Annotated in this window: 54 protein-coding genes and 1 riboswitch (2 of these 55 only partly in view); of the genes, 32 read left to right on the plus strand and 22 right to left on the minus strand. The window is 69.1% G+C overall.

The annotated features are described in order from the left end of the window. Positions 1-14, plus strand: partial view of a cell wall-binding repeat-containing protein gene (locus MWU75_RS11455; RefSeq protein WP_247090726.1) — the final stretch only. It extends 1,444 nt beyond the left edge of the window; the window shows 14 of its 1,458 coding nt (coding positions 1,445-1,458); its start codon lies off the left edge, out of view; it ends in the stop codon at positions 12-14. Positions 15-372: 358 nt separating this feature from the next. On the opposite strand, the gene MWU75_RS11460 is transcribed toward MWU75_RS11455, so the two are convergent. The 3 genes from MWU75_RS11460 to MWU75_RS11470 form a co-directional block, all read right to left on the minus strand. Next, the gene (locus MWU75_RS11460) at positions 373-1,467 is read right to left on the minus strand and encodes an ABC transporter ATP-binding protein (protein WP_247090728.1); all 1,095 of its coding nucleotides are present in this window, start codon (positions 1,465-1,467) and stop codon (positions 373-375) included. Next, on the minus strand, positions 1,467-3,122 hold the full coding sequence (locus MWU75_RS11465; RefSeq protein WP_247090730.1) for an iron ABC transporter permease: 1,656 nt from the start codon (positions 3,120-3,122) through the stop codon (positions 1,467-1,469). Before MWU75_RS11465 ends, MWU75_RS11460 begins: the two co-directional genes overlap by 1 nt. After that, positions 3,098-4,198: a thiamine ABC transporter substrate-binding protein gene (locus MWU75_RS11470; protein ID WP_247090732.1), complete on the minus strand. Its 1,101-nt coding sequence runs from the start codon at positions 4,196-4,198 to the stop codon at positions 3,098-3,100. The genes MWU75_RS11465 and MWU75_RS11470 overlap by 25 nt, the downstream gene beginning before the upstream one ends. Continuing rightward, a riboswitch (TPP riboswitch) is annotated at positions 4,197-4,302 on the minus strand. (Overlaps the previous gene by 2 nt.) Before the next feature lie 99 nt (positions 4,303-4,401). Here MWU75_RS11470 and MWU75_RS11475 point away from each other — a divergent pair. The 18 genes from MWU75_RS11475 (at position 4,402) to MWU75_RS11560 (ending at position 24,096) form a co-directional block, all read left to right on the plus strand. Beyond that, positions 4,402-5,304: an ABC transporter permease gene (locus tag MWU75_RS11475; RefSeq protein ID WP_247090734.1), complete on the plus strand. Its 903-nt coding sequence runs from the start codon at positions 4,402-4,404 to the stop codon at positions 5,302-5,304. A 12-nt stretch (positions 5,305-5,316) separates the two neighbouring features. Then, complete coding sequence (locus tag MWU75_RS11480) at positions 5,317-6,417, plus strand: ABC transporter substrate-binding protein (protein WP_247090736.1); 1,101 nt, start codon at positions 5,317-5,319, stop codon at positions 6,415-6,417. Next, positions 6,414-7,196: an ABC transporter ATP-binding protein gene (locus tag MWU75_RS11485; RefSeq protein ID WP_247090738.1), complete on the plus strand. Its 783-nt coding sequence runs from the start codon at positions 6,414-6,416 to the stop codon at positions 7,194-7,196. The genes MWU75_RS11480 and MWU75_RS11485 overlap by 4 nt, the downstream gene beginning before the upstream one ends. 305 nt (positions 7,197-7,501) lie before the next feature. Then, positions 7,502-8,200: a CpsD/CapB family tyrosine-protein kinase gene (locus tag MWU75_RS11490; RefSeq protein ID WP_348647763.1), complete on the plus strand. Its 699-nt coding sequence runs from the start codon at positions 7,502-7,504 to the stop codon at positions 8,198-8,200. 3 nt (positions 8,201-8,203) lie between these two features. After that, positions 8,204-9,025, plus strand: a complete 822-nt coding sequence (locus MWU75_RS11495) for a hypothetical protein (protein ID WP_247090742.1) — start codon at positions 8,204-8,206, stop codon at positions 9,023-9,025. Between the two features lie 49 nt (positions 9,026-9,074). Beyond that, the gene (locus MWU75_RS11500) at positions 9,075-9,365 is read left to right on the plus strand and encodes a DUF4235 domain-containing protein (protein ID WP_247090744.1); all 291 of its coding nucleotides are present in this window, start codon (positions 9,075-9,077) and stop codon (positions 9,363-9,365) included. A gap of 81 nt (positions 9,366-9,446) precedes the next feature. After that, a complete protein-coding gene (locus MWU75_RS11505) occupies positions 9,447-10,244 on the plus strand; it encodes a hypothetical protein (RefSeq protein ID WP_247090746.1) in 798 nt (265 codons plus the stop codon). Between the two features lie 229 nt (positions 10,245-10,473). Next, complete coding sequence (locus MWU75_RS11510) at positions 10,474-12,261, plus strand: nucleoside-diphosphate sugar epimerase/dehydratase (protein WP_247090749.1); 1,788 nt, start codon at positions 10,474-10,476, stop codon at positions 12,259-12,261. 3 nt (positions 12,262-12,264) lie between these two features. Beyond that, positions 12,265-13,497 (plus strand): DegT/DnrJ/EryC1/StrS aminotransferase family protein, encoded by a 1,233-nt coding sequence (locus MWU75_RS11515; RefSeq protein WP_247090751.1) that lies wholly within the window; start codon positions 12,265-12,267, stop codon positions 13,495-13,497. Further along, positions 13,497-14,717, plus strand: coding sequence for an ATP-grasp domain-containing protein (locus MWU75_RS11520; RefSeq protein WP_247090753.1), 1,221 nt, complete (start codon positions 13,497-13,499; stop codon positions 14,715-14,717). Before MWU75_RS11515 ends, MWU75_RS11520 begins: the two co-directional genes overlap by 1 nt. Then, positions 14,714-15,619, plus strand: a complete 906-nt coding sequence (locus MWU75_RS11525; protein WP_247090755.1) for an NAD(P)-dependent oxidoreductase — start codon at positions 14,714-14,716, stop codon at positions 15,617-15,619. Before MWU75_RS11520 ends, MWU75_RS11525 begins: the two co-directional genes overlap by 4 nt. Continuing rightward, a complete protein-coding gene (locus MWU75_RS11530; protein ID WP_247090758.1) occupies positions 15,591-16,205 on the plus strand; it encodes a sugar transferase in 615 nt (204 codons plus the stop codon). The genes MWU75_RS11525 and MWU75_RS11530 overlap by 29 nt, the downstream gene beginning before the upstream one ends. After that, positions 16,198-17,460: a glycosyltransferase gene (locus MWU75_RS11535; protein WP_247090760.1), complete on the plus strand. Its 1,263-nt coding sequence runs from the start codon at positions 16,198-16,200 to the stop codon at positions 17,458-17,460. Before MWU75_RS11530 ends, MWU75_RS11535 begins: the two co-directional genes overlap by 8 nt. Beyond that, a complete protein-coding gene (locus tag MWU75_RS11540; RefSeq protein WP_247090762.1) occupies positions 17,457-18,986 on the plus strand; it encodes an O-antigen polysaccharide polymerase Wzy family protein in 1,530 nt (509 codons plus the stop codon). Before MWU75_RS11535 ends, MWU75_RS11540 begins: the two co-directional genes overlap by 4 nt. Next, complete coding sequence (locus MWU75_RS11545; protein WP_247090765.1) at positions 18,983-20,557, plus strand: hypothetical protein; 1,575 nt, start codon at positions 18,983-18,985, stop codon at positions 20,555-20,557. The genes MWU75_RS11540 and MWU75_RS11545 overlap by 4 nt, the downstream gene beginning before the upstream one ends. After that, positions 20,554-21,870 (plus strand): oligosaccharide flippase family protein, encoded by a 1,317-nt coding sequence (locus MWU75_RS11550; protein WP_247090767.1) that lies wholly within the window; start codon positions 20,554-20,556, stop codon positions 21,868-21,870. Before MWU75_RS11545 ends, MWU75_RS11550 begins: the two co-directional genes overlap by 4 nt. Further along, a complete protein-coding gene (locus tag MWU75_RS11555; RefSeq protein ID WP_247090769.1) occupies positions 21,860-23,035 on the plus strand; it encodes a glycosyltransferase in 1,176 nt (391 codons plus the stop codon). The genes MWU75_RS11550 and MWU75_RS11555 overlap by 11 nt, the downstream gene beginning before the upstream one ends. A 41-nt stretch (positions 23,036-23,076) precedes the next feature. Next, entirely contained in the window at positions 23,077-24,096 is a 1,020-nt protein-coding gene (locus MWU75_RS11560; RefSeq protein WP_247090771.1) for a glycosyltransferase, read from the plus strand. Between the two features lie 1,951 nt (positions 24,097-26,047). Here the strand turns inward: MWU75_RS11560 and MWU75_RS11565 are convergent. The 4 genes from MWU75_RS11565 to MWU75_RS11580 all read right to left on the minus strand — a co-directional run bounded on the left by MWU75_RS11565 (position 26,048) and on the right by MWU75_RS11580 (position 29,929). Continuing rightward, complete coding sequence (locus MWU75_RS11565) at positions 26,048-27,109, minus strand: ABC transporter ATP-binding protein (protein ID WP_247090773.1); 1,062 nt, start codon at positions 27,107-27,109, stop codon at positions 26,048-26,050. Between the two features lie 35 nt (positions 27,110-27,144). Next, a complete protein-coding gene (locus tag MWU75_RS11570; RefSeq protein ID WP_247090775.1) occupies positions 27,145-27,951 on the minus strand; it encodes an ABC transporter permease subunit in 807 nt (268 codons plus the stop codon). Next, complete coding sequence (locus MWU75_RS11575) at positions 27,948-28,802, minus strand: ABC transporter permease (RefSeq protein WP_247090777.1); 855 nt, start codon at positions 28,800-28,802, stop codon at positions 27,948-27,950. The genes MWU75_RS11570 and MWU75_RS11575 overlap by 4 nt, the downstream gene beginning before the upstream one ends. A gap of 77 nt (positions 28,803-28,879) precedes the next feature. Further along, positions 28,880-29,929: an extracellular solute-binding protein gene (locus MWU75_RS11580; RefSeq protein ID WP_247090779.1), complete on the minus strand. Its 1,050-nt coding sequence runs from the start codon at positions 29,927-29,929 to the stop codon at positions 28,880-28,882. Between the two features lie 355 nt (positions 29,930-30,284). Between MWU75_RS11580 and MWU75_RS11585 the strand changes: the two genes are divergently transcribed. Further along, entirely contained in the window at positions 30,285-30,755 is a 471-nt protein-coding gene (locus MWU75_RS11585) for an IclR family transcriptional regulator C-terminal domain-containing protein (protein ID WP_247090781.1), read from the plus strand. A 459-nt stretch (positions 30,756-31,214) separates the two neighbouring features. Here the strand turns inward: MWU75_RS11585 and MWU75_RS11590 are convergent, their stop codons facing one another. Genes MWU75_RS11590 through MWU75_RS11615 form a run of 6 tightly spaced genes read right to left on the minus strand, consistent with a single transcriptional unit; the run spans position 31,215 to position 37,161 of the window. Further along, entirely contained in the window at positions 31,215-32,312 is a 1,098-nt protein-coding gene (locus MWU75_RS11590; protein ID WP_247090783.1) for a GNAT family N-acetyltransferase, read from the minus strand. After that, complete coding sequence (locus tag MWU75_RS11595) at positions 32,312-32,929, minus strand: hypothetical protein (protein WP_247090785.1); 618 nt, start codon at positions 32,927-32,929, stop codon at positions 32,312-32,314. Before MWU75_RS11595 ends, MWU75_RS11590 begins: the two co-directional genes overlap by 1 nt. Beyond that, complete coding sequence (locus tag MWU75_RS11600; protein ID WP_247090787.1) at positions 32,922-33,650, minus strand: PIG-L family deacetylase; 729 nt, start codon at positions 33,648-33,650, stop codon at positions 32,922-32,924. Before MWU75_RS11600 ends, MWU75_RS11595 begins: the two co-directional genes overlap by 8 nt. A gap of 28 nt (positions 33,651-33,678) precedes the next feature. Then, on the minus strand, positions 33,679-35,094 hold the full coding sequence (locus MWU75_RS11605; RefSeq protein WP_247090789.1) for a polysaccharide biosynthesis tyrosine autokinase: 1,416 nt from the start codon (positions 35,092-35,094) through the stop codon (positions 33,679-33,681). Between the two features lie 9 nt (positions 35,095-35,103). Then, positions 35,104-36,396 carry a hypothetical protein gene (locus MWU75_RS11610; RefSeq protein ID WP_247090791.1) on the minus strand — a complete coding sequence of 431 codons (1,293 nt, stop codon included), beginning with the start codon at positions 36,394-36,396 and terminating at the stop codon, positions 35,104-35,106. Between the two features lie 18 nt (positions 36,397-36,414). Next, positions 36,415-37,161 (minus strand): alpha/beta hydrolase-fold protein, encoded by a 747-nt coding sequence (locus MWU75_RS11615; protein ID WP_247090793.1) that lies wholly within the window; start codon positions 37,159-37,161, stop codon positions 36,415-36,417. Between the two features lie 338 nt (positions 37,162-37,499). Here MWU75_RS11615 and MWU75_RS11620 point away from each other — a divergent pair, with 338 nt between their 5' ends. The 3 genes from MWU75_RS11620 (at position 37,500) to MWU75_RS11630 (ending at position 40,023) form a co-directional block, all read left to right on the plus strand. Next, positions 37,500-37,742 carry a hypothetical protein gene (locus tag MWU75_RS11620; protein ID WP_247090795.1) on the plus strand — a complete coding sequence of 81 codons (243 nt, stop codon included), beginning with the start codon at positions 37,500-37,502 and terminating at the stop codon, positions 37,740-37,742. 185 nt (positions 37,743-37,927) lie between these two features. Next, complete coding sequence (locus MWU75_RS19985; protein WP_348647764.1) at positions 37,928-39,355, plus strand: histidine kinase; 1,428 nt, start codon at positions 37,928-37,930, stop codon at positions 39,353-39,355. After that, a complete protein-coding gene (locus MWU75_RS11630) occupies positions 39,352-40,023 on the plus strand; it encodes a response regulator transcription factor (RefSeq protein WP_247090797.1) in 672 nt (223 codons plus the stop codon). The genes MWU75_RS19985 and MWU75_RS11630 overlap by 4 nt, the downstream gene beginning before the upstream one ends. A gap of 589 nt (positions 40,024-40,612) precedes the next feature. Here the strand turns inward: MWU75_RS11630 and MWU75_RS11635 are convergent. Next, positions 40,613-40,945, minus strand: a complete 333-nt coding sequence (locus MWU75_RS11635; RefSeq protein ID WP_247090799.1) for a nuclear transport factor 2 family protein — start codon at positions 40,943-40,945, stop codon at positions 40,613-40,615. An 85-nt stretch (positions 40,946-41,030) separates the two neighbouring features. Between MWU75_RS11635 and MWU75_RS20325 the strand changes: the two genes are divergently transcribed. Both MWU75_RS20325 and MWU75_RS11645 read left to right on the plus strand, forming a co-directional pair. Further along, entirely contained in the window at positions 41,031-41,195 is a 165-nt protein-coding gene (locus MWU75_RS20325; protein ID WP_247090801.1) for a hypothetical protein, read from the plus strand. Continuing rightward, a complete protein-coding gene (locus MWU75_RS11645; RefSeq protein ID WP_247090803.1) occupies positions 41,192-41,578 on the plus strand; it encodes a type II toxin-antitoxin system VapC family toxin in 387 nt (128 codons plus the stop codon). Before MWU75_RS20325 ends, MWU75_RS11645 begins: the two co-directional genes overlap by 4 nt. A gap of 45 nt (positions 41,579-41,623) precedes the next feature. Here the strand turns inward: MWU75_RS11645 and MWU75_RS11650 are convergent, their stop codons facing one another. From MWU75_RS11650 to MWU75_RS11660, 3 genes are all read right to left on the minus strand, one after another. After that, a complete protein-coding gene (locus MWU75_RS11650) occupies positions 41,624-42,106 on the minus strand; it encodes an Lrp/AsnC family transcriptional regulator (RefSeq protein WP_247090805.1) in 483 nt (160 codons plus the stop codon). A 72-nt stretch (positions 42,107-42,178) separates the two neighbouring features. Then, positions 42,179-42,568: a type II toxin-antitoxin system death-on-curing family toxin gene (locus MWU75_RS11655; protein WP_247090807.1), complete on the minus strand. Its 390-nt coding sequence runs from the start codon at positions 42,566-42,568 to the stop codon at positions 42,179-42,181. Further along, positions 42,565-42,765: a ribbon-helix-helix protein, CopG family gene (locus MWU75_RS11660; RefSeq protein ID WP_247090809.1), complete on the minus strand. Its 201-nt coding sequence runs from the start codon at positions 42,763-42,765 to the stop codon at positions 42,565-42,567. Before MWU75_RS11660 ends, MWU75_RS11655 begins: the two co-directional genes overlap by 4 nt. Before the next feature lie 198 nt (positions 42,766-42,963). Between MWU75_RS11660 and MWU75_RS11665 the strand changes: the two genes are divergently transcribed. From MWU75_RS11665 to MWU75_RS11690, 6 genes are all read left to right on the plus strand, one after another. Then, entirely contained in the window at positions 42,964-44,235 is a 1,272-nt protein-coding gene (locus MWU75_RS11665; protein ID WP_247090811.1) for an AAA family ATPase, read from the plus strand. Positions 44,236-44,548: 313 nt separating this feature from the next. Further along, positions 44,549-45,655 carry a pyruvate dehydrogenase (acetyl-transferring) E1 component subunit alpha gene (gene pdhA, locus MWU75_RS11670; RefSeq protein ID WP_247090813.1) on the plus strand — a complete coding sequence of 369 codons (1,107 nt, stop codon included), beginning with the start codon at positions 44,549-44,551 and terminating at the stop codon, positions 45,653-45,655. Further along, entirely contained in the window at positions 45,652-46,686 is a 1,035-nt protein-coding gene (locus MWU75_RS11675; RefSeq protein WP_247090815.1) for an alpha-ketoacid dehydrogenase subunit beta, read from the plus strand. Before pdhA ends, MWU75_RS11675 begins: the two co-directional genes overlap by 4 nt. Continuing rightward, positions 46,683-48,068 (plus strand): dihydrolipoamide acetyltransferase family protein, encoded by a 1,386-nt coding sequence (locus tag MWU75_RS11680; protein ID WP_247090817.1) that lies wholly within the window; start codon positions 46,683-46,685, stop codon positions 48,066-48,068. The genes MWU75_RS11675 and MWU75_RS11680 overlap by 4 nt, the downstream gene beginning before the upstream one ends. 244 nt (positions 48,069-48,312) lie before the next feature. Beyond that, positions 48,313-49,503, plus strand: a complete 1,191-nt coding sequence (locus MWU75_RS11685) for a hypothetical protein (RefSeq protein WP_247090819.1) — start codon at positions 48,313-48,315, stop codon at positions 49,501-49,503. A 50-nt stretch (positions 49,504-49,553) separates the two neighbouring features. Then, on the plus strand, positions 49,554-50,903 hold the full coding sequence (locus tag MWU75_RS11690; RefSeq protein ID WP_247090821.1) for a helicase-associated domain-containing protein: 1,350 nt from the start codon (positions 49,554-49,556) through the stop codon (positions 50,901-50,903). A gap of 452 nt (positions 50,904-51,355) precedes the next feature. Here the strand turns inward: MWU75_RS11690 and MWU75_RS11695 are convergent, their stop codons facing one another. From MWU75_RS11695 to MWU75_RS11715, 5 genes are all read right to left on the minus strand, one after another. After that, the gene (locus MWU75_RS11695; RefSeq protein WP_247090823.1) at positions 51,356-51,721 is read right to left on the minus strand and encodes a nitroreductase/quinone reductase family protein; all 366 of its coding nucleotides are present in this window, start codon (positions 51,719-51,721) and stop codon (positions 51,356-51,358) included. A 6-nt stretch (positions 51,722-51,727) separates the two neighbouring features. Continuing rightward, positions 51,728-52,588: a methyltransferase domain-containing protein gene (locus MWU75_RS11700; protein WP_247090825.1), complete on the minus strand. Its 861-nt coding sequence runs from the start codon at positions 52,586-52,588 to the stop codon at positions 51,728-51,730. A gap of 93 nt (positions 52,589-52,681) precedes the next feature. Continuing rightward, complete coding sequence (locus MWU75_RS11705; protein ID WP_247090827.1) at positions 52,682-53,134, minus strand: helix-turn-helix transcriptional regulator; 453 nt, start codon at positions 53,132-53,134, stop codon at positions 52,682-52,684. Then, positions 53,131-53,625 (minus strand): hypothetical protein, encoded by a 495-nt coding sequence (locus MWU75_RS11710; RefSeq protein ID WP_247090829.1) that lies wholly within the window; start codon positions 53,623-53,625, stop codon positions 53,131-53,133. Before MWU75_RS11710 ends, MWU75_RS11705 begins: the two co-directional genes overlap by 4 nt. Positions 53,626-53,954: 329 nt before the next feature. Next, positions 53,955-56,849, minus strand: a complete 2,895-nt coding sequence (locus MWU75_RS11715; RefSeq protein WP_247090831.1) for a LuxR family transcriptional regulator — start codon at positions 56,847-56,849, stop codon at positions 53,955-53,957. 227 nt (positions 56,850-57,076) lie between these two features. On the opposite strand from MWU75_RS11715, the gene MWU75_RS11720 reads away from it, so the two are divergent. Then, a protein-coding gene (locus tag MWU75_RS11720; protein WP_247090833.1) for a class I SAM-dependent methyltransferase crosses the window boundary here: on the plus strand, positions 57,077-57,671 show its 5' portion. The gene runs 578 nt beyond the window's last position; only the first 595 of its 1,173 coding nucleotides appear in the window; the start codon lies at positions 57,077-57,079; the stop codon falls past the right edge of the window.

Consider the following 57,671-nt stretch of genomic DNA (forward strand, 5'->3'; position numbering starts at 1 on the left):
ACCCTCAGGAGTGAACCAGGTCCTGTGACCAGCGCTCACCGAGCGCATCCGACCCGCGACCCCCGGCCTCTTGCCAGCCGGGGGTCGCGGCCTCCTCGAAGTCCACGCTCGCCGCGTGCTCAAGGCACAGCAGCGTGCCGCCGACCCAGATTGCCCCCGACTCAGCACACCGCAAGCTCATGCACCGGCGCATGGTCCATCCCCTCTGCGAACGATCCCCAATGCCTTCACCATAGAGCGCCCACCCCGACGGGTCGAGGGAGTTGGGACAACTTTGACTATCCCCATACACCCCCGAGATGCAGTGCGCCACAAGCGCATCAGGCAGCAAGCGGCGCCACGAGTGCGCGCTCAGGTGGGGTGTCGCGGGCTCTACGGGCCGAGGCGGGCCATCCCCACCGCGTGGGCCCGCACCCGGCACCTGTCCCCCGCCCTAAGTGTGGCGTGTTGGTCGGCCAGGGCCTCGACGACACCGACGCCGTCCAGGTCGAGCTCGACGCGGACCGCGTCGCTGATGGCGCCCGCTGACACGACCGTGCCCTCGAGAGAGCCGGCGGGGTCGACGCGCAGGGCGGAGCGGCGCAGGGCGAGCGTCGACCCGTCTCCGTCGACAGTCGACCTGCCTGCGTCGGCACTCGACCCGCCCGTTCCGGCCTGCCGGGGCGTCCTGGCCTCCGTCGCGGCCAGCACGCGGCGCGCGGGATCTCCCGTGAGGAAGGTGCTGAAGCCGATGAACTCGGCGACCTGGCGGGTCGCGGGCCGGGTCCACACCTCCTGGGTGGGTCCGTGCTGGACGATCCGGCCATCGAACATCAGCGCCATCCGGTCGGCGAGGGTGAACGCCTCGTCGTGGTCGTGGGTGACCAGGAGTGCGGTGGTGCCCGTCTGCGTGAGGATGCCGCGCAGGTCGCCGGCCAGCCGCTCCCGCAGGCTCCGGTCGAGCGCAGACAGCGGCTCGTCCAGCAGCAGCAGCCGCGGCTCGGCGGCCAGCGCCCGGGCCAGGGCCACACGCTGTTGCTCGCCGCCGGAGAGGGTGGACACCTCGCGGGAGCCGTAGCCGGGAAGTCCGACGGTCTCGAGGAGCTCCTCGACGCGCTCGGTCACGGCTGAGGGCGCAGCACGGCGCGCTCGGTCGGGGTTGGGACGGCGGTCGGGGTTGGGGCGGCGCAACGAGAGCGGGTAGCGGATGTTGCCCGCGACATCGAGGTGCCGGAAGAGCTGGCCGTCCTGGAACATCAGGGCAAAGCCACGCCTGTGCGTTGGCACGCCGGCGAGGTCAGTGCCGTCGAGGGCCACCGTCCCGGTGGCCAGCTCCTCGAGCCCGGCGATCGCCCGCAGCAGGGTGGACTTCCCGCAGCCCGACGGGCCGAGGACCGCCAGCACCTCACCCTCCGGCACGGTCAGGGTCACGTCGGCGACCGCGACCGTCGACCCGAAGCGGACACCCACATCGTTGAGCTCGAGCACTAGAACGCACCCACACTTCCGACCCGGAGTCGCTCCACCAGGCCCATCACGGTCACGGTCAGCAGGGCGAGCACCACCGAGGCGGCGAGCGCCATGCCGAGATTGTCCACGCCCGGCCGGCTGATCAGTTGATAGATCACCACCGGGACGGTCGGTCGGTCCGGTCGGGACAGGAAGCTGGTCGCGCCGAACTCGCCGAGGGAGATCGCGAAGGCGAACCCGGTGGCGGCCAGCAGCGGCCGCCACAGCACCGGCCCCTCAGCCGTCGACGCCGCACGCAACGGGCCGGCCCCAAGGGCGGCAGCCGCCTGCCGCAGCCGCGGATCCACGGACCGCAGCACCGGCGCGATGGTGCGCACCACGAGGGGCAGCGCCACGAGCGCCTGCGCGATCGGCACCAGCACCGCCGAGGTCCGCAGGTCCAGCGGCGGTCGGTCGAGCGTGATGAGGAAGCCGAAGCCGACGGTCACCGCCGAGATGCCCAGCGGCAGCATGAACGCCCCGTCCAGGGCACTCACCACGCGCCGGCCAGCCGCACGACGCGGGCGCCGGGACACCACGACCGCGACGCACAGCCCCAGCAGGACGGCCAGCACAGTGGCGTCGACCGCCGTGCGCAGCGAGTTCTCCACGGCCTCCATGATGCTGACCCGCAGCGCGGGCGACGCCCCGGGCTCAGCGAGCAACCGGTAGTTGTCCAGCGTCCAGCCGCCCCCGTCACGCAGCGACCGCCACACCAGGGTGAGCACCGGCAGCAGGATGAACCCCACGACCACGCCCGCCACCACCAGCAGCGGGCCATCCGCGCGGCGGGGCGCCCGGGCCACCCCACGGGTCCGGGTGAGGCTCTGCTCGGTGCGCGCCCTCCCCCGGGCGGCGAGCGCCAGCATCACCACGACCGCGAGCAGCTGGATCACCGACAGCACGGCCGCCGCCTGCAGGTCCAGGAACTCGGTGGTCAGCAGATAGATCTCGCTCTCGATCGTGCCGTAGCGCAGGCCACCGAGGGTCAGCACGACCCCAAACGCGGTGGAGCAGAAGAGGAAGACCAGTGTCCCGGCCGAGATGATCGAGGGCATCAGGGCCGGCAGGGTCACGGTGCGGAAGACCCGCCCGGGCGAGGCCCCCAACGCGGCCGCGGCGTCCTCGGCGCGCCGGTCCAGCCCCTCCCACATGCTGCCCACGGTGCGCACGACGACCGCCAGGTTGAAGAAGACATAGGCCAGCAGGATCGCGACCCAGCTGCGGTCCCAGCCGAGGAAGCCCAGCGGCCCCCCGCTCGAGAGCAGCGCCCGGAACATCACCCCGACCACCACGGTGGGCAGCACGAACGGCATGACGACCACGGCCCGCAGGACCGCCCGGCCGGCAAACCGCAGGCGATACAGCACAAAAGCCAGCGGCAGCCCCAGCAGGAGGGTCAGCGCGGTCCCGGCTGCCGCCATACTGACCGTGAACCACAGCACCCGCGCGGTGCGGGGGCGGCCGAGCACCTCCGCGACCCCCGAGAAGTCCCAGGCACCGTCCGGATGGAAGCCGCGCATCAGCATGCCGCCCACCGGCAGCACGAAGAAGACCGCCAGGAACGCCAGCGGCACCAGGGCGAGGAGACCGACCCCGAGCGCCGGGATCAGCCGGTCGCGATGTCGGCCCACGCGCGCACCCAGTCCTCGCGGTGCTCCTCGATCAGCGCCGGGTCGACCTCGATCGGCTCGGTGGCGACCTCCGCCCACTGCGCCCACAGCTCGGGTAGCTCGACGTCGGTGACCGGGTAGACGTACATGGAGTCCGGGATCGCCGCCTGCACCGGGTCGGTGAGGAGGTAGTCGACCAGGGCCCTTGCGCCCTCGGGGTTGGCGGCGCCCTCGAGGACCCCGGCATACTCCACCTGGCGGAAGCAGGTGTCCAGGAGCGCGCTCGTGGTGGGCTCCTCACCACCCTCCGGGATGGTGAAGGGCGGGCTGGACGCATAGCTCAGCACGATCGGCCGGTCACCGCCGCTGAAGGTGAAGTCGACGCCGTAGGCGTCGGACCACCCGGAGGTCACGCGGGCACCGTTGGCCATCAGCCCCTCCCAGTAGTCCTGCCAGCCGTCCTCGCCGAACTCCCCGACGGTGGCGATGAGGAAGGCCAGGCCCGGGCTGGAGGAGCTGGCGCCGGGGGTGACGAACAGGTCGCGGTAGACCGGGTCGGTCAGGTCCTCCAGAGTCTGCGGGGGCTCCAGGCCCTCGGTCGCGAACCAGGCGTCGTCCACGTTGACGCAGACGTCGCCGAAGTCGACGGGCGTCAGGTAGTCGGCGGCCTCGCCGGGCAGCGCGTGGTCACTCACCCCGGGCGGCAGCTCCGAGGGAGAGTATGGCGTGAGCACGCCCTCCCCGACCGCGCGCGTGGCGAAGGTGTTGTCGATGCCGAAGACGGCATCGCCGATGGGGCTGTCCCTGGTCAGGACCAGCTGGTTGGTCAGGCTCCCCGCGTCACCGGAGGCCTGCACGACCAGGTCGTAGCCGGTCGCCTCGGTGAAGCCGTCGAGCACCTCCTCCGGCACGGCGAACGAGTCGTGCGTGACGAGCACGACCTCCCCACCTGCTGGGGAGACCTGGTCCGTCTCCCGCGCGCTGTCGGGGGGACTCTGCCCGCTCTCCGGCTTATCCTCGCCCAGCAGGGTGCAGCCCGTGAGGGCCAGTGCCGCCGCGGCCGCGCAGACCGAGACTCGGATATGGCTGTGTGACATGTCGTCTCCTTCGACTGCCTCCGCCGGTGCTAACCGGATCAGGTTCGAGGGTCTGCGGCCCGGTGCCGCACTCTCAGCGCTCATGCGCTCCCCTGTCGTGCCCACCAGCCTAGATCACGACGCGGCGAGCGCCCTGATCGGGCCACGTCGGTTAGGCTTCCCGTCCGGAGCACTCGCGCGACGGAAGGGCAGACCCAGCCCCCATGGTGACCGGACCAACCCAGGACGAGGGCGGCCTCGTCTCGCAGGCTGACCACCTCGGTCAGTCGCTGCGCGTTGCCGCCGACGCCCGCCGGTCCCGCCGCACCCAGCGCGTCCGCAAGCTCGTCCTCAGCCTGGCGGTCCTGGTGGTGGCCCTCGCCGTGTGGTGGCTGGTCACTGCGCTCGAGCTGGTCCAGCCTCTTTATCTGCCGTCGCCGGCCGCGGTGTGGCAGGCCTTCGTGGAGTCCAACACCTGCCGGGAGCTGGAGAGCGGCCGGACGGTGTGCGGGGAGCAGAACTACTACATGTGGGAGCACCTCATCGCCTCGATGCAGCGCATCGCGGTCGGGGTGGGCGTGGCGATCGTCCTCGGGCCGCTCGTCGGCTTCCTGATGGCCAGCATCGGGTGGCTCAACACCGCCCTGGAGCCCTACCTCAACTTCCTGCGGGCGCTCCCGCCGCTGGGCTACATCGGTCTGCTGATCGTGTGGTTCGGCATCGGCAACACCAGCAAGTACTGGCTGCTCTTCCTCGCGGCGTTCCCCCCGATCGTGATCGCCACGATCAACGGGGTGCGCGGCGTGCGGGAGGACAGCATCCACGCCGCCCGCTCGATGGGGGCCAGCCAGTGGCAGGTGGGGCGCCACGTCATACTCCCCGCGACTCTGCCCGAGGTGATCGGCGGCATCCGGATCGCCGTCGGCTTCGCGTGGACCACGGTCGTGGCGGCCGAGCTGAACGCCGGCATCCCCGGCATCGGCGGCCTGGCCTACGTCTCCGGGCAGCAGCTCCAGACCGCCCTGACCATCGCCTGCATCATCGTCATCGGCCTGGCGGCCGTGGCGCTCGACGCCCTGCTCAAGCACCTCGGGACACTGCTCGTGCCCTGGTATGGCCGGGCCTGACAAGGAGAAGACATGACCCAGAACCGGACCCACCGATCCCGAGCCACCGGCGCCGCCGCGGTGGTCGCCGCGGCGGCCCTCGCGCTCGCCGGGTGCGTGGACGAGAACCGCACGAGCAACCCCGACGAGGAGGAGGGCACAGCTGGTGGCGGGGCCGCCTCGGAGTGCCCGGTCGAGGTCAACGAGGACATCGACGTCGCGGTGAGCGTCGGCTACCAGCCGATCCCCAATGGCGACCTGGTGGTGCGGGACCTGGGGTGGCTGGAGGCCTGCATGCCGAACGCCGACATCACCTGGGTCAAGGTCGCCTCGGGCGGTGAGATGGTCCAGGCCTTCGGCTCCGGGTCGGTCGACCTCGGCCTGGTCGGCTCCAGCCCGGCCACCAAGGCGGTCTCACCGCCCAACAACATCGACATGCAGGTGATCTGGATCCACGGTGTCATCGGCGAGGCCGAGTCGCTGGTCGTGCAGGAGGGTGAGGGCGAGACCCTGGCCGACCTCGCCGGCAAGACCGTCGCCGTGCCGTTCGCCTCGACCGCCCACTACTCGCTGCTCGCGGCGCTGGAGCGGGACGGGATGAGCACGGCCGACATCGACCTGATCAACCTGTCCCCGGACGCCATGCTCGCCGCGTGGGACCGCGGGGAGATCGACGCCGCCTGGGTGTGGGCCCCGACGCTGCCGCTGCTGACCGAGACCGGCCACATCATCCTGTCCGCCGCGGACACCGCCGAGGCGGGTGCGCCGACCTTCGACCTCGCCGGTGCCACCACCGAGTTCATCGAGGCCAACCCTGAGTTCATGCAGGTCTGGACCGCCGCACAGGACCAGGCGGTGCAGCTGATCCAGGACGACCCGGACGCCGCGGCCGAGTCGATCGCCGTGCAGCTGGGCATCACCCCGGAGGAGGTGCTGGACCAGATCGGCGGCTACACCTTCCTCACCGCCGCCGAGCAGGCCGGTCCGGACTACTTCGGTGGCCAGCTGGCGCAGGACCTCATCAACACCGCTGACTTCCTGGTCACCCAGGAGGAGATCGACGAGGTCAACACCGTCGAGGCCTACGAGGCGGCCATCTTCAGCGACGCGATCAACCAGGTCGCCGGTCAGTGAGCTTCACCCTGGACGGCGTCTCGCAGCGGTATATCACCGACAGCGGGGAGGTCGTCCACGCCCTGGCCGACACCTCGCTGGAGGTGCCCACCGGCCAGTTCCTCTGCGTCGTGGGCCCGTCCGGGTGCGGCAAGACCACCCTGCTCAAGATCCTGGCCGGCTTCCTGCGCCCGACCGGCGGTGAGGCCCGCGTCAACGGTTCCGCCATCTCCGGCCCCTCCTGGGAGCGGGGCGTGGTCTTCCAGCAGGCCAACCTCTATCCCTGGCTGACCGTGCGCAAGAACGTCGAGCTGGGACTGAAGTTCCGTGGCGTCGGCGCCGCCGAGCGGCGGGAGACGGGGCAGCAGTGCCTCGACCTCGTGGGGCTGTCCGGCTTCGAGGACCAGAAGACCTATGAGCTGTCCGGCGGCATGCAGCAGCGGGCGCAGATCGCACGCGTGCTCGCCAACGACCCCGAGATCATCCTCATGGACGAGCCGTTCGGGGCGCTCGACGCCTTGACCAGGGAGCGGCTGCAGATGGACCTCCTGCAGATCTCCCGCGAGCGCCGCAAGACCGTGTTCTTCATCACACACAGCGTCGAGGAGGCAGTCTTCCTCGGTGACCGCGTCCTGGTGATGAGTCCCCGTCCAGGACGGGTCGTCCTGGACGAGAAGGTGGAGATCTCCAAGAAGTATGGTCGGCTGCTGCCGGGCAAGGAACTTCGTTCCACGCCAGAGTTTGTCGGATTAAGAGACCTCATCGCCGAGACCATCTACGCCGGGCAGGCACCCGCCTAGGCCGCACCGGTCCCGCATCGCGGAACCGCCAGAAAAGGGCTCAGCGCGCGTCGGGCCAAGGTAGACCATTGCGTCTGGCCAGGCGATCCAAGGCTATAGCCGGGGTAATGCGCAGGTATAGCGCGACATTGGCGCGACACGTTCGGTGCATTATGGTGGCCAAAACTAGTTGAAATTTCTGCCGGAAGGGTGGTCATGGCAGAGGTTGGTCGAGCCACGCCGTCTGCGCATCGAGAGAGCGCCGTCCGCGCCGTGTGGATCATCACCGACGGCATTGCCTGGGTCATTGCGATTATTGCGCCCTTGTGGACCCGGCTCGACCTGGAAGGTCACATCCTCACCGAGCGCAACACCTGGGTCGTCTCATCACTTCATCGGTGCTGGGCGAGGGCAAGAGCACCACTGCGACTAATCTCGCTCTGACCCTCGCCGAGACCGGCTTCACAGTGTGTCTGGTCGAGGGTGACCTGCGACGTCCGCGCGTCATGGACTACATGGGCTTGGAGGGAGCCGCAGGCCTCACCGAGGTCCTAGTCGGTCGCGCCGAGGTCGAGGACGTTATGCAGCCCTACGTGACCAACATGCGGGTCATCGGGTGCGGCCAGATCCCGCCGAACCCCAGCGAGTTGCTCGGGTCCAACGCGATGAGCCAACTGATGGAGAGACTAGCCAACGAGTTTGACTACGTCATCATTGATGGGCCGCCGATGATGGCCGTCACCGACTCGGCAATCCTGTCCACCATTGCGGATGGCACCATCGTCGTCGTGGGAGTCGGGATCGTCCGTCGCGACGAGCTGCAGCGCACGCTGAACGACCTGGACCGGGTGGGCGGCAATGTCGTGGGACTCGTCGCCAACCGACTGCCGGTCAAGGGTCCGGACGCCTACCGCCAGGCCTACGAGGAGTATCGCGAGACCGTCGAGGCGCACGCCCCGCAACGCCGGTCCCGGAGCGCGCGGTCGCGGCGGCGTCGCGCCCGCAACGTGGCGGACAGCACCTAGCCCATGGGGCTCGACAACCGCGCGCAGAACGCGCTCCTGGCCGTGCTCGGCGTCGTCGCCATTCGGGCGTCCGGCTTCGCCATCTGGAGTGTGCGCCAGCCGCACCCCTCGCTCGACGACCCCCAGACGACCGTCACCACCCCGGACGTGACGACCACTGGTCCCACGGCGGCACCGGACACCACTCAGACAGCCACCCCGCTGGTGGACGTTACCGACACGACCGCGACCACCGAGGATGGTGCAGTGGATGTGTCGGCCTGGGTCGATGCCTGGGCGGGTGACGACGCCAACTTGCTCGTCATCGGCGACGGCTTCAGCAACCTGCGGTCTCAGTGGATCCACCAGTGGGCGGGACTGGTCGCCGCGGAGCGACCGGTGGAGATCCGGCACTGGGCGGAGGCAGCGGACGTCACCTTCAACGACCCGGACGTCCTCTCCGAGGGCGACGGGTCGGGCCTGACGATCTGGAACGCCAGCCGCCGGGCGACCTCGATCGAGGACGCGGCCGAGCGCACGGACACCTTCCTCTCCGAGGCCAGCGACGTGGACGCGGTGCTGGTGTCGCTCGGCCGGAGCAGCGCCGGGGAGGACGTCGACGCCTCGCTCGACCTGCTGATGGAGGAGCTGGGGTCCGACCTGCCGGTCCTGGCCGTGACCAGCCCGGCCAGTCTGGACGCCGACGAGGTGAGTGACGGCATACTCACCTGGGCTCAGGACCATGAGGACCGGGTCGCCGTGGTCGACCTGCGCGAGTCCGCGCCGGAGCAGGCCACCGCCGAGCAGTGGGCCGACGCCTTCCACGAGGCGCTCCAGAGCGGCTGATCCGGGTCCTGCGCAGGCGCCGGTCTGAGCGCCGTGGCAGTCTAGGGCCATGGGAAATCTGGTGTGGAAACTGCTGGCGGCGGGTGCCGCGATCGCCGCGAGCGTCGTGGCGCGCAAGGTGACCGACGGGACGTGGAAGTTCGTCTCCGGCGGTGACTCCCCGGCCAACCCCGAGGACCCGGACATCGACGTCAAGGAGGCCATCGCCTTCGCGGTGCTCTCCGGGGCCGTCGTCGGGCTCAGCCGGATGCTGGCCAACCGCCAGGCCACCAAGCTCTACCAGAAGTCCACGGGCCACCTGCCCAAGGCGCTCGCCGACGCCAAGGCCGCGGAGCAGTAGGCCCTGGCGGCGAAGTAGCAGTCGCTGCACTGACCGAGCCCCGGCGGGCCCCACATGGAACTCAGCACGAGACTGCAGGACGTGTTGCTCGGCACGCTCGCAGTCGTCGCCATCTCGCTGACGGCCCTGGCAGTGTGGAGCGTTGGCAGCCCCTCAGAAGCCCCGACGGCGGGGGTCGCGCACGCGCTCGACCCGGCGTCGTCCTCCGACGCGGCTGTCGAGTCGAGTGCGGCACCTAACGCTGCGGACACGACCGGCACGGCCACAGCTGCAGACACGCCGCCGACGACCCTGCCCGCACCGACCGTCGGTGACTGGGTGTCCGCCTGGTCCACCCAGGACGCCGACCTGTTCGTCATCGGGGACGGCTTCAGCAACCTGCGCTCCCAGTGGGTCCACCAGTGGGCCGGGCTGGTCGCCGCGGAGCGCCCTGTGCAGATCCACCACTGGGGTGAGGCGGCGGATGTCAGTTTCAACGAGGCCGACCTCATCTCGGAGGGCGAGGGAGCTCAGCTCACGATCTGGAACGCCAGTCGCGCTGACACGACGGTCTCAGAAGCCGCCGGACGCACCAGCGAGTTCCTCGAAGCCGCCGGGGATGTTGACGCGGTGATGGTGTCCCTCGGCAGGGAGAGCACACCCAGTGGCGTCGCCGCCTCGCTTGACCAACTGGTGGACGAGGTCGGTCCGGACCTGCCGGTCCTCGTGGTGATCGGACCGCCCGGCCTCTACGGGTCCGACGTGGCTGACGGCATCCTCGCCTGGGTGGAGGACCACGACGAGCGAGTTTCCCTGGTCGACCTCCGCGAGTCGGCCCCGGACGAGGCCACCGCGGAGGAGTGGGCCGCGGCGTTCCAGGCCGCGCTCGCCGGCTCCTGAGCGCGCCGAGGCTGACCCCGCTGATCCCTGCCAGGGCGTCCAACCCTGTCCGCGTCTGTTGCGTCATGCAGACGAAACTTTGAGATTCCATGAATTTTAGATGGCTATTCCATGAACTCCTCTTTGCCTCTAGGCTGTGCCTTGCGTTCAGCTGAGAGCGTTCCCCATTGGGCGGCGAAGGGGCTGGCAGGTGCAAATGGTCTCGCGATCACTTCACTGGGCTTGGCGCGTGGTTGGACCACACCGGTGGGGCTGGGCTGCCCTCGACGTGCTCTGCTGGGTCGCGGCCCTCACCGTCCTGGCCTGGGTGCCCCACAAGGACGCTGACCACTTCCTCCTCCTGCCTGAGCTCGGCGGGCTGGGTCTCGCCGCCGGGCTCCTGCACGTGGTGGTCGGGTGCTATCTCGGCCTCTACCTCACCCGGCAGGAGCGCGGCTCGTTCGACGAGGCGGCCGCCGCCGCCCGCTCGGCCGCCGTCGCCGGTCTGCTCCTGACGGTCGTCATCTGGGCGACCGGTGAGCACCCGCCCGTGCTGGGACTGGCCGGCACCGCCGTCGCCGCGGCCCTCATGCTCGGCCCGCGCCTGGGTGCCCGGGTCACCCAGCACCGTCAGGCGACCGCGCGCAACCACGGTGCCCGCACGATCATCCTTGGCGCGGGTGCCGGTGGCCGGCAGCTGGTGGCCAGCATGCTCTCCGACGAGGACGGGCACTACCGCCCCGTCGCCTTCGTCGACGACGACCCCCGCAAGCGCAGACTGCGGTGCCACGGCATCCCGGTCCTCGGCGACCGCACCCTCCTGCCCGAGGTGGCGGCGCGCGCCGACGCCACCCACCTGGTCGTTGCGGTCCCGTCGATCCGCAGCGAGGACCTGCGCGACATCCGGCAGCTGGCTCACAGCATCGGACTCAAGGTGCTCGTGCTGCCCCGGCTGGAGGCCCTCCTGGGGGCCCACCCGCGGCTGGAGGACCTGCGCGACGTCAGCCTCGAGGACCTGCTCGGACGCCGCCCCGTGCGGCTGGACGAGTCGGCCATCACCGACCAGATCCAGGGTCGCGTCGTCCTGATCACCGGTGCCGGTGGGTCGATCGGCTCGGAGCTGTGCCGTCAGGTTGCCCGCCACGGTCCGGCCCGACTGCTGATGCTCGACCGGGACGAGTCGGCGCTGCACGCCACCCAGCTCTCGCTCACCGGGCAGGGGCTGCTCGAGGGTGACGACCTGATCCTGGCCGACATCCGCGACCACGAGCGGCTCGTCGACGTCTTCGCGGCAGCCCGACCCGACCTGGTCTTCCACGCCGCGGCCCTCAAACACCTGCCGCTGCTGCAGAAGCACCCGCACGAGGCGTGGCTGACCAACGTCCTGGGCACGCGCAACGTCCTGGACGCCGCTGCCCGGTCCGGCGTCGGCACCCTCGTCAACATCTCCACCGACAAGGCGGCAGACCCGACCTGCGTGCTGGGGCTGAGCAAGCGGCTGGCCGAGCGACTCACCGCCGAGTGGTCCCGCACCCAGCCGGGCCGCTACGCCTCCGTCCGGTTCGGCAACGTCCTGGGCTCCCGTGGCTCGGTCATCCCGGCCTTCACCGAGCAGATCCGTCAGGGGGGTCCGCTCACCGTGACCCACCCCGACGTCGAGCGCTTCTTCATGACCATCCCTGAGGCGTGCCAGCTGGTCCTCCAGGCCGCGGCCCAGGGCAGCGACGGTGACGTGGTCGTGCTCGACATGGGTCAGCCGGTGCGCATCGACGACGTGGCCCGGACCCTGCTCACCCTCAGCGGTCGCCGGGACGTCGACATCGTCTACACCGGTCTGCGCCCGGGAGAGAAGCTCACCGAGGCGCTGGTCGGGCGCGACGAGCAACGCCTGCCCACCGACCACCCGCTGCTCACCCGGGTCCGCGTCGACCCGCTGTCCCCCGACCGCGTCACCTCCCGACACTGGCACATCGGTGAACCGCTGCCCTGCCCGGTCCCCGGGCTCCACCTCCCCGCCTACGCGCTCTCCGAGGACTGATCGATGCCACTCCCTATCGGTTTCGCCACACCATCCATCACTGACGAGGACATCGAGGCGGTCACCGCCGTGCTGCGCTCGGGCTGGATCACCACCGGGCCGGTCGCCGCGCAGTTCGAGGCCGAGCTGGCCGAGGTCTGCGGCGTGCCGCGCGGCAAGGTGACCAACTCCTGCTCGGCCGCCCTCGAGCTGGCGCTGCGCCTGGTCGGGGTCGGCACCGGTGACGAGGTCATCACCAGCGCCTACACCTACGCCGCCACGATCAACGCCATCGTCCACACCGGCGCCACCCCCGTGCTCGCCGACTGTGCCCCCGGCAGCTTCCTCATCGACCCCGACTCCGTCGCCGCGCTCATCACCCCGCGCACCCGCGCCGTCATCGCGGTCGACGTCGGCGGCCTGCCCTGTGACTACCCGGCGCTGGCGCAGGCCCTGGCTGCCGCCCCGGCACCCGCTCCGACGGCCACGGTCGGTGAGGCGATCGGCCGGATCGCGCTGATCGCCGACGCCGCGCACTCCCTCGGCGCCATGCTCGACGGGGTGCCGGCCGCGAGCCTGGTGGACTTCGCGGCTCTCTCGTTCCACGCCGTCAAGAACCTGACGTCTGCAGAGGGCGGCGCGCTGATGTGGTCGGCAGCCCTGCAGGAGCAGGTGCCCGGGATCTATGCCACGGCCTCGGTGCTGGGGATGCAGGGACAGACCAAGGACGCGCTCACCAAGACCCTTGCCGGGCAGTGGGAGTACGACATCACCTGCTCCGGCTACAAGTGGAACATGCCCGACGTGCTCGCGGCCCTCGGGCTGTCCCAGCTGCGCCGCTACCCCGCGAACGTCCGGCGCCGCCACGAGCTCGCGCGGCTCTATGACGAGGCCCTCACCGGCGTGGACGTCACCTGCCCCCGGCACGTCGGGTCCCGGCACATCTCCTCCGGGCACCTCTACATGGTCCGGGCCGAGTGGGACGAGGCGCAGCGCAATGCCGTCATCCAGGAGCTGGGCGACCGCGGGATCGCCACGAACGTGCACTTCAAGCCGATCCCGCTGCTCAGCGCCTACCACTGGCTCGGCGATCCGGCCGTCGTGGTGCCCAACGCGCTCCGCGCCTACCAGCAGGAGCTCTCCCTGCCGCTGCACCTCGCGCTCGACAATGAAGACCCGGCCCTCGTCGCTCATCATCTGGCCGACGTCCTGAGGCAGGGACGGACCAGCCGGGTGGCTGCGCAGGGCGTCGCGTGATGACCCGGCGGGGGGCCGTGCGGTCGGGACCGGTGATCGTGCTGGGCGGGGCCGCCGTGCAGGCCGAGGCCGTCCTGGCCGCGCACGCGCTGGGCCGGGAGGCGCACGTCGTCGCCGCGCAGTGCGGGCACGCGGCGCGGGAGAGCGCCGACGCCGTTGTCCAGCTCGACCTCACCGACGTGGACGCCGTGACCCGCTATGCCGAGCAGGTCGGGGCCTCGGCCGTCTGCTCGGTCGGGTCCGACCTGGCGATGCCCGTCGTCGCCGAGGTCAGCGAGCGGCTCGGGCTGCACAGCCCGGCCAGCCTGCCGACGACGCAGCTGTGCCACGAGAAGCACCTCGTCCGCGAGCGCCTGCGCGATGCCCCCGGCTCGGTGCGGCACGCGCTGGTGTCACGGACGACGGACCTGCCGGCGGCCCTGGCCCCACCGGTCGTCGTGAAGCCGGACGACGGCCAGGGGCAGCGCGGGCTGACCCTGGTGACGTCGGCGGCCCAGCTCGAGCCGGCGCTGGCGCACGCACTGTCGAGCAGCCGCACGGGGACCGTGCTCGTGGAGGAGCACGTCCCCGGTCCGGAGCTGTCGGTCAACGGCTATCTCCGCGATGGCGAGCTGGTCTTCGTCGGGGTGTCCGACCGGGTGGTGTGGCCGGAGGAGTTCGGCCTGGTCCGGGCGCACACCTTCCCCTCGCTGGCCGGCGAGCGGGACGTCGTCGAGGCGGTCGGGGTGCTGGACGCCGCGTGCCGCGCCATCGGCCTGCGCGAGGGCCCGGTCTACGCCCAGATGATCCTCGGCCCGACCGGCGTGCGGCTGGTGGAGGTCTCCCCGCGCCTGGACGGCTGCCACCTCTGGCGGTTGTGGCGGGCCGTCACCGGCCACGACCTGCTCACCACCACGATCGCCGCAGCGTGCGGCGAGGCCGACGGTCTCCCTCCGTCCCGCGCGATCCGTCCCGTGGCGCCGGTCCGACCGCGGGTGGACGAGCCGGTGACGACGCTGGAGTTCGAGTGCCTGCCACCGGGGACGACCGTGATCCCGGACGACGCGTGGCCCGTGGCGTCCCGGGACGCCTCGATCCTGGCACGAGCCCGCTACTACGCCCCCGGCACGGTGGTGCGGACCGTCAACGGCCGGCTCGAGAAGGTCGCCTGGACCTTGCGCCGTGAGACCCCGGGCAGTGTGCTGGAGCAGGTCGGCGCCCTGGGAGCGAATGCCCGGTGAGAGTCGTCGTGGCGGGGGCGGCCGGCATGCTGGGGCAGTATGTCGTGGCGCGCCTCAGCGACAACGGTCACCAGGTCCTCGGCCTGTCCCGCTCGGGGGCGCGGGGGCACCAGGCCACCGACTACACCGTGGCGTCGCTGGTCCCGCTCGTGATCGGTGCCGATGCGGTCGTCGACCTGGCGGCGACCCGCCCGGGCCGCACGGGGGGTGCCGACGCGGCCCCGCCGCCGGACCTGGCCGACACCGTCGTCACCGGTGCCCACCTGGTCGAGGCGACCCACCGGGCGGGCGTGCCCACGCTGGTCCAGGCCTCGAGCGTGTCGGTCTACGACCCCACCGCAGCGCGACCTCTGACCGAGGAGTCGCCGACCGAGCCGCGCTCGGCCTACGGGGTGGCCAAGCTGGCGGTCGAGCTCTGGGCCCGGACCACGGAGGCGGCCGGGCTCCGGGTGGTCACCCTGAGGTTGTCCCACCTGCTCGGGGCACACGACGACTCCGGCTGGCTGGTCAGCACCTACCTGCGCCGGGCGGCTCGCGACGACGACCTGCCGGTCCACGAGCCGCTCGGCCCGGCCCGTGACCTGCTCTATGCCGGCGACGCCGCCCGCGCCGTGGAGCTGGCCCTCACCACGCCCAGCGCGCGGGGGTGCTTCAACGTGGCCGGCCCGCGCCTCCTGACTCCCGCCCAACTGGCCCAGGCCGTCAGCGACACCATCGGCGGCCGCGTGGTCGGCGGCGACCCGGCCTGGCGGCATACTCCCCTGCAGCCCACGGACCAGGAGGTCAGCACGGAGAGGGCGCGCACGGTGCTCGGCTTCCGACCGCACCACGGCGTGCGGACCGCCCTGCTGGAGATCCGGGAGGAGCTCGCCCGTGACGGGGCTCTACGCCCGCGGAGGTAAGCGCGCCCTCGACCTCGCCCTCACCCTCGCCGCGCTGCCGGGAGCGGCGGTCGTCGTGGGTGCCGCGGCCCTCGCGGTGCGGCTCGAGGACGGCGGGCCGGCCCTCCACGTCAGCCCCCGGCTGGGACGCGACCGAATAGCCTTCCCTATGCTCAAGCTGCGCACCATGCGGGTGGGCGCGCCGGACCTGCGCAACCCCGACGGCACGACCTACAGCTCCGGGGACGACCCGCGCACGACACGCGTGGGGCGGCTGCTGCGGCGCACGAGCATCGACGAACTGCCCCAGCTGCTCAACGTCCTCGCCGGACAGATGAGCCTGGTCGGCCCGCGCCCCAGCCCGCCGGGCAGCCAGGCCAACTTCACCGCCGCGGACCTGCGCCGCTACGACGTCCGCCCCGGCATCACCGGGCTCAGCCAGGTGCTGCTGCGCAACGAGGGTGCGCTGACCGAGCGGCTCCGGCTCGACGCCCGCTACGTCGACGACCTGTGCCTGCGCCTGGACCTGTGGCTCCTGGGCCGGACCGTCGCCCGGGTGCTGGGCGGTCGGGGTGTCTACCGGACCGGGGTGGGCGCCGATGCCTGACCTGCTGCTCCTGACCAACCGCTACCCCTACGGCACCGGGGAGGAGTATCTCGAGCCGGAGCTCCCCCACCTCGTGGCCGCCTTCGACCGGGTGATCGTCGTGCCCACCATGCAGACCCGGGGGCAGGAGCCGACCAGGGCAGTCCCGGCCGGCGTCGTCGTGGTCGCGCCCGACCTGCCGGCCGGCCGGCTCGGCAGGGTCCGGCTGACCCTCGACGGGCTGGTCCGCGGCGGACTCCGTCCCGGGCTGCCACACCTGCCCGGCCCGCCCCCGCGCAGCCCCGTCCCCTACGCCTACGAGGTGTACTTCGAGGCGCGGTCCCAGGCTGTGGCGCGACGGGTCGCGGCGGCCCTGGCCGGTGCCGGGCTGGAGGTGCCCGAGGTCATCTACTCCTACTGGCTCTACGTCACCGCACGGGTCGCCGACCTCCTCGCCGGGCAGTGTCCAGAGGGGCGCCCGGTGGTCGTGTCGCGTGCGCACGGCTACGACGTCAACGTCGAGGCATCGCCGGTGGGCTACCTCCCCCAGCGCGAGCTGCTCCTGGAGCGCATGGACCGAGTCCACCCGGTCTCCGAGGCGGCAGCCGTCCGACTGCGCGCCGAGCTCCCCCAGCACGCGCACAAGGTCAGCGCCCGACGGTTGGGCAGCACCGGGTCCAGTCCCGAGCCGGTCGCCCGGCAGGCTCCTCTGCACGTCCTGACGGTCTCCACCGTGCGGCCACTCAAGCGCCTCGACCTCGTCGCCGACGCCGTGGCCGACCTCCAGCGCGAGGGGGTCCCGCTCCGCTGGACCCACATCGGCGGCGGCCGTCCACGAGCGCTCACGGCTCTGCGCCGACGGACGTCCCGGCTGGTGGCGGGCTCGGTCGAGCTCACCGGTCCGCTCCCCCACGACGAGGTGCTGCGGTGGTATGCCGAGCACCATCCCTCCGTCCTGGTGAACGTGTCGACCAGCGAGGGGGTGCCGGTCTCGGTGATGGAGGCGATGGCCCACGGGGTGCCGGTCCTGGCGACCGACGTGGGCGGCACCGCGGAGCTGCTGGTGGGCCAACCGGGACTGGACCTGCTCCCACCACGGCTCGACCCGGCATACTTGGCAGATGCCCTGCGCGGCGTGGCTGCCCTGACCCCGGACGCGTATGCCGCGGTCTGCCGCCACAACCAGGCGTCCTGGCGCGCGGGCTGGGATGCTGAGGTCGTGCTCGCCCGGTTCGCCCACGAGCTGGCGGCCCTCGCCGGGGAGGTGCGCCGGTGAGACCGGGCTCGCGCCTCGGCGTGCTGGCCGTCATCGGGGCCTGCGTGTGGCCCGTCCTGGTGGTCGTCGGGACCGTCCTCGAGGCGCCCGACGTGCTCGTGGTCGCCATCTGCATCGGCCTGCTGACCCTGGCGGGCCTCACCGCGGCGCTCGCCTCCCGGCACTACCTGCTCGGGCTGTTCGTGGCCTCGTTCGCCATCTTCCTGCTGAGCCGTCACCTGATCGATCTGGTCTGGCCGGGTCTCAACTCCGTCGACTCCGGTCTCGTCGACTGGACCCCGGCACTCGAGACCCACGTCCTGCTGTCGCTCAACCTGGCGCTGCTCGGGCTCGGCACCGGAGCCGTGTTCGCCGGCCACTGGCTGCGGGGGTGGATCAGCAACGGGCCCGAGGGCCGGCACGGGCGCTCGACCCACGTGGTCTCCGCAGTCCGCCAGGTCGGCCTCATCATGGTCGCCGTCACCACCCCGGCACGGCTGCTCTATGTGGGCGCGCTGGCTCTCTTCGTGCGGGAGGAGGGGTTCTACGAGCTCTACGAGGTGAGCGAGGACTCGGTGCCGGTCCCCGGCTTCGTGGCGACCCTCGGCCAGATGAACGACGTCGCGGTGATGGCGGTGCTCGCGACCCGTCCCAGCCCCCGGCTGACCTGGACGGTGCTGGGTCTCTACCTGCTTGACGGGGTTGCCTCGCTGGCCACGCTGGAGCGCGCGACATTCTTCCTCAACATCCTGCTCGTCGTGGTCTACCTCGCCTACCGGCAGGCGACCCGCACCCCGGACGAGCCGCAGTGGCTGCGGCCGTGGGCCGTCCTGGCCGGCGTTGCCACGGTGCCGCTGATGGCGATGGTCAGCCAGAAGGTGGTGGCCCAGCGCGGCCGGAACCAGGGGGTCGAACGCGGCGGCCCGGTGCTCGAGTTCCTGCACGCCCAGGGGGTGAGCGTCAACGTCATCGCCTTCACCCAGCAGTTCGCCGATGAGATTCCCGAGGGCCGCTGGTACAGCCTGGGGCCGCTCATCGAGTTCGTCCGCTACCGGCTGCTCGGTGTCTTCACGGGTGAGACGCAACTGACCGGCAACAACGCCGAGCGGGCGCTCGAGGGCCACATCTTCTCCCACACGGTCAGCTATCTCGCGATCCCCGACGTCTACGCCCGGGGCAGCGGCTATGGCTCGAGCTTCGTCGCTGAGCTCTATGTCGACCTCGGCTATCCCGGGGTCTTCCTCGGCTCGATCGTCATCGGCGCCCTGACGGCCGTCTTCACCGCGATGCTCGGCTGGGGGATGGTCCCCCGGCTGCTGGCGCTGCTCATGATCCGCCAGCTGTTCTTCATCCCGCGCTCCAGCTTCACCGGCTTCTTCGTCAACGCCTTCGACCTCTACAACATGGTGGCCCTCGCGGCGCTCGCAGTGGGGGCGTGGCTGTTCGTGAGCTATCGGGCGCGCGACGGCGACCCGACCAGCGGAGCACGGGACGTGGGTGCGGACCGACCTCGCACCAGCGCCTCGCTCACCCGGGTGCGGCGATGAACAAGACCGCCCGGGTGGTCGGCTGGGGAATGATCGGACACCTGGCGGTCCCCGTGTCCACCGCCGTGCTCGTGCTCGGGCTGCCGTTCGTGCTCGATCCACGCACCTACGGCTACTGGCAGCTCTACCTCTTCTATGCGATGTGGCTGGGCTACCTCACCTTCGGAGTCCCCGACGGCCACCACCTGCGGTATGCCGGCACGCACCTGAGCGCCCTGCACCCGGGCCGGTTCGTGGGCACCTTCGTGCACCTCCTGCTCGGCGTCGCGGTGGCCGCGGGTGTCCTGGCGCTGGTCGGTGCTGCGCTGATCGAGGACCCCACGCAGCAGCTCATGTGGGTGCTGGCGTGTGCGGCGACCGTGCTCTTCGTGCCGCGGACCCTGCTGACGGCCGCCTTGCAGAGCGCGTCGCGGTTCACCCCTTTCGCCGCGGTCGTCCTCACCGAGCGAGGGCTGGTCGTCGGGCTGAGCCTCGCCGTCGTCGCCCTGGTCGGGGCCGACGCGGGCGCGCTGGCGACCGCTGACGTGCTCGCCAAGGCGACGGGCCTGGTGGCGGGGGCGATCGTCATACTGCGTCTGCTCGGTGCGACTCGCACCGGTGCCGCTGAAGCTCAGGGGACCGACGCAGCCCCTTCAGCTCAGGGGACCGACGCAGCCCCTTCAGCTCAGGGGACCGACGCAGCCCCTGAACTTCTGGACACCAACGCAGCCCCTGAACTTCTGGACACCAACCCAGCCCCTGAACGTCAGGAGACCAACCCAGCCCCTCACCAGGGCAGCGCCTGGGCGGAGACGCGCGCGGACATCAGCATCGGGTCGTTCCTGCTGTTGGCCAACCTCGCCGCGGTGGCCGTGCACGGGGTGCTCCGGCTCGCGGTCGAGCGACGGTGGGGGGTGGTGGAGTTCGGGCAGGTGTCGCTGGCGTTCAGCGCGGCCCTGCTGCTGACGACCGCGGCCCACGCCATGGGCTGGCTGTCGCTGCCCCGGCTGGCCCATACCCCGCGCGAGCGGTGGGCGGCGGTGCACGCGCTGGTGCGCGACGGCACGCGTGGCCCGCTGGCGGCCCTGGTGCTGCTCTACCTGCCGGCCCAGGTGGTGCTGACCCGGTGGCTGCCGGACTACCGGACCGCGCTGGACTATGTCGGGCTGCTGCTGCCGCTGGTGGTCGTCGAGACGCGCTGGCGGGTGGTGACTTCGGGGCTACTCAAGGTCATGCATCGCCAACGGGTGCTGCTCGCGCTCAATCTCCTTGCCCTTGCTGCGGCCGTCGTGCTGGCCCTGTGGTTCACCCTGGTGATGCCCTCCGAGCTCGGCGTCGTGCTGTCGCTGCTGTGGGTCACCGTGCTGCGATCCGCGGTCGCGGACGCGTGGCTCGGGCGACAGCTCGGGCACGCGTGGGCGGGCGGGCTGGCACTCGATCTGCTCGTCGTCGGCGCACTGGTGGCGGCTATGGTCGTGGGCGGCTGGGCAGGTGCCGTCCTGGGCCTTGCGGTCGTGGCGGTCGCGACGTGGTGGGATCGGGGGGCGACCGCAGAGATGCTGGTGCGGGTGAGGCAGGAGGTGATGGGGTGAGTGCGCCACGGGTGGACGTCGACACACGGCGCCGAGGGCTGAGCCTGTCGCGCAACACCGCAGCCCTGGGGGTGGGCTATCTCCTGCGCACTCCTGTCCTTCTCGTCTATTTCGTGCTGGCGACCCGGTCTCTCGGGGTCGAGGCCTATGGCGTCCTCGCCGCCGTCATGGCGGTGTGCGCGATCACCGGCCCGCTCGCCTCGCTGGGTACGACCACCCTGCTGGTCAAGCACGCCGCCCAGGACCGGGACAGCGCCCGCGACTGGTTCGGCGCCGGTCTGTCGGTCAGCGTCCTGGGCTCGGTCGTGCTCGGGACCGTCGTGATGCTCGTCGCACCCGTACTCCTCCCGCCGGGGACGCCGATGGTGGCGCTGGCGCTGCTGCTGGCCGGCGAGCTGATCCTGGCCAGGGTCATCGACCTGAGTGGCTTCGTCTTTGTCGCGACCGAGCGCATGCACCTCAAGACCGTCATCCAGCTCGGGTATCCGCTCGTCCGGCTGGCCGCCGTGATCGTCCTCGTCGTCGGGCCGTGGCCGGTCACGCTGACCGGGTGGGCGCTTGCTGCGGTCCTCGGGACGGGCCTGTGGGCGGCGGTGAGTTTCATCCTCGCCAGGAGTGCGATCGGACGACCACGGTGGTCCTTGCAGATCTTTCTCCGCGAGTGGCGCCAAGGGCTGCTGTTCGCCACCGACCTCGGGCTGACCAACGTGCACAACGACGCCGACAAGATCGTCCTGGCGCGACTCGCCGGGCCGGAGGCGGCTGGTGTGTACACAGCGGCCTACCGGTTGATCGACGCGGCCTACACCCCGGTCCGTGCACTTCTGGGTGCGGCCTTCCCCCGCATGTTCCGGCACGGCGCGAGCGGCCCGGCCGCGCTGTCGCCGTTCCTGCGCAGACTCAGCAAATACACCCTCGGCTACTGCCTCCTCGCCGTGCCGGCGGTGATCCTCCTGGCTCCGTTCGTCCCGCCCGTCCTCGGCGAGGGGTTCGCCGACGTCACGCCCGTCCTCATTGCCCTCGCCGGGCTCGTCCTGCTCCGCACCCTGCGCGCGCTCCCCGCGGACGCACTCACCGGTGCCGGCTATCAGGGGCGTCGCACGACGGCGCAGCTCGCCGTCTCGGTCGTCAATGTCGTCGCGCTCCTGGTCCTGGTCCCCCACTTCGGGATCTGGGGCGCGGTCGGGAGCAGCCTCGGGGCCGAGGCGCTGTTCGCGGTCGTCCTATGGATCCTGTGGGCACGGACGCGGCGCGAGTCCGCACCCGCACGCACCGACCAGTCGGAGGCACCCGAGGTGACCCATGACCGGTGACGGCGCTCGCGCAGAGGCCGCCCCCGTCATACTCGTCATCGGTGTGCTCACGCCGCGCCGCGGGATGGAGGTCGCCCTGCTGGAGCTGGCGGCCGCGCTGGCGCGCGAGCGGCCCGTCGAGATCATCCTCGTGCACGGTCCCGACCCAGGCGGGGCACCCGTCCCGGTGACGGCTCTCCCACGCCGAGGGCGGCTCCGGCGGGCGCGCGCACTGCGTGCGCTGCTGGCCCGGCGCCCCGACGCCACGGTCGTGCTCTGCGGCCTGTGGGCCACGGCTCACACCGTCGTGGCTGCGCCGAGGGTCCTGCCCCGTGCAGTCGGCTGGGAGCACTCGCTCACAGCCACGCGGCTCCGAGAGGCCGGGCCGCGCACGAGGTTGCGGATGCACCTGGCCGGGTGGGCCTACCGCCGCGCCCGTGCGGTCGTCGCGGTCAGCGAGGAGGTCGCCGACACGCTGCGCGCGTCCTGGCGGGCCGAGCCGGTCGTGATCTCCAACCTGCTCCCGTCCGGGCTGTCGCGCGTGCCCGAGCCCGGGCACCACGACGGGAACGATGACGGACCGGACGGCAACGGAGGTGGCGGCCGGGACGGCAGCAACGGCGTCGGGCAGGACAAGAACGGAGGTGGCGCGGGCGGCGACCACCCACGCGGAGACCATGTGGGCCTGTTGACTGTCGGAGCGCTGGTCCCTGTGAAGAACCATCGGCTCGCGCTCCAGGCTCTGGCCCTTCTGCCCGAGACGTGGACGCTGGCGGTCGCCGGCACCGGGCCGGAGGAAGGCAAGCTCCGCGAACTGTCGAGCACGTTGGAGGTGGATCATCGGGTGACCTGGCTCGGCCATGTCGACGACGTGGCATGGCACATGGCCAGCGCCAACGCGTTGCTGCAGCCATCGACATCCGAGACCTTTGGCTACACGCTCCTCGAGGCGGGTGAGACGCACCTCCCGGTCGTCGCACTTGACGTGCCGGTGGTGCGCGACGTGGTGCCCGATCTGGCGCCGGGTCTGCTGGTGGCCGACCCGGACCCGCAGTCGTTTGCGGGCGCGGTGCACAATGCGGTCACCGGCACGGTGGCGTGGGACTTCGCCGGCGCAGACGAGCGGCGACGCACCAGGTTCGACAGGGAGGAGGTGCTGGCGGAGTGGCGACGGATCCTGGGCTGAGCAGCTCGGATTCGGGGACAGGTGGGGGCACACGAGTCAGTGTGATTCTCCCGCTCTACTCCCCCGGTCCTGAGGTCGCGGATGCGCTGGATCTCCTGGAGGCAACCCTGAGCGACACCGATGAGCTCCTGGTCGTCGACGACGGGACCCCGGCACCGGAGAGCGCGGAACTGGCCGAGCTTGTCCGAGCCCGCATCCCTTCCGCACGCCTGGTCGTGCTCGAGGAGAACCGCGGGGCTGCAGCCGCCCGCAACCACGCGATGTCGTTGGCGACCGGTCGCTACGTCTGGTTCGTCGACTGGGACGACGACTGGGACCCGGCTCTGCTCGACGTGCTCGTCACCCGGGCCAAGGAGACGGGCGCGCCCATCGTGACCTGCCGGGCCAGCGTCGTCGACGAGCACGGCCGGCTGGTCCGGCACATCGGCCCCGCCCACGACACGCACCTCACCGGGCCTCAGACCGCGCACGCCGTGCTCGACGGGCGGCTCGAGGGGCACCTGTGGAACAAGCTGTTCCGCCGCGACGTGCTGCCCGACAACGTCTTCCCCCTGATGGCGACCCTGTCGGACCTGATGGGCACGGCACCCGTTCTAGCGGCGGCGGAGCGGGTCGAGCACCTCGGCCAGGTGCTCTACGAGCATCGGATCCGACCTGGTTCCCTCACTGCTGCCCGGGACCGCGACCTGGCGCTCCTGCTCGATGCTGGCTCGCAGGTGCCGGCCGCCGTGACACCCTTCCTCGAGAACGAAAAGGACGCCTCGCGGCTGTCGGTCCTGTTCCGCCACCGCAGTGCGTACCTCGCGGCTGTGACGGCCCTGCGGCTGCCGCACGACGATCGGGAGCGGGGCAGGTGGCTGGCACGCTCCCGACAACTGCTGTCACTGTCTGAGGCGGCATCGCTGATCTTGACTTCGCCGACGACCGCGGCGCGGAGCCTGGCGCTGCTCGGGCTCGGCCCCGCATTTAGTCCGTTCTATCGCACCGCGACTCGCATCCGCCGTCGGAGCACGCAGCGTGTGCCGTGGCAAGCACGTGGACGGCACCGAGCATCTGGCTGAACCGTTGTCCACAATGCCGGATCCCGTCATACACCACGCCACGGACTTGACTTCCGCCTAATCAGAACCTCCGTATTGCTACACCGAGGAAGGCGGACTACTCATAGCGGATCCGATTCACCGTAGATTCCAAAGACCCTTCTAGTTCGGTCCCGCAGAGACTCCAGCAGATAAGCGGTCATTGGGGACCTTGGGAGGGTGGTGGAGGAATCTCGACAATGATGGAACCTGACTATCAAGACCCGCCACGTGTACGGCCGCCCACAACCCGGCAACAGCCGAACTCACCACTGGAACGCCAAGCGACTCCTCTAGGACAAGCATCGCGCCCCTAGTACGGAAGCCACCACATGAGAGCACCAGAGCATCCCCAGACCCCCCAGCCGCGTCCCAAGCGCGGAACCCAAGCTCCACGACATCACGGGGGGACACGTCCGCGAGATCCGTGAGGGCAGTTATTTCGAGGTGCGCCCCATAGTGGGGTGCAAACCCTTCCTCTTGAAGATACGAATTCAATCGCCCGTGAACTTCCGAACTGTACGCGGAAGCTAGCACCGGCCGCTCAGACCCGGACCCCTGCAGCCCAAGTGAAAGTCCCGTACTCATTGTGACACACGGAAGTCCAGTTAATTCACTCACTGATTGCTCGATTCGCAAGTTGCCTTCCTTGCCATCGAAGAAGGTTAGCGAAGTCCCCATGACACCTATCGCCTCAACGCCCTGCATCTTGAGCTCGGTTGCTCGGCCGAGGATCCGAGAAACAGCTACGCTATAGTCATCCAATTCCATTCGTTGCAATCCAAGCCCAACAGCGGCAAATGCAACTTCTGGGTAAACCAATGGAGCGTCACTTGGGATATCCCCCTCTATTGGCGGTACAATCAGCCCTACAGAGGCGATTCCTTCGTGGCCCACTTTGGCGGATCCGCTACCGTCGATAGTGCTAGGCACCTGCGCCCCTGTCAATAGCGTATGGGCTGTCTTCGGGCGCCACAACCGTCCCTGGCGGCACATCAAGACGATGGCCCTCAATGATCACATCTGAGAGTCGCGCACGCACGGCTTGCCCCACACTTTGAACCATGTCAATAGCCGCAGCATTTTCTTGCAGTTGTTCTGGGCGGGAACTCCCTACGAGAACATTGCCAGTGTAAGGAAACGTCGCTGCGTAGATGAGAGACAATTGAGCCAGCGTCACATTGAAGTCTTCCGCGATCTTCCGCAATTCCGGGATTCGCTCTTGGATGCTCTGCCGGATAGCACCAGGATCCCGCCCGAGCACTCGCTGAGAACCCACTTTGCCAGCCAGGATTCCCCCCTCGAGACTATCCGACGCCTGCAAGAGAAGGTGTCCATCTTCCCAGATATTCAAGTACTCCGGTGATTCAACGATACTCCTGCGCGCCAAGTTGTATTTCATCTGCATAAGAACTGGGCGCGGGCGTCCTGCTTGGGAGAGTGCGCCGATACCCAAGCCCACGTCGTGCGCTGACCAGTTCAAGCCACCCCACCATGTGGACCGCCCAGACTCCACCAGTCCAGCCACCTCCGAGGCGTGGCCAACTGGGTCACCCACGTCCCACCGGGGCCCGTAGCACAGAACACCATCAACCGAGTCTAGACCGAGACGAAAGAGGCTTTCGTCCAACTGCGACTGCATACTCTCAGAGTCTCGACCCCAAACTTTCGTGATCAGACTGTAGTCCTCGCGGGGTATACCTGCATCCTTTAGAGCACGCGTCAAGACTATCTCTGTGTGTGGCGCGCGAGGATAGTGTGCTACGTCAAACAGTGTGACGCCCAATTCAAAGGCCACTGAGACAAGTTTGACAATTTCTCGGTACTCCATGTAGCAGAGAGTCTCGTATGACCCAAGCCCAAGCAAGGATACGGGCTTCTGTGTGCTGGGCAGTTCGTTGTATATCATCTGAAAGCTCCTAATGTGTCAGGCTTAGGTCGCAAGCGGCAGCAATGATTCAGGTGAAGCGTGAAGATACGCCGTAGATCCGGGGTCAAGGACAGAGTGCGTGTCCGAACTGATTGCCGCCAGCGTCTCATCACCAACAGCGACCTCATAACGAACAGTGTCCCCCAAGTAGGTAACCGAGCGGATTTCTCCCCGCGAGGCCCAGCCCGTCCAGCCTTCCACAGGTTCTGCTCTCGTCCGCAACATACTTGGGCGGATGCCGACAGCAGACACTTCCGGCCCCATAAGGCGAGAGGGAAAGTGAAGACCGCCAGCAGTCTGGTAGATATCGTTGTCACGCGTCAATTCGAAGACGTTCTCCACGCCCATGAAGCGAGCGACGAACACAGTCGCAGGATGTTCGTACACTTCTCGAGAGGTCCCTACCTGCTCAACATGGCCTCGATTCATGACCACGATCCTGTCAGACAGAGACAGCGCTTCCACCTGATCGTGGGTGACGAAAAGAACGCTCTGTCCCAAATCTTGCTGCAAAGCCTTCAACTCTAGGCGCAATTCGGCACGCAGTTTCGCATCCAGGTTAGACAAAGGTTCGTCCATCAATAGTATCCCGGGTCGCATTACCAGGGACCGCGCTACGGCCACGCGCTGCTGCTGTCCACCAGAGAGCTGCCCGGGGTAGCGGTCCTTTAACTCCAGAATGTCAACTAGGCGAAGGGCCCAGGCAACCCGTTCCTTCAACTCCTCGCGAGGAACGCGCTTGGCCTTTAATCCGTACCGAATGTTCTTCTCAACGGTCATGTGCGGGAAAAGCGCGTAATTCTGGAAAACAACGGCACTGTCGCGCTTGTGTGCAGGAGTATGGGTTACGTCGACGCCGCCGATCTGGACGGCGCCAGAATCTGGCTGAAGAAACCCCGAGACGATATTGAGCGTCGTAGTCTTGCCGCAGCCGCTCGGCCCCAGCAGAGAGACGAACTCACCATTCTGCACCTCCAGCGACAACTCTTCGAGCACCAAGTTTGAGCCATAGCTCTTGGTGATCGAGTCTGTCTTGAGTGCCGGCGTCTCTACATCGCCCGCCACTGAATCCGTCCGAGATGGACTTGGTCGTGTGGTTATCATGTTCTTTGCATTACCCTTCCAACGTTCACGAAACGACCCGCTAGCCAAAGCAGGACGGCCATCAACACGATCTGGACAGTTGCTATGGCGGCAAGGGACGGATCCATGCCGAGATGGGCGTACTGGATCATCGCGACAGGGAGTGTAATGCCGCCGGGTTCAATGAGAAACAGACTGATCTCGAGGTTTCCGAACGAGAAAATGAATGCAAATATGAAGCTCGCGAGGATTGGGGCTTTGAGAAGGGGAAGGTTTACATGCCATAACGTGTATAGTGCCCCTCTCCCCAGATCCCGGGAGGCTTTGTCCAGATTGTCTCCCAATGTCACGACGCCGCTATGGAGCAGTCGAAACGTCCAAGGCAACGTGACGAGGACGTGTCCCCATAGCAGAGCACTAGTTGACGGTACCAACCGCATCCCTAGCGTCGTGGAAAGCTGGAAAAACGCAATGTAAATTGCGATTCCCACGATAATCGACGGCAGGATCAGGGGAAGAATGAGTAGACCTCCAATGGCACCACTACCACGCATTCTTCGCTTCCCCAGGGCGAGGGCGGCCATTGCGCCAATTGTGACAGAAATAATCGATACTAGAACCGCCAGCCACGTGCTGTACCAAAGTCCACCCATAAGGGAACGGTTCTCGGGAAGGGACTTGAACCAGCGCAGCGAGTAGCCTTCAGGCGGGATCGCAATGAACTGGGAGGAGGTAACTGAGACCCACATGACGATGAAAACGGGCATCAGCATGAATATGAATGCTGCAATGCCAATTACCGTGAGAGTTCTGCTCCTGTTCATGAGATCACCCTCCACCGTTCAAACTGGCGCTTGATGAGCCATGTATACAATCCCACTATGCTGAGGCTGAGCACGAGGAGGGTGACAGCCATGGCTGAACCCAGTTCCCAGTTGTTGCCTTGGGCGATCGTCTCGTACACCACGGGTGCCATCATGGGAACCTGGCTCCCACCGATTAGAAGAGGCACTGAAAAGGTGTTGACGCTCATTACAAAGATTAGTGAGCTCGCTGCCAACAGTCCGGGTATAGCTTGCGGAAGAACCACTTTAAAGAAGGTCGGCGTCGGGGCCACCCCAAGTGATTGCGACGCCCGCTCGACGTCCGGGTTTATCCCTTCAAATGTAGCCTCAAGAATTAGGACTAAGATGGGGAGTATGGCGCTAGCCATGGCAATGACTATTGTCACTTCGTTGTGTTGCAGGTCCGCATCAGGACTCACTATGCCTAGCCCAACTAACGCTTGCTTTATCAAGCCGCTGTACCCAACCATGGAGGCCCATCCAATTGCCCGAATGACGTCACCGACGAGCATCGGGAACACAACTGCTACTAGTGCCGCCGTGCGCCATTTGGGTCCAATTGTGCTGATCCACCTGGCGACCGGGATCGCTAGGACTACCCCTAGCGTGGTGGCAGCGAAGGCAATAACGAGAGTCCTACCGAGTGTCGCCATGTAGGAGTTGTTCGAGAAGAAATCGGAGTAGTTCGTCAGGGTGTACTCACCGGTGAGTTGCCCCGCCCCCTGAGGGGTGAAGCTGAAGAGGACAAAGTAGGCGAGTGGGAGCACACACATCACGATGACGACAACGCTGGCCGGAACGAGCAGTATTCGGGCAAGGGGCGCAGACACGGTCGCGGCACCTTGCTGGTCCGGCCGTGGTGCGCGTCTTGAACGCTGCGGCCGGCGATCAAGCACCGGTGGCGCGGTCACTGCTGGAGCACCTCTTCCTGCCACCGCTGACGCCACTCATCGGTCTTGGAAGCGATGTACTCGTAATCGAGCATGATGGTGCGTTGCCGAGCGTCGGCATCACCAGCGACTTCGCTCAACTCGGCGTCGGGGATGTCAACGTTTGTGACAGCAGGTATGTACCCAGACGCATCGTAGATGGCGGCCTGTGATTCTGGGTCTAGTAGGGTGTTGAGAAAGTCATAGGCCTCATCGATGTTTGGCGCATTCTTCGGGATCACCGAGAGATCAACCTTTGCCCACGTACCTTCCTCGGGGATCACTCCAGCGATGTTCATCTCACTGTTCTCGTTCATGTCACGTGCGGCCGACATCGAGCTCATGACGATCCAGACTTCGCCACTATTCATTGCCTGGCTGGTGCTCTCACCATAGAACCGAGCCTGGTCCGGCAGTTGGAGGACCAAGTCCCAGCCTGCGTCCCACTCGGCGTCTGTCTCCGGTGGGGCACCCTTGACTGCGGCGGCTGCTGCGAAGAGCCAGTCCATCTCGTGGGAGGTCTCAATTCCGATGCGTCCCTTGAATCTGGGATCCCATAGATCTGCCCATGAGGTCGGAGGCTCGCCGACGGCGTCTACGTTGTAGACGATGGAGCGTGCGCTGTAGAAGTTCGGAACTGCGAACTCGGAACGATACTTCTCATCGACGTGAGCCAGGTTGGGGACATCTTCCTCGGTGATGGGGGCCAGGAGATCTTCCGCTGCCATCTGCGTCATTGGTATTGGGAGAGTGCTGACGACGTCGTACGTCGACGTGCCACCGCGCTCAGCGCGCACCTTGGCCATGGATGTGAGGTCGTCCGTAGCAGTGAAGACCAGGCTGAAGCCTGAGGCTTCCTCGAAAGCGGAGACCGCATGGGCTTCGTAGGCCTTCTGAATCGTGCCACCCCACGTGGTCACCGACAGTTGCCCGCCCCCGCCCCCGTCGCCGGCTGTTCCGCTCTGTCCGCAAGCTGCCAGCGTCAGTGCTGCCATCGCGCAGACCGCCACAATGCTCGTCCGCTTCATGATGTGCTCCAATCATTTCGATGCACTTGCGTCCCGCCTAGTGGAACGCGTACCGTTTGGTGGTATGGAGGCTAGTGAGATGAGTAGTGGGAGTCAAGGGGTTCGCAGCGTTCTGCGCGGCCTGCAAGTGGTGGAACTTGTCAGTGAGTGCCAACCAGTGGGCGTTTCAGAGGTCGCCCGCAGGCTCAACGCACCTAAGAGTTCCATCCATCGGGTCATGTTGACGTTGGAGTCCGCCGGCTGGCTTGCGAGATCGCCAGGCGCTGAGCCGGGGTGGGTGCTGACTCGCAGAGTGGCGCGTCTCGCGAGTCAGGCGGGCGCCGACCTTGGGCTCCGCTCGGCGGCACTCCCCGTGATGGAGGAGTTGCGCCGACTGACGAACGAGACGATCCATCTTGCAGTCGCCGAACCACCATCCATGCTGCTCGTTGAGCGACTGGAGAGTACTCATCCAGTTCGATACGTAGAGGCGCTTGGAGGTCTCTCTCCGATGGCCCTGACCTCCACTGGTCGCGCAAGTCTGTCGACCATGCCGGAAGATATGATCATTGAGGTGCTGGAGAAGGAGCCTCGGTGTGCGGATCCCAAGCAGAGAGATCACATCATGCGGGCTGTGAGGCAAGCCGCAACCGATGGCTACGCCACGACATCTGAATGGCGGGACGGAGTGTTCGCCACCGCAGCAGCTATCACCTGGAACGCGGCTCCTGTGCCACCCCCAGCCCTCAGCATCTCGGCCCCGGAGACCCGCATGACGTCGGAGAAACGAGCACTCCACGCACAACTCGTCATCGAAGCAACCCAAACCATTCAGAGCAAGTTTTGAAACCCGTATCGGGCCACAGTCTCCCTTCATGCATGCAGATCACGCATGCGGTGGGTGCGCCGCGGGCCAGGTGCACGCCTTCTCCTTACCTGACCAGCACGTTCACGTACCCGGCCAGATGTCCACGGCAGTGGTCAGCGGCCCCGTTAGTGCGGGCCCCTGGTCCCAGGCTTGCACCGGCAGGTGCGCTCTGGACTATGGGTCGTCATCACGGACCACGACCATCGGCTTGACGTCCGTCAGGTCCATTCTGGCGACCGCGTTCGTGGCCGATGCCGCGGTCCGCTGCCGGGCGGGGTGTGCGTGTCCTGTTCCGGTCACCACGCGAAGCATCAGTACCGTTGCTCGTGACGTCCTCCTGAAGGCGATGAGAAACCAACCCTGACGAGCGCGTCATGAGGAGTCACCGGGTCCAGACCGCAGCGCCACAACCTCCTTCCTGCCGCTGCCGCCAGTCGCCTACCCTGTCGCGTCATCGAGTCGTCGCACACGTCGCACGGTTCGTTCAGCCCACGCCATCCAGGGCTTCGCTGGTGCCTTGATCAGCAACCTATAGGTCGCGCGCAGCGATGACGTCCACTCGTACTTCCACGGGTACGTGCCCGCGCCGAAGTCGAACTCGCGCGCGAGCTCGCGCCCGGGGTCGTGCTCGTCCAGATACTCAAGGATCTCCAGCTGCAGCACCGTGCCGAGGCTGTAGGTCTCGTAGTCCGGGAGGTAGCCGGTGTTCCAGGACAGCAGGCGGCCCGCGTGCCGCAAGACCGTGAAGTATCCGACCAGGCGACCGGTGCTCGGATCACCACCCTCGACGAGCGCAAAGGTCAGGGCATCGTCGGTGTCGATGAAGATCGTCCGGATGTGCTCGAGGCGCTGCGGGTCCTCGAAGAGCGAGTGGCGCTCCTGACGCCCCTGCTCGATCAGATGCTCCTTCTCCGCACGGTGCACCGCGGCAAGCCGTTCGAGGATGTCGTGCTCGTTGCCGTGGAAGACGGTGAATGACACGTCCCGCTCACGGTGCAGCTTGTTGCGGCGCTTCCGGGCGTGGGAAGGGACGGTGTAACCCTGTGACAGGTCGAGGTAGGGGTTTTCGATGTCGAAGGCCAGGTGCGGGTGGTGTTGCTGCGACTTGCGCAGGCACCAGGCGAAGGAGGACTCCGACGGGATCCCCCTGAGGTCGACGTAGGAGACCTCGCGCTCGTCGACCAGTCTGGTCACCTCGGTCATGACGAGACTCGTGATCGTCTTGGGCGTCGCGCCGTCCTCGCCGTAGAGCAATGACAGGTAGTCGCCGTGACTCGCCCACCCCAGGACCGGGACCGTTCTTCTGTGGCGCCGCCCGGGCCGCACCGCGAACGGGGCGATCCCGACGAGCCGACCGTCCTGCCGGACGGTGACGATGTGCAACCGGTGGTCGGGAAGCTGACCGAAACTCTCCCACCAGGCGGTGACGAAGCGGTGGGTCACGTAGTAGGGGGTCGACGGGTGCGACTCCAGCTGCTCCCACTCGGTCCTCAGGTCTGCCAGCCCCTCGGAGGTGGTGACGACGGCAACCTCCATCAGCCGTGGTCCCTCAGCCTGGCACGCCGTATCGCTGGCCTCGAGATGGTCCGGTGCCCCTGGGGCAGGTAGTACAGGACACGCCTGCGCGCCGTGCCGAACGGGGCATAGGACCTCCGGGACGCCCGGTTGTGTCTCGCGATGATCGTCAGCGCCTCCGTCCGCCCCTCCTCGGCGATCAGTTCCAGCCGCCGGGCGATCGAGAAGGTGTGCAGCCCCCGGCGGCGGTGGCCCGGGAAGATGCGGTCGTCCCACAGGTAGCCCTGGTGCGGGAGGACCTGGATCGCAAAGTTGGTTCGTTCGTCCGTGGTGTCTCCAAGGGTGATGTGGCAGTAGCCGCAGGCTTCACCATGCTCGTCCCGGATGATGAGGGTTCTGTCAGCAGAGTTGGCCAGTCGTTCGACGAGGATGCCGAACCTCCGTTCATCAAGGTCGCCGCTCTCCCGCAACTGGCGGAGCACGGGCTCCGTCGCGTCCTCGAGTAACCGACTGGGATCGGCAGGTGGCTGTGGCCCTTTTACGGGGAAGGCATAGAGGTCGAGCACCTCGCACACCTGTCGAGCGGACCTCCGCAGCGACCCCAGGGCACGAACGGCTCCTGCTCGGATCTCAGTCATGGCGATAGGCGAACGGGTCGCGGCGCAGCTGGTAGTCGAGGGAGCTCTTGACGCTGAACCGGCCGATCCCCCACTGGTTGCGTCGCAGGTCCCGGGCGCGGTAGGGGCGTTGGTGCTTGCGCGTGATGGGCGTGCCGGTGCCGACCCGGCTCAGCTCGATGCCCTCCGGGATGAGGTCGAGGCGTTCGGGTGAGATGAAGTAGCCAGCCTCCGGCACATACCCGTCGGCGACGAGGCGCTGCACGGCGACTCCGCAGGCTCGGTGGTCGGGGTGGCTGTCGTGGGCGCTGATCGTGAGGGCCGGTGTGCCGGGTGCCACGTGCGCACGGAACAAGGCCGTCACCGCGTCCGGCGTGGCCAGCCCGTCCGGGAGGCGGTCCTCGTAGGGCGGGATGATGGGTGTCGCGCCCATGGCCCGCACGGCACCGTCAAACTCCCGGTCGCGCAGCGCCGAGAAGTGGTGCGGTGAGGGCACGAAGCCCAGGTGCGCCGGGAGCTGCCGCCTCCGGAGCCGGCCCAGCGACCCTCTGGTGCGCACGATCGACGCCTCCCCTCGGCTCACGAGCAGCACCGCCACGACCTGCCCGGCAGCGACGGCCTCGAGGATCGCGGCGCCCATCGACAGCACCTCGTCATCCTGGTGCGGCGAGACCGCGACGAGGTCGGGGACGAGCCGTGGGTCGTCTGGCAGCGCCCCTCGGGAGGGAGCGGGATCAGTCACCAGGGTTTCCTGCCACGGCAAGACGCCGTCACCGCTTCGCGGGAACGGGGCGTCGTGCTCGCCGGTTGCTGAACGGACCCCGCCGGGACGCTGAGGGCGCGGTGTCCGGCGCATAGCCGTAGCCGTAGCCGTAGGGCGCGGAGCCGCTCGATGGCACCCGGTTGAGGACCAGCCCGAGGACCGGCGCCTCGACCTTGTCGAGGATCTCCAGCGATCCGCGCAGGTGGTCGCGCGAGATGATCGAGCACCCGACCACGAGGATCGTGCCGCCGACGACTCCGGTCAGGACGGCCGCATCGGTGACCGGCAGCAGCGGTGGGGCGTCGATCAGGACGTAGTCGTGGCGCTGCTCCAGCGTCGCCAGCAGCTCGCGCAGCGGAGGTGAGCCGAGCAGCTCGCTGGGGTTCGGAGGGATCGGGCCGGCGCCGATCATCGAGATCGTGCCCCACCGCTGCGTCACGTCGGGCAGCGTCAGCTCCCCGATGAGCAGGTTGGTCAGGCCCACCGCACCCTCGTGCCCGACGGCCGACAGCAGCCGCGGGCGGCGCAGGTCGGCGTCGACGACACAGACGCTGGAGCCACCCTCGGCCAGGGCGCGGGCCAGGCTCAGCACCGTCGTCGTCTTGCCCTCACCCGGCAGCGAGGAGGTGATGAGGAACGACCGGTGCTGACGGGCCGCCTCGATGAACTGCAGGTTGGTGCGCAGCTTGCGGAAGGCCTCGGCCCGCGGGCTGTGCGGGTCGGTGGACTGGAGCTGGACCTCGGGGCTGACCTGCCGGTCCACCCCGATCCGACCGAGGATGGAGGCGCCGGTCAGTGCCGTGACGTCGTCCTCGTCGCGCACCCGGGTGTCCAGCACCTCCCGCAGCACGGCCAGCACCGGCCCCAGCACCAAACCGAGCAGCAGGGCGATGAGCAGGTTGCGGGTGATGTCCGGGGAGGCCGGGGTCTCGCTCTCCCGGGCCGGTCGCACGACATTGGCCTGGACCGGGCTGACACCGGTGTCGTCCCGGACCTCGAGCGCCTCGACCATCAGGCTGAACTCCTCGGCGACGGCGTTGGCCTTGTCCGCAGCCAGGGTCGGGTCGGGATCGGAGGCGGTGATGTCGATCAGGACGGTGTTGGGGACCTCACGGGCGTGCAACGAGCGCTCCAGCGACTGGGTGCTGGGGATCCCCAGCGTCGCGGCGGCCGGCTCGAGCACCTCCGGGATGGTCACCAGGTCGGCGTAGGTCGTGACCTGCCGCTGGGTGAAGCTGCTCCCCTGGACCAGGTCGGCCACGCCCTGCGACCCGGAGGTGGAGATGTAGACCTGCGCCGTGGACTCATAGCTGGGCTCGGTGAGCCAGGTCAGCGTCCCCGCCAGGAGCAGCAGCCCCACGATCGCACCAACGACATAACCCCAGCGCTGACGCAGGATCTGCAGGAAGGCTCCGAGCGTCACGATCAGCCCCTACGAGGACGCCTCGGATGCGGCCTCGCGCACCGGGGTGTCGGACGGGCCACCGGTGAGGCTCTTCTGGTCCTTGACCCACAGACCGACCAGACCGCGGAAGTGCGCGAGGAACTTCTCGTGCTCGTGCGCCGGATAGGTCGAGCGGACCGTGTCGAGCAGGATCTTGTCGAACCTGTCGGAGTCGACCCACTCGAGCACCGCCTCGGGCAGGTGCGCGAGGTGGTCGTGGCAGAACTCCCAGTAGCGCTCGGTGTCGAAGTGGTCGTCGGCCAGCTTGCGGTAGGCCTGCATCTTGGCCTGGTAGTCAAGCGACTCGTCGTCGGCGATCTCGTAGTACTTGCGCGTCTCCAGGTCGACCGTCGCCGGCCGGTTGGTGGCCAGCGCGAACACCGACCAGCGGACCAGCGCGGTGATCGCCCACGGGAAGTAGTAGTGCAGCGAGGTGACCGCCACGTCCGGGCACGCGTTGGCGTAGTCGATCGGGTGCACCTCGTCCCCGGCGATGAGCATCTCCGCGGAGTTGAACTCCCAGGCGAAGAAGGCGTTGACCACCTTGCTCACCGTCTCAGCCTCCCACCCAGCCTGCGGGGACAGGAAGTCATAACTGACGGCATACCGATTGTGCATGGGTTGTTCGGGGCGGAAGTCCATGACGATCGTCTCCGGACCGATCGACAGTGCCCGGGCGAACTTGTCGTAGTCCACAGTCGCCTGCAGGTGCATCAGCATCTCGCCGGACTCGTCGTAGGACCGGTGCAGCCCGGCCTGGTCCTCCACGCGCGACACCCCGCGCCAGCCGCCGCCGTCGAAGGGCTTCATGTACATCGGGTAGCCGACCTCCTCGGCGATCGCGTCGAGGTCGAACCGGTCGTTGTACTTGGCGGAGGTGTAGGCCCAGCGCACGTTGTCGACCGGGTTCTTGTAGGGCACGAGGACCGTCTTGGGGATCTTCATGCCCAGCCGCAGCATCGCGCAGTAGGCCGAGTGCTTCTCCATCGACTGGAAGGTGAACGGGCTGTTGAGCAGGTAGGTGTCGTTCATCAGCGCGGCCTTCTTGAGCCACTCGCGGGGGTGGTAGTACCAGTACGCGAGCCGGTCGATCACCAGGCCGGGTTTGACCGGGTCGGTCAGGTCGAAGGGGGAGATCCGGAGCCGCTCGGAGGTGATGTCGACGCTCTCACCGCCCACCTTGAGCGGCCCGACGAGGCCGAGGATCTGCTCGAAGGCACGGGGCCAGTCCTCCTCAGCGCCGAGGAGGAGACCGATCAGCGGATTGCGCGTGGCAGCCATGACCCGAACCTACCCTGATCAGCAGAAGCGCGGCAGGTGGTAGGCGATCTGTTTGCGCCACCACGGCCAGTCGTGCGCCGAGTCGTGGCCCCAGATGTCGAGCTGGTGGGGGATCTGCTTGTCGGCCAGGACCGCGGCGAGCTGCCGGGCGCCGGGCAGCGACTTGGTCGGGTGCACCTCGAACGGGCCTTCTCCGACCACGAGCAGGATCTGCACCGCAGAGCGCAGCCACTGCAGGTGGGCGCCGTCGGCGCCGGCCACATAGGCCACCGGATTGTTCAAGTATGTCGACTCGCCGGGTTCTCCCCAGCCGCGCCAGTCCGTGGGGTCATAGTTGCCGGAGAGGCCGACGGCCACGGGGAACAGGTCGGCGCGCTTGAGCGTGAAGTTGACGGCGTGGAAGGCGCCCATGCTGCAGCCGGTCGTGACGATCCCGCTGTGCCCCGGGGAGTCGGTGTTGATGGTCGGCACCACGTGGTTGAGGATCCAGTTCTCGTAGAGCGCGTGCCGCTGCGCCCGCTCCTCGGTCGGCAGGGAGTAGTTGGCCCAGGAGAGGTGGTCGAAGGAGTCGACGGCGTAGAGCTTGATCCGGCCCTCGTCGATGAGCGGGCGGACCGCGTCGACCATCCCGTTGTTCTCGTAGTCCCAGGCCCGGCCCGCCTCGGAGGGGAAGGCGATCACGGGGCGCCCGAAGTGGCCGTAGCGGATCACCGTGCCCGGGTGGTCCAGGCCCTGCGCGCCGATCTCGACCTGTTCCCGCTCCATGGCGTTCCTCTCGACGGTAATGTGCAACTGCGGTCAGCCAACCACACCGCCATGTCGACCGAAAGGTCGTCGTCCCAAGTCGCGGCCTCCGAAAGATACATCTGCAGGATGACGCGCCCACCACTGCAAAGAAGGAGAGTAGTCACGTGCATCACAACAACGAGGTCAGCATCCATTTCCCAGGTTCTTCCCGGGACGAGTCACCAGCGGGGGTTGGCTGGCTCGTGGAGCCCAGCGTTGTCGTGATGAGGTCGCCCGGGCGTGGGGCCACGCCCGGGCGACCGTCGCACGTGACTGTCCCTGCCTCTTCGGGGGGAGGCAGGGGCGAAGAGATCTCGGTGCTGGACACCGATGACTCGGACATCCTGGAGGGGTGGACCGCGCTCCGGCTGGACCGCGAGAGCTCCCTGTCCCTGACGGGCGAGCTGCCCGAGGGCATCGACCTGTCCGCCATCTCCGCCGCTGACGTGTCACTGCAGACGGCGTCCTTCGACGGATCGAGGGAGACAGCCGCAGACGGCGGCGCGGTGCTGGACGGCTGGGTGTGCCGATGCTTCCCGAGACTTCCCGGTTGTCGCTGAGACGTTCGCTCCCGACCGTCCCCCCGGGCGGCATCGAGGCACTGGCACTCAACTCCGTAAACCGTGACAATGTCCCCCATGGTGGACCCCGTGACGTCACGCAAGCCTCCCCCGCGCGTTCCCTGGCGCACCGCTCCGTGGTGGGCGCTCCCAGGCGGTTCCCGGCTGGTCCTGGGCTCTCGCCGGTGAGCGGCGTCGAGCTGGAGGAGCGGGGGTCGGGCCCCAAGGCGCTCGACATTCCCATCGTCCTGATCTGTGCCGCGGTCGATCTGTTTGTCAGCGGCTACTTCAGTGGCGACCGGTTCGAGACGATCTTCGACACCGTTCTGCCGCACTGGCCGACCGTTGCCCTGATCACCCTCGGCTATGGCGTCCTCGCCTGGCGCCGCGCCGCACCCTGGCTCACCTTCCTGGTCATCCTGGGGATCGGACTGGTCGGCGGTGTGCTCCTGACGCTGTTCCAGCCGATCGTGGGCGTCGCGCTGGCCCTCTATGCCGTGGCCCGCCGCTCGCCGGCGCGCCGCGCCAACCCCGCGCTGGTGCTGGCAGCCTTTCTCAGCCTCAACAACGCCCGCACGGCCACCGGCGTCACCGACGAGAGCGGGCTCTTCGGCCTGGTCGTCATCGCCTGCATTTTCATGGCCGTGCTGACCGTGGTGTGGGCCCTGGGCCGCCGTGAGCGCCGGACCCGCTTCCGGGCCGCGGAGGAGCAGCAGCGCCTGAAGACCAGCGCCGAGGAGAGCCTCGGCCTGCAGCGGCAGCAGATCGCGCGCGACCTGCACGACATACTCAGCCACTCGATGAGCGCGATGATCCTGCAGTCCGCCGGCGCCAAGGCCGTCTCCAGCAAACTCGACTCCACCTCGGAGGCCAAGCAGGTCACCGAGGCCCTCGCGGCCATCGAGTCCACGGGTGCCGAGTCGATGCGCGAGCTGCACCGGCTGCTCGGGCTGCTGCGCACGCAGGACGGCGACGACGCCTCCGTGGCCCGCCTCTCGCTCGCCGATGTCGGCCCACTCATCACCGCGACGCGGCACGGCGGCCTCATGGTCGAGGTCCACCGCGAGGGCACCCCCCAACCGCTCGACCCCAGCGTCGACCTCGCGGCCTATCACATGGTCCAGGAGTCGCTCACCAACGCGATGAAGCACGCCGGCCGCGGAGCCGTCGTCGACGTCTACGAGACGTGGGAGCCCGGCGAGCTCAGCCTGCAGGTCCGCAGTGCCCGCGGCCTGGCCGAGGGCGCCACCCCGACCGTCACTACCCCCGGCTCCGGCACCGGCCTCTGGGGCCTGCGCGAGCGCGTCGAGCTGGCCGGAGGGTCCTTCGAGAGCGGCCGCGTCGAGGGCGGCTTCGTCACCTCCGCCGTGCTCCCCGTGCGCGCCAGCAGCAGCGGCAGCGGCACCACCACCCCAGCCTCCACGGACGAGCCGGCCAGTGCCGCTCCCGCCTCTAGCACCACCGCACCCGCCACCACGGCCCCACCCGCCACCGGCACTCCCGAGGCCCCCGGCCCCGCGCCCACGGCTCACCCTGACTCCGGCGCCGCCTCCACCGGCCCGTCACCACACCGCACGAACGGCGCAGCGACCGCGCCGGAGGAGGGTTCATGAGTGTGATCCGTGTTGTTCTGGCAGACGACCAGCCGATGGTGCGCCAGGGCATCGCCATGCTGCTGGGCGCCGAGCCGGACATCGAGGTCGTCGGGGAGGCCCAGGACGGCGCCGAGGCGATAGCCATGGTCGAGAAGCACCGCCCCGACCTGGTCGTCATGGACGTCCGGATGCCCGGCATGGACGGCATCGAGGCCACGCACAAGCTGATCCGCGAGAGCCCCGACAACCCCGACCAGATGGCGAAGGTGCTGGTCCTCACCACCTTCGACGAGGACGCCGCGCTCTACGGCACGCTGCGGGCCGGGGCCTCGGGCTACATGCTCAAGCACGCCGCCCCCAGCGAGCTGGCCAACGCCGTCCGGCGGGTCGCCGGCGGAGACGCCTGGATCGACCCCGCCGTCGCGCCCAAGGTGCTGGACACCCTGCGCGAGATGGCCTCGGACAACCCCGAGGGGCGTCCCAGCCTGGAGATGCTCACGCCCCGCGAGCTCGACGTCCTGACCGAGCTCGCCGACGGCGCCACCAACGCCGACCTGAGCCGCCGCATGGTGCTCAGCGAGGCCACCGTCAAGACCCACATCTCCCGCATGCTCATGAAGACCGGCTGCCACGACCGCGCCCAGCTCGTCGCCCTCGCCTACCGCTCCGGCCTCGTCACCCCCTGAGCCACCCCCACGACCGTCGCCCTCACCAGCACCAACGCCCCACCACCGCCTTCCGTCACCAGCACCAACGCCCCACCACCGCCTTCCATCACCAGCACCAACGCCCCACCACCGCCTTCCGTCACCAGCACCAACGCCCCACCACCGCCTTCCGTCACCAGCACCTACGCCCCACCACCGCCTTCCGTCACCAGCACCTACGCCCCACCACCGCTCACACCGCCTTCCGTCACCGGCACCTACGCCCCACCACCGCTGCCCCGCACCCCACGCCCGTCTTCGAGCGCCTACCTGTTCCTCGGGCCGGTTGCAGGGCCTGTTGCAAAATGGAGATCGCGGTGCGGGCCGCCGGACGATCTCCCGCACGATCGTTCCGGGCGCCTTGGATTGGCGTCGGTAGCGCGGTATTTGGACACTGTCCGGCCCAATTCCAGGCTCCGCGACTCGCGTGACCGGAAATTTTCCGGTCGCGCGCTGAGCGCCGTCCATTTTGCAACAGGCCCTGCAGTCGACACGACGAACGATTCGGCGCTCGAAGAAGTGGCCGGTCCGGCCAGCGCAGCCGTCAGTGGTCCGGCCAGGGCAGCCGTCAGCGGTGCGGCGGGATGGTGAAACTGGCAACGCGATCGCCGTCGACGACGAAGATGCCGTCGGACTCGCCATTGAACACGCTGCTCTCCCAGGCGAACCGCACCCGGGTGGTGTCGCCGTCGGTCTCGGCACTGAGGATCGTCATCCTCGCCCCGGCACCGATCGCATCGGTATTCGCCCAACTGCGGATGCCGTCAGCGCCACTCAGAACTCTGCCCCAGTCGTCCACGTGACCATCCGCCGTAAACGCATCGACGAACGCGTCCGTGTCCGCAGCATTGATGGCCTCGACCATCCTCTGCGCCGGCCCCGGCAGTGAGATCTCGGACATAGGGACTCCTCTCATCGGTGCGTCCAGTCAACCCTTGTCGACCAGATCCCGCATCTCGGCCTGCAGTGCCGCCCCGGCTTGCTCCGTGACCTGGCGAACGACAGTGTCAGATCTGCTGCTTCACGAACTCGAGCGGTTCATGTCGCGACCGAGCAAGAAGGAAGTGCTCGACCGCATCGCCGCGCGGGAACCCGCGCTCACGTCGGAGACATCGGCCGAAGCCATCGCCCGGGGTCGCGACGAGCGGTGATCGTCCTCGACGCCTCCGCGGCGGTGGACCTGCTGCTCCAGCGGGGACCGCACGCGCAGGTGGCCACGCTCCTCACGGATCACGACGCCGTCAGCAGCGAACTGCTGGTCCCAGATGTTCTTCATGCCCTGCGGCGCTACGAGCACCGCGGCGAACTGTCAGGACCGAGGGCGGCCGCCGCGCTCGACGATCTCGTCGACCTGCCGGTGGACCTCTATCCCGTGGGCCCGATGGCACGGCCGATCTGGGAGCTGTGCGGCGACATCACCCCCTATGACGCGACCTACGTCGTTCTTGCCCAGCACACCGGTGGAGACCTGGTGACGGCGGACCGGCGTCTGGCGCGGACCGCGAAACGGCACTGCTCGGTGGCTGCTCTCTGAGACGGTCCAGAACAGGACGGCGGGATGCGGTGATCAGGACACCGATCAGTCGGTCGCACCCACCTGCGTGATGTCGTGCACGTCGGTCTCCTCGAACATCAACCACGTGCGGGTGGCCTTGACGCCGGGGATCGCCTGGATCTGCTCGAGCACGGTGTCGCGCAGCTCGTGGTTGTCGCGGCAGCGCACGGTGACCAGCGCGTCGAACTCCGCCCCCACGAGGGCGACCCGCTCCACCGAGGGGACCCGCCGGAGCGCAGCCGCCACGGGCTTCCACGAGTTCTGCTCGATCGACACGGACACATAGGCCGACGTCCCCAGCCCCAGGTGCTCGGGCGCGACCAGCGCCGTGAAGCCCGTGATGACGCCGGTCTCCCGGAGGCGCTCCAGCCGGGCATAGGCATTGGCCCGGGAGATGTGCACCTGCTCGGCCAGCGCTCGGACGGAGAGCCGGCCGTCCGCCCGGAGCGCCCGAATGATGGCCCGGTCGGTGTCGTCGACGCGCGGCCGCGGACTTGTTGTCGGCATACCCGGCATGGTAGAGCCATCTGTCTCGTGGCGACCCGGACCGCACACCTCGGCCACGTGAACGATGAGCGGTTAGTCGGCCACCACCCAGCGGGCCAGGTGCTCGGCGATCACCTCCACCTCGCTGAGCCGGCCGTCGGCGATCGCAATAACCAGCTCGACGCGTTCATCCTCCGTGGCCCTCACGTCGCAGCCGTTCATCCCGTAGAACAGGAGGACAGCAACCAGGCCCAGGCACTTGTTGCCGTCCATCAAGGCGTGGTTGGTGACGATCGAGTGCAGCAGCGCGGCCGCTTTCCCGTTGCGGTCGGGATAGGCGTCCGCACCGAAGACGGAGGCTCTCGGACGTGCGAGAGCGGACTCAAGCAAACCCCAGTCGCGGACTTCGGGATTGCCGTCTACAGCCACTTCGGCAGCCGCGATGAGGTCATCAAGGTCAAGGTGCTCGACATCCCCGCTCACGAGTCAGCCAGTCGCTTGAGCGCACCCTCATTCTCGCTCTTGATCTTGGTCAGCAGGTCATCGCGCCTGCGACTGCGTCGTGAGGTGTACTCCAGGATCGCCGACCTCGCGACCTCATGCTTGGACCGGTGCTCCCGGGCCGCCTGCTCGGTGAGGGCCTTGTCCTCATCGTCCGAGAGTCGCAGCGTCATGGCCATATAACTATGGTAGCAACTGGTATCAGCGGGTATCAGAGTCTGCGACCCGTGGCAGTCCTGTCAGGCGAGACCGCCTGGCCACCAAACGGACTCGAGGCTCGAGATCTCACTCGACTGCCGGGTACGGATTGTTGCGGTTGACTGATTCAACCCATGCTAATTGACTGATTCAGGTCCTGCTGCTTGTAGTGTTGCGGGATGGACTATGCGCGCCGCGTGATGGATGACGAGCTGGATGGGCTGTTCGGGGAGGTCCCTGCGATCGCGATCGACGGTCCTAAGGGCGTGGGGAAGACGACCACTGCCGAGCAGCACGTGCACGGCTTGCTCCGGCTGGACTCGCGGGCTAACCGGACGGCGGTCGACGCCGACCCGGAGCTAGCGCTGCGCCGGGCCAGGCCGCTGCTGATCGACGAGTGGCAGAAGGTGCCCGAGGTCTGGGACGTGGTCCGTCGTGCCGTGGATGCCGACCCCAGCGGTGGGCAGTTCCTGCTCACCGGCAGCGCCTCACCTTCTCCGGGCGCGACCGCACACTCCGGGGCCGGCCGGATCGGCCGGTTACGAATGCGTCCGATGACGCTGGTCGAGCGTGGGCTGACCGAGCCGACGGTCAGCCTGTCGTCGTTACTCACGGGCCGTCGGCCAGGGCTGGCGGGCGGCTGTGAGATGGGCGTGGCCGACTACACCCAGGAGATCCTCGCCTCCGGGTTCCCGGCGATGAGACCCTTGTCGGCCCGTGCCCGCCGGTTCCAGCTGGACTCCTACCTGCGCGACGCGGTCGATCGCGACGTGCCCGAGCAGGGGCTAGCCGTGCGCAAACCAGAATCCATGCTGGCCTGGTTGCGCGCCTACGCCGCCGCGACCGCCATGACAGCCAGCTACACCCAGATCCTGGACGCGGCCACTCCCGGCGAGGCCGACAAGCCGGCCCGGTCGACCTCGATCGCCTACCGGGACGTGCTGACCTCGTTGTGGCTCATCGACCCCGTTCCCGCCTGGACACCCGGCGGGAACCTGCTCACCAGGCTCGGCCAGTCACCCAAGCACCACCTCGCCGACCCCGCGCTGGCAGCCCGCCTCCTCGGACTCGGACTGGACGCCCTCCTGGATGGTGAGGGCACGCCGATTGGCCCGCAGGCCGGGACCATGCTCGGCCACCTCTATGAGTCCCTGGTCACCCTGTGCGTCCGCGTCCCGGCCCAGGCTGCCGAAGCACAGGTCGCGCACCTGCGCACCCGCAACGGCGACCACGAGATCGACCTCGTGCTCATCCGTGACGACGGCCGCGTCCTGGCCATCGAGATCAAGCTGGCCACCACCATCACCGACCAGGACACCAAGCACCTGCGCTGGTTGTCCGACCGACTCGGTGCCCGCCTCCTGGACGCCATCATCATCAACACCGGTCCTCACGCCTACCGCCGCCCCGACGGCATCGGCATCGTCCCACTCGGACTGCTCACCACCTGACCGGGACCGACCATGCCGCGTGGTTACGGCGCCTCAGCTACTCAGCGCTCCACGGTTGTGCCGAGAACTCCTGGCGCCGCCCAGTGTCCGACTCCCGCCATCCGTAAGACACAGTTCACCCTACGCATCATCACCGCCACTCCCCCGTGCCTGACTCCCAATCGTCCAGCCACCCCCTGCGGAGGCGACGTGCACGCAGACCTCTTGACGGCATACTGCCGATCATAGATCCAGTTGTCTTGTCTCAGGCTCACTTGTCGCCCACTCAGTCCAGATTCGGGGACGATAGGAGGACCAGCCACCGGAGGAGACCATGTCGAAGACGACAGCCGACCTGTTGCCGTGCGGCGACCCCGTGCAGTTCCTGAACGAGCAGGGGGAGCTCACTGGACCGGGAGCCGAGGCCGAGGCGCGCGGCTACACGATGCCCAGCGACGAGGACCTGCTCGCGGTGTGGCGGCAGATGGTGATCGGGCGCCGGTTCGACACCCAGGCGACCGCGTTGACCAAGCAGGGGCGGCTGGCGGTCTATCCCTCCTCGCGCGGGCAGGACGCGTGCCAGGTCGCGCCAATGCTGGCACTGCAGGCGGATGACTGGTTCTTCCCGACCTACCGCGACTCGATGGCGCTGGTCAGCCGCGGTCTGGACCCGGTCGAGGTGCTGACGCTGCTGCGCGGCTCGTGGCACTGCGGCTATGACCCGGTGGCCACCAACACCGCCCCGCAGTGCACCCCGCTGGCGACCCAGGCCGTGCACGCCGCGGGCGCCGGTCACGGGCTGGCGCGGCGGGGCAGCGACGGCGTGGCGCTGTGCTTCATCGGGGACGGCGCGACGAGTGAGGGCGACTTCCACGAGGGGCTCAACTTCGCGGCGGTGTTCAACGCGCCGACCGTCTACTTCGTGCAGAACAACAAGTACGCCATCTCCGTCCCCCTCGCCAAGCAGACGAAGGCGCCCAGCCTGGCCTACAAGGGCATCGGCTACGGCATCCGCTCCGAGCAGGTCGACGGCAACGACGCGGCGGCCGTGCTCGCGGTGACCCGGACCGCGCTCGAGCACGCCAGCTCCGGGTCCGGGCCGTTCCTCATCGAGGCGCACACCTATCGTCTGGAGGCGCACACCAACGCCGACGACGCCACGCGCTACCGGGAGTCCGACGAGGTCACGCAGTGGTCGACCCGCGACCCGATCGCGCGGCTGCGGGCCTATCTGACCGGCACCGGCGCGCTCACGGCTGAGATCGAGGAGCAGGTCACCGCCGAGGCCGAGGAGTATGCCGCTCGCGTCCGTGAGCGCATGAACGCCGAGCCCGAGGTGGCTCCCCTCTCCCTGTTCGAGCATGTTTACGCCCAGCCGACGCCGCAGCTGCGGGAGCAGGCCGATCTGGTGCGGGCCGAGATGGACGAGGTGCGGGCATGAGCACGCAGACGCAGTCAACTGGCACGGTGACGATGGCCCAGGGCCTCAACCGGGCGCTGCGCGACGCGCTGACCGAGGACGAGGACGTCCTGGTCTTCGGCGAGGACGTCGGGACGCTCGGCGGCGTCTTCCGGATCACCGACGGGCTGACCGCCGACTTCGGCGAGGACCGCTGCTTCGACACCCCGCTGGCCGAGGCCGGGATCGCCGGCTTCGCGGTGGGGCTGGCGATGCAGGGCTTCCGCCCCGTGATCGAGATGCAGTTCGACGCCTTCGGCTACCCAGCCTTCGAGCAGGTCGTCTCCCACATCGCCAAGATGCGCAACCGGACACGCAGCATGCTGACCATGCCCATCGTCATACGGATCCCGTATGCCGGCGGCATCGGCGGCGTGGAGCACCACTGTGACTCCTCGGAGGGCTACTACGCCCACACCCCCGGCCTGCACGTGGTGACGCCGTCGACGCCGGCCGACGCCTACTCGCTGCTGCGCGAGGCGATCGCCAGCCCGGACCCGGTGGTCTTCATGGAGCCCAAGGCGCTCTACTGGTCCAGGGCCGAGCTGGAGCTGCCGGTGACGACCGAGCCGTTCGGTCGGGCCGCGGTCCGGCGCGAGGGCTCGGACGTGACCGTCGTGGCCTACGGCCCGCAGGTGCCCAACGCGCTCAAGGCGGCCGAGGTCGCGGCCGACGAGGAGGGCTGGGACGTCGAGGTGATCGACCTGCGCACCCTCGTGCCCTTCGACGACGAGACGGTCGCCGCGTCGGTGCGCAAGACCGGCCGCTGCGTCGTCGTCTCGGAGGCGGCGGGCTTCGGTGGCGTCGGCGGGGAGATCGCGGCCCGGGTCTCCGAGCGCTGCTTCCACTCCCTGGCCGCGCCCGTGCTGCGCGTGTCGGGCCTGGACATCCCCTATCCCCCGCCGATCCTCGAGCACACCCACCTGCCCGGGGTCGACCGCATCCTGGACACCATCGCGCGCCTGCAGTGGGACGACCAGCCCGACGTCGCGCGCCTGGAGGTCTCCCGGTGACGCAGGTCTTCCGGCTGCCCGACCTGGGCGAGGGTCTCACCGAGGCGACCGTCGTCGAGTGGCACGTCGCCGAGGGCGACACGGTCACCGTCGACCAGGAGGTCGTCACGGTCGAGACCGCCAAGGCCGCCGTCGAGGTCCCCTGCCCGTATGCCGGTGTGGTCACCACCCTGCACACCTCCGCCGGCTCGGAGCTCACCGTGGGCGAGCCGCTGATCACGGTCGCCGCGCTGGCCGACGCTGAGGCGTACCGCACCGAGGAGATGGCCGGCGCGGTCGCACCAGGTGTGTCGGCTTCCTCCGGTGCCTCGAGCGAATCCTCCGGCTCACCGGAGCGGCCCCTCGTGGGGTATGGCGCCTCCGAGGCACCGCGCCGCTCACGCCGCCGGCGGGCCGCCTCCGCGGAGTCCCAGCCTGCTCCCATCCCGCAGGCCACCGCTGCGCAGGCCGTCCGTGTCATCTCACCGCTCGTGCGCAAGCTGGCCGCTGACGCCGGCGTGGACCTCGCCACGATCACCCCGACCGGCAACGGGGGCGTGATCCGCCGTGCCGACGTCGAGGCCGCCCTGGCCGGCGGCGGAGCCCTCACGGCTGGCCACGTCGAGTCCGCGGCCTCCGCCTCCACGCCCGCCGCCACACCTGCCGCCGCTTCACCCACCTCCGCACCTGCCGCCGCTTCACCCATCTCCACACCCGCCGACGTGCGCATCCCGATCACCGGCATCCGCAAGGCCATCGCGGAGAAGCTGTCCACCTCCCGGCGCACCATCCCGGACGCCACCACCTGGGTCGACGTGGACGCCACCGAGCTCCTGGCGACCAAGGACGCCCTGAAGCGGGCACGGCCGTCGGAGGCGATCGGCATACTGGCTCTGCTGGCGCGGATCACGGTGGCCGGCCTGCGGCAGTTCCCCGAGCTCAACTCCTCCGTCGAGGGCGAGGAGATCGTGCAGCGCGGGGCGATCCACCTGGGCTTCGCGGCGCAGTCACCGCGCGGGCTGGTGGTGCCGGTGGTGCACGACGCGCACGCGATGACGACCGCCGAGCTGGCTGCTGCGCTGCGCGACCTGACCGACGGCGCGCGCGAGGGCCGGCTGACGCCCGCGCAGCTGACGGGTGGGACGTTCACGCTGAACAACTACGGCGTGTTCGGGGTGGACGGCTCGACGCCGATCATCAACCACCCCGAGGCGGCGATGCTCGGCGTGGGCCGGATCATCGACAAGCCGTGGGCGCACGAGGGCCAGCTGGCGCTGCGCAAGGTGACGCAGCTGTCGTTCACCTTCGACCACAGGGTGTGCGACGGCGGCACAGCGGGCGGCTTCCTGCGCTACGTGGCCGACTGCGTGGAGCACCCGGCGGTGCTGCTGGCCGGGATGTAGGCCACCTGCCCCAATCCACCCCGACCGCCTTCTTCGACGGCCACTGCCCGACCCTTCGTTGACCAGCGTTGTTTCTTGAAACAGTGAGTTTCCCAGATCGCGAAACAGCAAAGTTCAAGAAACACCCTTCCCAAGCCGACCGCGCGGCCACTCTGCCAACAGTTGGCACCCGGCGGCACGGCTGTCCACAGGCGCGATCCCGGCCCTCTTGGACAACAAGCGGTCGGCCAACGACACTTGGCGCATGCCCGCAGACCGTTCCACGCGCGCCTGGCTCGAGACCCTCGACGACGACGAGTTGCAGGTGCTCCTCGAGGCTCGCCCCGACATACGGCGGGGTGCAGCCCTCAGGGACCTGGACGACCTGGCGGCACGGATCGAGCACTCGATGTCGGTCACAAACGTGGTGCTGCACCTGCCGCAGCCCGCCGTCGAGGTGCTCGAGGTGGTCACCGCCCTCGGCGGCGGAGCCAGCACCATTAGGATCATCGACCTGCTCGACGACGGTGGTCGGGAGACGGAGGAGCACGCCCATCTGGCGCTGGACTGGCTCGACGTCCTGGAGAGCCTGGGCCTGGCCTGGCAGTTCGACGAGGTCTATGCCGTCAACCCCGGCATCCACCGGGTGCTGGTCGACCCGCTGCAGATGGGTGCGCCGGCGCGGGCGCTCGTCGACGGGCTCACCGTCGACCGGCTCAAGACGCTCTACTCCGGACTGGGAGTCGCGCCCCCACCACGCAAGGGTGAGTTGCTGGATGGCATCGAGGATCTGTATGCCGATGAGTCCCGGATCCGACAGGCCGTCGCCCGGGCGCCGGAGCAGGTTGCGACGATGTTGGCCGCGCACGCGGCCGAGGTGGGCAGGGCCTCGATGGCCGGTGTCGAGGTGGTGGACGAGGACATCGAGTACTGGAAGCCCTCCTATCGCGAGCGCTACCAGCAGGTGACCGCGATGCGGCAGTGGGCGGTGCAGAACGGCCTTGCCCTGGGTGAGGGTTACTACTCGTACAGCTACGCCCCGGTCCTTTTCCCGTCCGAGGTGATGCTGGCGTTGGTCCCGCCGAGCTATGTCGCGCCCTTCCATCCCCTGCAGCCGTCGGTGCCCACGACCGAGGTGTCAGACGTGCAGATCGAGCACGACTCCGCCTCGGCGGTGACGGCCACGGTGGCCGCGATGCTCGCGGTGCTGGAGAGCACCGTGCGCACCCCTGTCCAGGAGCTCAAGTCGGGCGGCGTGGGCACCCGGGAGCTCAACCGCGTGGCCAAGACCGTCGGCGTGGACGTCGCCGAGGTGCGTCTGGGGCTGGAGCTGGGGGCGCTCTGCGAGTTCTTCCCCCGCGACAGGCCCATCAGCGCCACCGGAGAGTTCGAGCAAGGCGCCGGCAGCCCCCTGCTGAGCGCGCCGCCGACCTGCTGCTTGCCTGGTGGCCGCTGAGCCTCCCGCCCACCCTCGACCGCGATGACGAGGACAAGGCGTTGCCGGCAATGAGCGAGCTGACCGCACGGACCGGTCCGCCTGGACCGCAGCTGGCGACCCAGCTGGAGACCCTGGACGGGGCGGTGACCGGCATCGGGCCACTCATCGAGCTGTTGGTATGGGCCCGACCGCTGGACCACATCCCCCAGCGTGCCCTGCGGTTCGCCTGGGACGAGGCCGCGCGCCTGGGGGTGATCTGCAGCGGCCGACTCACCCTGCTCGGGCGCGCGCTCCTCACCGGCGAGCGGGAGCCCGTGGTCGAGAGGCTGCGCGAGCTGCTCCCGCAGGAGAGCGGGGAGGTGCTGTTCGGCTCCGACCTGACCGTCGTCGCGCCGAGCACCCCACCCGCAGCAGTCGTCGACCTGCTCGACACCATCGCGGTGCGCGAGTCCCACGGTGTCGGCGCCACCTGGCGCATCAGCGAGACCTCCGTGCGGGAGGCGCTCGACCAGGGCTACCGGGTCGAGGACCTGCTGGCTGATCTCCGTGCGGTCGCCGGCAAGGCACTCCCCCAGACCCTCGACTACCTGCTGCGGGACGTCGACCGGCGCCACGGCATACTCGGTGTCCGTCCGGCAGCCTGCGTCGTGGTGTCGGAGGACGAGGCTCTCCTGGCCGAGCTGGCGGCGACCAGGGTCCTGCGGCCGCTCGGCCTGGCGCTGGTCGCGCCGACCGTGCTCGTGGGCACGGCCGACGTGCCGACGACGCTCGCGGCCCTGCGCAAGGCCGGCCACTTCCCGGTCGAGGAGCACGTGGACGGCACCCGCACCGTCCGGCTGCGGTCCCAGGGGCCGGCTGGTGAGCGCCATGGGGACGTGGCCGGGGCGTGGGCTGGCGCCGGGTCGGCGGGGCGCGAGGCGTGGGGTGACGGCACGGCCGAGGCCGACGCCCTGGACGCGCTGAGCCAGGCTGGCGTAGACGCGGCAGCCGAGGCCGACGTTCTGGACGCGCTGAGCGACGAGGACTTCAACAGGCTGATGACGCTCGAGTTCCAGCGCCTGGGCATGGCCCCCGGCGGGCGCCCCGCAGCGACGCGGACCGAGGAAGATCCGGCCGAACTGATCGCGCGGCTGCGCTCGGGAGCTGCTCCGCCCGACGGTGGCGTGGATGCCGAGGTGCTGACCATCGTTGAATCTCTCGCGCCCCAGCTGCGGCCCGATGAGCAGCGTCACCTTGCCGCCGCGGTCCGCGCCGGCGACGACGTCCTCATCCACTACCGCAACGAGAGCGGCAACGTGACCGAGCGACTGATCTCCGAGCTGGAGATCTCTGCGGGCTTCCTGACTGCCTACTGCCACCTGCGCCAGGACGAACGCCACTTCCGGCTGGACCGCATCACCATGGTGGCGCCGGTCTGACACGAGCCCCCGCCAGCGCCTCTCGGCCGCACCTTCCACCGTCTTCGAGCGCCCAAGCGTTCTTCGGGCCGACTGCACTGACATAGGCCCCCCGCCCCGCCGTCATCCCGGGCGCTCCCCCGCCCACCGACCCTTCGTTGGCGGCTGGCATGGGCACGTGCCCGGTTTCTACCCACGAAGTCGCCAGACCACGGGTAGATCCCGTGCACGTGCCCCGGTCAATTGGAAGGTGGACGGGCACGCCCGACCGCGAAGTGGGCCGACCCGTGGATAACCGCGGGTTGACGGGTCGAGCCAGGAGGAGTCATGCGCACAGGATGTCCGCGGACACGCGGACGACTGCGACGCCACCCGCGAGCGGTTTGGGGCCGAGGCGCGCGACCCACGCGAGGCGTGCGCGGCCGGCGGTCGGACCAAAGCGATCTACGCGCGTTGGGGGCGCGACCGGGGCCTCAGTCGACCTCGACCACGACCGGCAGAGAGCGCCGGCCCCAGTCCAGAAGTTCGTCGCGCCGCTGGTACTTCATCACCAGCAGCCGGCGCGCGAGCGCATCGTCAGTCGACTCCGGCGGCGCGACCGCAGCGATGCCCGAGCGCCGAACGCCCGCGATCTCAATCGCCACCCGCGGATCGGCGATCAGGTTCTTGACCCAGTCCGACCGGTCCCGCCCACCGGACATGAGCAGGACCCGGCCGCTGTCCAGGGCGAACCAGATCTCGATGCGATGCGGGCGACCAGAGGCCCGACCGATAGTCGTCAGGTAGGCGAAGGGTGCGTCGACAGCTTGCGCCGGCCACACGTCACCGTGCGGGGTCATGCCACGTCACCCATCGGCGGCCGGGTTCCTAGCAGCGACGAGCCACGTGGCCGCGGGGATGCGCACGACTCCGTCCACCCGACGACTCCGCAGGTCAGCGCGCACCTCGTCCAGGAGCTCCGCCTGGCGTTCCTCCCCAACCGTCGCCTGGAGCTGCTCCCACGCGACGCGGCCGTTCGAGCTCAGGATGACCGCGAGACGCTCCTCCACGCCGTCGCTGCCGTCCACGCCGTAGTCACACGAGAAGTCGAACGGCTCGACCTCCGCCTCACCCCAGCCCGCCCCGTCGAGGATCGTGCGCAGGCGGTCCGGGTCGGCGAACGCCGTCGGGCCGGGCGCGCCCGGCGGAGTGCTCGGCGGCGGCTCCGGCAGCGCCGCCGCCAGGATCTCCGAGCCCTGGCTGAACACCGGGTTCGCCTCACGCGAGCGCCAGCACACGAAGGTCAGGGTGGCACCCGGACGACTCGCCCGCCGCAGGTTGGCGAAGGCCGCCACCGGGTCGCTGAAGAACATCACCCCGAACCGCGACACCACCCGGTCGAACGGCGTCCCCGGAGCCGCCGCGAGCAGGTCGGTCGTCTGCGCGTCAGCCTCCACGAGCCGGGCGGCCGGCACGCGCTCGCGAGCGGCCTCGACCATCGCCGTCGACACGTCCACGCCCACCATCTCAACGCCTGCGCGGACCCCCTCCTCGAGCAGTGTCCCTGCGCCGCAACCGACGTCGAGCACGCGCTCACCGCCAGCCCAGCCGGTCCGCTCGATCAGGGCCGCAGTGAGCGGGGCGAAGGCCGCGTCGAAGATCCGCTGGTTCGCCACCCACCCCTGACCGCCCTGCTGCCACGTCTGTCGCACCTCGTCCGTTCCCACCCTCCGACAGTATGCCGTGAGTCCGGTCCGCGCTGCCGCGCACTGTCGGCCTGGGGTCGCCTCGCGGTCACCGGCCCCGTCGACCCCGTGCCGTCACGTCAGGCGAGACGACCCGACCTGATCGGCGACCCGCCGCATCCGGACCAACAGGGCAGCTGAAGGGGTGACGCGGCCGGTGCGATAGGTCGATAGCCGCGAGGCCGACGTGCCGATCCGTTCGGCGAACACCGCCGTGGTCAACCCGGAGCGCGCGATGAGGTCGTCGACCTCGCGGGCGACCTCCGCCCGCTCCGAGGCCGCAGCCGCCGTCCGCGCGGAGTCGATCACCCGCTCGAGGAGGGCGCCGACGCCAGCGGGTCGCTCGTAGGAGAGATACTCCTCCACCTGTCGCGCCACCGGCCCCCACGGATCGACCCGGATCTCACGGGTCAGGACGGCCCAGTCGGCGACCAGGCCCCGCTCGATCACTGAGACCAGCGCCTCATACGGCCAGGCGGCCACCGGGGTCCCGGGCGGGACCACCACGTTGCGAGAGGCGATCGTCATACACCCTCCTCCACCCGACGCAGCAGTCCATCGGCCAGGTCGTGGCAGGCCGCAACCACGACTGCCCAGTCGTGCCACCGCTTCTCAAGCCCTCGGTATGCCGAGAGTTGCGTGGTCACTCGCGGATCCCTCGGCAGGGGTTCTGACAGTCGGTGGACGAGTGCGGTCAGCACCGAACCCTCCGTGTCGCTGCGGTCTGCGTAGTACCGATCGATGCCGAAAAGCACCTCGACCGCCGACTCACCGCCCAGCCGGTGGGCTAACGCGGCCGAGTCGAGATAGTCGCGGGTCGCGTTACGCTGCACGACCAGATACGCCTTGACCCGAAGCATCTCCGGGAGCGTGGGCACGCGCACGGACTTCCCGCCTGGGAGCGCGTGCTGCTCCACCTCCAGCGGCCGAGTGCGGCGCAGCTGCCGAAGTCCTGCCTGAATGCCGTCCAGGAAGCCCAGCAGAGTCAGCGGGGGCGAACTCGCCCGCACGCTGGTCACCCACCCCTGCGACGCCTCGACCGCCTCGAGGACCTCGGCATACCGCTCAACAAGGTCTGGCAGGACATGATCATGGTCGTACGACAGGCGGTGGCCGGCGTGCAGCGCCGCTCCGGTGTCGCCGACCAGGACGGCGTCAGGGACCAGCCGCTGGAGTTCGGCGGCGGAGTGCAGGACCTGGTCCAGGTGGGATCGACCACTCTTTGGTCACATCCGTGCCGTGAGCACCACCATCAGTCGCCCGGCATCGCTGCAGGGCTCACGATTGAACGTATCACTTCTGATATTCCAGACGCTCGGTCGAGACCGGGGACGTCAGGTCGGTCGACTCACGCGACGCCGTGCATCGCGGCGGACAACTCCTCACGCGAGTGGATGTCGAGCTTGGTGTAGGCCTTGCGCAGGTGGTACTCGACCGTCTTGGGGCTGAGGAACAGTGCGGCGGCGGCCTCGCGGGTGGTTCGGCCCTCTGCGAGCAGCAGGCACACCTGGAGCTCCTGCGGGGTGAGTGCGCCCGGGCCGGCCAGCTCCCGCGGTGGCACCCGCTCACCGGTCGCCGTCAGTTCGGCCCGGCTGGTGTCCGACCAGATGTGCGCGCCGAGACCGTCGAAGATGCCCAGTGCCGCGCGCAGCGCCACCCGAGCCGCCACCCGCTGGCCGCTTCGTCGCAGTCGTATGCCGTGTGCCAGGTGGGTGCGTGCCGTCTCGAAGACGTCACGGGTGCGGTCGTGGTGCTCGAGCGCGGCCTGGAAGTGGCTGTCGCACTCCTCGTCGGGTGCGATGAGGCCAAGGGCACGCTCGGCCCGGGCCATGGACCAGGGTCGGCCCACGACCCTCGCGAGCTCGGCGAAGGCATGGGCCACCTCGTCCGCCTCCCGCGGCTCGCCGGTGCGCAGCAGTGCGTCGGCCAGGTCAGGCCCGGGGTGCAGGTCGGGATCCCGCAGCCCCAGGGCGTCCAAGTGTGCCGTCAGCGCCCGGTAGCGCGACACAGCCTCGGCCCCCTGACCTTCGGACAGCACGAGGTCCGCCAGCGCCAGCTCGGCCCAGATCTCGCCGAAGTGGATCGACCGCTCCCGGCACCGGGCCAGGGCCTCGGCCGCATGCTCGCGACAGGCCACACTGCGGCCCTGACGAGACTCCAGCGCAGCCAGCCCGGCGAGTGAGGCCGCGAGCTCCGTGCTCTGACCGGTCTCCGCGGCCAGACTCGCCGCTTCGTCATAGTTGGCGCCCGCCCGATCCCAGGCGTTGGAGGTCGCCTGGTCACGGGCGACGTGGAACAGCAGGTTGGGCAGGGCACCGACGCCCACCCGCGCTCGGACCCGGTCGATCACCTCTCGCAGGCCGGCCCCGGCCTGCGCGTCGCGCAGAAAGAGGGGCGGCAGCGCGAGCCACGGCAACCCCGAGTGATCCGTGACGGGGTCGACGTGCTCCATCAGCAGCGGCACCGCCTCACGGAGCAGGGCCGTCCCGTCCTGGCCCAGGAGCACGCGGGCCACTCCGCTGGCCGCCAGTCCGATCCCCCGCGTCGCGGGCGACTCGACCCCGGTCCGTCGCTCCGTCGGCCGTTCCGAATAGGGGTCCGTCGGCCAGTCCGGCTGCTGGTCGGTCGTCGGTGCCGCCAACCGATCGGACAGCCGGTCGCTGACCCGGCGCAGCGCTGCAGTGTCCGCCAGGTAGAGACAGGCATGGCAGGCCTCCGCGAGCAGGCGCACCTCCTGGTCGGGGTCGGCCAGACCGGCTGCCTCCTCCAGCAGCGACAGACCCTCGCGGATTGATCCGGAGCGGACCGCGATCCGTGCCCGCAACTGGACCCCGGCGAGCATCGTGCGCTCGGGCACGGCGCGCTCGGGCACGGTGCACTGTGGCAGGGCGCGCTCGGGCTGGGCGGCCAGACCTACTGGCTCTGCCTCCGCCAGCAGCCGCAGCGCAGCCTCGCGCTGGCCGCCGTCCCATGCCGCCTCCGCCGCGGCGACCAGCCGGGAGCGGGCGGCGCCGGCGTCCGGGCTCCAGCGGGCCGCTCGCTGGAACGCGGTGGCGGCGACCGTGAGCGCCGACCGGGCCGCAGCCCTCGCGCCCACCTCCTCCAGCTCCGCCGCGAGATGCTCATCCAGTTGCGTGGCGGCCGCCGCCCGGTGCCACACCCGAAGGTCCTGCTGCTCGTGTCCGTCGAGCTCCTCGGCCACCGCCAAGTGCGCGGCACGTCGCAGGTCCTCGGGCGCCGTCCGGTAGACGACCGATCGCAGGAGGGGGTGGCGGAAGGTGAGGCGGCCCTCCTCCGCGGTGACCAGGCCGGTCGCGATCAGGCGGTCCAGGTCTGCACCGTCGAGATCGACGCCATCCAGGTTGGGGCCTTCCAGGTCAAGCCGACGATGGACCGCGCGGGTCAGCCGGAGGTCGCCCCCCGCGACCACCACGACTAGCGCCATGGCCCGCTCGCCGGTCGTCAGCAGGTCGAGTCGTCGCGCGAAGGCGCTGTGCAGCCGGTCCGGCAACAGCTGGAGCAGCCCCGCCTCGCCACCGGTGGCAGGGTCCAGGAGCGCCAGGGCAGGTTCGGTGCCCAGCTCGAGCAGGGCCAGCGGATTGCCCCCTGTCGCGCGGTGCACACGCTCCAGGCTGTCGGCGTCAACCACACCGGGATGCGACTGTCGGAGCAACTCCGCGGTGGATGCCGGGTCCAGGCCCCGGACCTCCAGCAACGGGACGCTAGACAGTGCCTCGGGCACCTCCGCGCTCCGGGCGCCGAAGAGGATCGCGACCTGGTCCTCGTGCACGCGCCGGGCCGCGAAGGTGAGGGCCTCGACCGACGGTTGGTCCGCCCACTGGACGTCGTCGAGCACCACGACGACCGGTCTCTCCTCCGCCAGTCGGCTCAGCAGGCTGAGGGTCGCCGCACCGGTCGCGAACCGGTCGCCGGGTCCTTCCCGGCGCAGACTGAGGGCCCCACCCAGTGCGTCCGCCTGTGGTCCGGGAAGGTCGTCGAGCAGGTGCAGTGCCGGTCGCAGCACCGCGTGCAGCGCCGCGAACGGCAGGTCCTGCTCGATCTCCGTCCCGGTCGCCCGCAGCACGCGGACCTGGCCCTCGATATCGGACACCGCCTCGGCGAGCAGCGCGGTCTTGCCGACACCGGCCTCCCCGATGAGCGCGAGGGCGCCGCCCCGACCGAGGCGCGCCGAAGCCAGGAGGCGGGCGATCGTCTCCTGCTCCTCGGCCCGGCCCAGCAGCACCCACCAAGTCTAGGAGCGTGCAAACCTCCCCACATGCCGGCGAGGGCGTGCGGCGTGCAAAACCTCCCCAAGAATGCGTGGAGGGCCTACAAAACCTCCCCAAGAAATGGGAGAAGGGCGTACACAACCTCCCCAAGAATGGGTGCGGACTAGGTGGGGCACCGGACGCGGTGAGGGGTCCGCGGGACGCAGCCTTGCGGCATACCGACCCCGAAGGAGGCTCACCGATGAGCACCGACACCAGTCCCACCACGCCAACCACGACCACGGTCACCTCCACCACGCCAACCACCACCACGGCAACCACGACCACGGCACCCTCCACTTCGGCCGAAGCAGCGCCGGAGATCGACATGGACGCCCTCATGGCGTTCGTCTTCCGCGCCGTGGACGAGGTGGGCGCGACACTCAACGCGGCACTCGTCGTGCTGGGCGACAAGCTCGGCTACTACCGTGACCTGGCCGCGCACGGCGCGAGCACGCCGGGCGAGCTGGCGCAGCGGACGGGGACGGCCGAGCCCTACGCCCGGGAGTGGCTCAACGCCCAGGCGGCGGGCAACTTCGTGACCTACGACCCGGGGGCGGGGCGCTACACGCTCCCGGCGGAGCAGGCCGTGGCGCTCACCGTGGAGGACAGCCCAGCGTTCCTGCCCGGCCTCTTTCAGATCGCGCTGGGCACCGTGCACGACATGGACCACATACTCGCCGCGGCCCGCAACGGCGCCGGCTTCGGCTGGCACGAGCACGTCACCGACGTGCACCTCGGCTGCGAGCGCTTCTTCCGCCCGAGCTATCACGCCCACCTGGTCCAGGAGTGGCTCC

The sequence above is a fragment of the Ornithinimicrobium sp. F0845 genome, from assembly GCF_023015765.1.
Classification (GTDB): Bacteria; Actinomycetota; Actinomycetes; order Actinomycetales; family Dermatophilaceae; genus Ornithinicoccus.

What these genes read in the sequence shown, in the direction of transcription:
- MWU75_RS11610 (WP_247090791.1), bottom strand. Translation starts at nt 36,396, where the DNA reads ATGGCTGCCACGCGCAATCCGCTGATCGGTCTCCTCCTCGGCGCTGAG.
- MWU75_RS11595 (WP_247090785.1), bottom strand. Translation starts at nt 32,929, where the DNA reads ATGACTGAGATCCGAGCAGGAGCCGTTCGTGCCCTGGGGTCGCTGCGG.
- MWU75_RS11585 (WP_247090781.1), top strand. Translation starts at nt 30,285, where the DNA reads ATGGAGGAGTTGCGCCGACTGACGAACGAGACGATCCATCTTGCAGTC.
- MWU75_RS11615 (WP_247090793.1), bottom strand. Translation starts at nt 37,161, where the DNA reads ATGGAGCGGGAACAGGTCGAGATCGGCGCGCAGGGCCTGGACCACCCG.
- MWU75_RS11545 (WP_247090765.1), top strand. Translation starts at nt 18,983, where the DNA reads ATGAACAAGACCGCCCGGGTGGTCGGCTGGGGAATGATCGGACACCTG.
- MWU75_RS11660 (WP_247090809.1), bottom strand. Translation starts at nt 42,765, where the DNA reads ATGGCCATGACGCTGCGACTCTCGGACGATGAGGACAAGGCCCTCACC.
- MWU75_RS11580 (WP_247090779.1), bottom strand. Translation starts at nt 29,929, where the DNA reads ATGAAGCGGACGAGCATTGTGGCGGTCTGCGCGATGGCAGCACTGACG.
- MWU75_RS11590 (WP_247090783.1), bottom strand. Translation starts at nt 32,312, where the DNA reads ATGGAGGTTGCCGTCGTCACCACCTCCGAGGGGCTGGCAGACCTGAGG.
- MWU75_RS11495 (WP_247090742.1), top strand. Translation starts at nt 8,204, where the DNA reads ATGGGGCTCGACAACCGCGCGCAGAACGCGCTCCTGGCCGTGCTCGGC.
- MWU75_RS11685 (WP_247090819.1), top strand. Translation starts at nt 48,313, where the DNA reads ATGCCCGCAGACCGTTCCACGCGCGCCTGGCTCGAGACCCTCGACGAC.
- MWU75_RS11570 (WP_247090775.1), bottom strand. Translation starts at nt 27,951, where the DNA reads ATGAACAGGAGCAGAACTCTCACGGTAATTGGCATTGCAGCATTCATA.
- MWU75_RS11630 (WP_247090797.1), top strand. Translation starts at nt 39,352, where the DNA reads ATGAGTGTGATCCGTGTTGTTCTGGCAGACGACCAGCCGATGGTGCGC.
- MWU75_RS11500 (WP_247090744.1), top strand. Translation starts at nt 9,075, where the DNA reads ATGGGAAATCTGGTGTGGAAACTGCTGGCGGCGGGTGCCGCGATCGCC.
- MWU75_RS11555 (WP_247090769.1), top strand. Translation starts at nt 21,860, where the DNA reads ATGACCGGTGACGGCGCTCGCGCAGAGGCCGCCCCCGTCATACTCGTC.
- MWU75_RS11520 (WP_247090753.1), top strand. Translation starts at nt 13,497, where the DNA reads ATGACCCGGCGGGGGGCCGTGCGGTCGGGACCGGTGATCGTGCTGGGC.
- MWU75_RS11695 (WP_247090823.1), bottom strand. Translation starts at nt 51,721, where the DNA reads ATGACCCCGCACGGTGACGTGTGGCCGGCGCAAGCTGTCGACGCACCC.
- MWU75_RS11690 (WP_247090821.1), top strand. Translation starts at nt 49,554, where the DNA reads ATGAGCGAGCTGACCGCACGGACCGGTCCGCCTGGACCGCAGCTGGCG.
- MWU75_RS11705 (WP_247090827.1), bottom strand. Translation starts at nt 53,134, where the DNA reads ATGACGATCGCCTCTCGCAACGTGGTGGTCCCGCCCGGGACCCCGGTG.
- MWU75_RS11480 (WP_247090736.1), top strand. Translation starts at nt 5,317, where the DNA reads ATGACCCAGAACCGGACCCACCGATCCCGAGCCACCGGCGCCGCCGCG.
- MWU75_RS11470 (WP_247090732.1), bottom strand. Translation starts at nt 4,198, where the DNA reads ATGTCACACAGCCATATCCGAGTCTCGGTCTGCGCGGCCGCGGCGGCA.
- MWU75_RS11475 (WP_247090734.1), top strand. Translation starts at nt 4,402, where the DNA reads ATGGTGACCGGACCAACCCAGGACGAGGGCGGCCTCGTCTCGCAGGCT.
- MWU75_RS11675 (WP_247090815.1), top strand. Translation starts at nt 45,652, where the DNA reads ATGAGCACGCAGACGCAGTCAACTGGCACGGTGACGATGGCCCAGGGC.
- MWU75_RS11635 (WP_247090799.1), bottom strand. Translation starts at nt 40,945, where the DNA reads ATGTCCGAGATCTCACTGCCGGGGCCGGCGCAGAGGATGGTCGAGGCC.
- pdhA (WP_247090813.1), top strand. Translation starts at nt 44,549, where the DNA reads ATGTCGAAGACGACAGCCGACCTGTTGCCGTGCGGCGACCCCGTGCAG.
- MWU75_RS11535 (WP_247090760.1), top strand. Translation starts at nt 16,198, where the DNA reads ATGCCTGACCTGCTGCTCCTGACCAACCGCTACCCCTACGGCACCGGG.
- MWU75_RS11650 (WP_247090805.1), bottom strand. Translation starts at nt 42,106, where the DNA reads ATGCCGACAACAAGTCCGCGGCCGCGCGTCGACGACACCGACCGGGCC.
- MWU75_RS11515 (WP_247090751.1), top strand. Translation starts at nt 12,265, where the DNA reads ATGCCACTCCCTATCGGTTTCGCCACACCATCCATCACTGACGAGGAC.
- MWU75_RS11665 (WP_247090811.1), top strand. Translation starts at nt 42,964, where the DNA reads ATGGACTATGCGCGCCGCGTGATGGATGACGAGCTGGATGGGCTGTTC.